Raw genomic sequence first — 57,671 nt, forward strand, 5'->3', positions numbered from 1 at the left:
CAGCTCGCAGGCGGCGCGGGCGATCGAGCCGCCCTGGGTGCGCGGCTTGCGGCCCGGGTTGAGCGGCTGGAGGCCCTGCGCGAGCAGCTCCTCCTCGGCCGTCTCGGCGATCCGGCTCATGGTCTTGACCGTCTCGACCGGGTACTTGCCGACGCTGGACTCGGCGGAGAGCATGATCGCGTCCGCGCCGTCCAGGATGGCGTTGGCGACGTCCGAGACCTCGGCGCGGGTCGGCCGCGAGGCGTGGATCATCGACTCCATCATCTGGGTGGCGACGATGACCGGCTTGGCGTTGCGGCGGGCCAGGGTGATCAGCTGCTTCTGGACCAGCGGCACCTTCTCCAGCGGGTACTCGACCGCCAGGTCGCCGCGGGCCACCATGATGGCGTCGAAGGCGAGGACGATCTCCTCCATCGCCTCGACCGCCTGCGGCTTCTCGATTTTGGCGATGACCGGCACACGAATGCCGACCTCGTCCATGACCTTGTGCACGTCGTCGATGTCGGCCGCGTTCCGCACGAAGGACAGTGCGACCATGTCGACGCCGAGCTCCAGGGCGAAGCGCAGGTCCTCCTTGTCCTTCTCGGACAGGGCCGGCACGTTGACCGCCGCGCCGGGGAGGTTGATCCCCTTGTTGTTCGAGAGCACGCCGCCCTCGACGACCACGGTCTTCACGCGGGGGCCGTCGACGCTGACGACCTCCAGGGCGATGACGCCGTCGTTGATCAGGACCGGGTCGCCGGGCTTCACGTCGCCGGGCAGGCCCTTGTAGGTGGTGCCGCAGATGTGCTGGTCGCCCGGCACGTCCTCGGTGGTGATGGTGAACTCGTCACCGTTGTCGACCGTGACCGGGCCGTTGGCGAAGGTCGCCAGACGGATCTTCGGGCCCTGGAGGTCGGCGAGGATGCCGATGGTGCGACCGGTGTCCTGGGACACCTGGCGGACCTTGCGGTACCGCTCCTCGTGCTCGGCGTGGGAGCCGTGGCTCATGTTCAGTCGGGCGACGTTCATGCCCGCTTCGACGATGGCCTTCAGCTGTTCGTAGGAGTCCGTGGCGGGACCCAGGGTGCAGACAATTTTCGCTCGGCGCATATCGGTCAGTCTATCCGTTCGTGTTATCGGTGCATTCGGCCCGAAAGCTGAGGAATCGTCAACGAACTGTCCCGAGGGATGGGATGCTGATGGTTCGTCAGGTTTGGTGTACCAGAGCGAAGGACTGCCTGGCGATTTCCAGCTCCTCGTCGGTCGGCACCACCGCCACCGCGACCCGGGAGTACTCGGGCGAGATCACCCGGGCCTCACCGGAGCGGACCGCGTTCAGCTCGGGGTCCACCGCGATGCCGAGCTCCTCCAGCCCGGCGCAGGCGGCCGCCCGGACGGGGGCGGCGTTCTCGCCCACCCCGGCCGTGAAGGCCACCGCGTCCACCCGGCCGAGCACGGCGTAGTAGCCGCCGAGGTACTTGCGCAGCCGGTGCACGTAGGCGTCGAAGGCCAGCTTCGCCTCGGCGTCGCCCTCATCGGCGCGGCGCATCACCTCGCGCATGTCGTTGTCCCCGCACAGGCCCAGCAGGCCGGAGCGGCGGTTCAGCAGCTCGTCGATCTGATCGATGCTCAGGCCGCCCACCCGGTGCAGGTGGAAGACCACGCCCGGGTCGATGTCACCCGAACGAGTGCCCATCACCAGGCCCTCCAGCGGAGTCAGGCCCATCGAGGTGTCCACGCAGACCCCGCCGGAGACGGCCGAGACCGAGCCGCCGTTGCCCAGGTGCAGCACGATCACGTTGACCTCGACCGGATCCTTGCCGAGCAGCCGGGCGGTGGCCCGGGAGACGTACTGGTGCGAGGTGCCGTGGAAGCCGTAGCGGCGCACCCGGTGCTCGTCGGCGGTCTTCCGGTCGATCGCGTAGCGGGCCGCGTACTCCGGCATGGTGGCGTGGAAGGCGGTGTCGAAGACCGCGACCTGCGGGAGGTCGGGGCGCAGCGCCCGGGCCACCTCGATGCCGGTGATGTTGGCGGGGTTGTGCAGCGGGGCGACCGGGATCAGCCGGCGGATCTCGGCCAGCACCTCCTCGGTGACCAGGGTCGGCTCGGTGAACCGCAGCCCGCCGTGCACCACCCGGTGGCCGATCGCGGCCAGCTCGGGGGAGTCCAGGCCGAGGCCGTCGGCGGTCAGCTCCTCGGCGACCGCCTTGAGCGCGGCGGCGTGGTCGGCGAACAGCGCCGAGACCTCGCGCTTCTCCCGGCCGTGCGGGGCGTGCGCCAGGCGGCCGCCGCTCTCGCCGATCCGCTCGACCAGGCCGGAGGCCAGCCGGGAGCCGTCCACCATGTCGATCAGCTGGTACTTGACCGAGGAGGACCCGGCGTTGAGGACGAGTACCCGGGTGGCTCCGGTCACGAGGCGGCTCCTTGGTTCTGCGCCGGTCCCTGGCCCTGGGCCTGGATGGCGGTGATGGCGACGGTGTTCACGATGTCCTGGACCAGCGCCCCCCGGGACAGGTCGTTGACCGGCTTGCGCAGGCCCTGGAGGACCGGGCCGACGGCCACGGCCCCGGCCGAGCGCTGCACGGCCTTGTAGGTGTTGTTGCCCGTGTTGAGGTCGGGGAAGATCAGCACGGTGGCCCGTCCGGCGACCTCGGAGCCGGGCAGCTTGGTGGCGGCCACGTTCGGGTCGACCGCCGCGTCGTACTGGATCGGGCCCTCGACCAGGATGTCCGGGCGCAGCTCGCGGACCAGCTCGGTGGCCTTGCGGACCTTGTCCACGTCCGCGCCGGAGCCGGAGGTGCCGGTGGAGTAGGAGAGCATCGCGACCCGGGGCTCCACGCCGAACTGGGCCGCGGTGCCGGCCGCCTGGATGGCGATGTCGGCCAGCTGCTGGGCGTCCGGGTCGGGGTTGACCGCGCAGTCGCCGTAGACCAGCACCTTGTCGGCCAGGCACATGAAGAAGACCGAGGAGACGATCGCCGCGCCGGGCGAGGTCTTGATCACCTCGAAGGCCGGGCGGATGGTGGCGGCGGTGGAGTGCACCGCGCCGGAGACCATGCCGTCGGCGATGCCCTCCTGGACCATCAGGGTGCCGAAGTAGGAGACGTCGGTGACCACGTCCAGGGCCAGCTCGACGGTCATGCCCTTGTGGGCGCGCAGCTTGGCGTAGAGCTCGGCGAACTGCTGGCGCAGCGGGCTGGTGGCCGGGTCGACGATCCGCAGCCGGGCGCCGTCGCCCCGGTCCAGGTCTTCGGCGGGGACGGCGATGCCGAGCGCGGCTGCCTTGCGGCGCACCTCGTCCGGCTGGCCCAGCAGGGTGAGGTCGCAGATGTTGCGGCGCAGCAGCACCTCGGCGGCGCGCAGCACCCGCTCCTCGGTGCCCTCGGGGAGCACCACGTGCCGGCGGGCCGACCTGGCCCGCTCCAGCAGCTCGTGCTCGAACATCATCGGGGTGACCCGCTCGGACTTGCCGAGCTCGATCCGCTTGGTCAACTCGGCGGTGTCCACGTGGAGTTCGAAGAGTCCGAGGGCGATCTCGGCCTTCCGCGGGCTGGCCGGGCCGATCCGGCCCTCCAGGTGGGTGAGGGCGGCGGCGGTCAGCCAGCTGCCCTCGGGGACCACAGCCACCGGGGTGCCGGGGGCCAGCCGGCCGGCCAGCGCCATCACGTTCGGCCCGGGGTGCTGACCGAGGGTCAGCAGCACGCCGGCGATCGGCGGGGCGCCCGCCGCGTGCGCGGCCAGCGAGCCGATCACCAGGTCGGCCCGGTCCCCGGGGGTGACCACCAGGGCGCCGTCGGTCAGCGCGTTCAGGAAGGTCGGCAGCATGGCGCCGCCGAAGACGAAGCCGCGGACGTCCCGGGCCAGCCCGGCCGCGTCGCCGAGCAGCACCTCGGCGCCGGTCGCCTCGACCAGCTGGGCCACCGTGGGGGCGGCCAGCGCGGGCTCCTCCGGGAGCACGTAGGACGGGACGGAGAGCTTCTCGGCCAGCACCCGCTGGATCTGCTGCTTGGCGCCGGGGGCCACCCGGTTGGCGATCATCGCCAGCACCGAGCAACCCAGGTCGCGGTAGGCCCGGTGGGCGTTGCGCACCTCGGCGATGACCGCCGTCGGGTCCTCGTCGTGGCCGCCGACCACCGGCAGCACCCAGGCGCCGAACTCGTTGGCGAGGCGGGCGTTGAAGGCCAGCTCGTCCGGGATGTTGGTGTCCGCGAAGTCGGTGCCGAGCACCAGTACGGCCTGGCAGCGGCGCTCCATCGCGTGGAAGCGCTCCACCAGGGTGGAGACCAGCTCGTCCTGCCCCTGGGCGGCCTGCAGGGCCGCGGCCTCCTCGTAGGTGAGGCCGTACATCTCGTTGGTCGGCAGGTCCAGCCGGTACCGGTCGCGCAGCAGCTCCACCACGTGGTCCGACCCGGCCTCGCCGGGCGCGTTCGCGTGGACCAGCGGCCGGAAGACCCCGACCCGGTCCACCTGACGGGTGAGCAGTTCCATGACCCCGAGTTCGACCGCCTGACGGCCGTCCCCCCGGTCGATCCCGGTCACGTACACGCTGCGCGCCACCTGGCAGCTCCGTTTCGGTCGTCCCTCAGTCAGCGGTCACATCGACCATACATTCGCACTGGTGAGGGACGTCCGCATGTGCGCACACCCGTCGGAGGCAAGGGACGAAGGTCACCGGACCGCCGGGCCACAGGGCCCTGACGGCCGGTCAGCCGAGGCCGTCCGCTCCTGCCGCGGCCCGGGTGGCGGCGGCAGGAGCGGTCCGAGGGACGTCGGTGCGCGTCGGGCGCGGTCAGGCCGGGCGGAGCCAGACGGTGGAGAGCGGGGGAAGGACCAGTTCCGTGCTGCGGGGCTGGCCGTTCCAGGGGGTGGCCTCGGACTTGACGGGGTGGGAGTTGGCGATGCCGCTGCCGCCGTACTGCTCGGCGTCGGTGTTGAGCACCTCTTCCCAGAGCTGCTCGCGGCCGGGGAGCTGGGGCAGGCCGACGCGGTGGCCGTGGCGGACCACGGGGGAGAAGTTGCAGACCGCGACCAGCGGGGTGCCGTCGGCGGCGTGGCGGACGAAGGAGAGCAGGTTGTCCTCGGCCGCGCCGCCGTCCAGCCAGCGGAACCCGTCCGGGGTGGTGTCCTGCTCCCAGAGGGCGGGGGTGGCCAGGTAGGTGTGGTTGAGGTCGGCCACCAGGCGGCGCACGCCGAGGTGGTCCCCGGCGGCCGGCCAGTCCTCGCCGAGCACCCACCACTGCGGGCCGTCCTCGTGGCTCCACTCCGCGCCCTGGGCGAACTCCTGTCCCATGAACAGCAGTTGCTTGCCCGGGTGGGCCCACATGAAGCCCAGGTAGGCCCGGTGGTTGGCCCGCTGCTGCCACCAGTCGCCGGGCATCTTGGAGACCAAGGCGCGCTTGCCGTGCACCACCTCGTCGTGCGAGATCGGCAGCACGTAGTTCTCCGACCAGGCGTACACCAGGGAGAAGGTGATCTCGTCGTGGTGGTGCTTGCGGTGCACCGGCTCCTTGGACATGTAGACCAGGGAGTCGTGCATCCAGCCCATGTTCCACTTCAGGCCGAAGCCCAGGCCGCCGGAGTCGGTGGGCCGGGTGACGCCGTCCCAGGCGGTGGACTCCTCGGCGATGGTGACCACGCCGGGGCAGCGCCGGTAGACGGTGGCGTTCATCTCCTGGAGGAAGGCGACGGCGTCCAGGTTCTCCCGGCCGCCGTACTGGTTCGGGGTCCAGGCGCCGCCCTCGCGGGAGTAGTCGAGGTAGAGCATCGAGGCCACCGCGTCCACCCGCAGGCCGTCGACGTGGAACTCCTCGCACCAGTAGACCGCGTTGGCCACCAGGAAGTTGCGCACCTCGGTGCGGGCGTAGTCGAACTCCAGGGTGCCCCAGTCCGGGTGCTCGGCGCGCAGCGGGTCGGCCGGCTCGTAGAGCGGCTCGCCGTCGAAGCGGGCCAGCGCGAAGGCGTCCTTGGGGAAGTGCGCGGGCACCCAGTCGACGATCACGCCGATGCCGTGCCGGTGCAGGGTGTCCACCAGGAAGCGGAAGTCGTCGGGGGAGCCAAGCCGGGAGGTCGGCGCGTAGAAGCCGGTCACCTGGTAGCCCCAGGAGCCCCCGAAGGGGTGCTCCATCACCGGCATGAACTCCACGTGGGTGAAGCCCAGGTCCTTCAGGTAGCCGGGGAGTACGGCGGCCAGCTCGCGGTAGGTGGTCAACTCCGGCCGCCAGGAGGCGAGGTGGAGCTCGTAGACCGACATCGGGGCCCGGTGGTGCACCGTGCGCTCCCGGCGGGCCATCCACTCCCGGTCGTCCCACTCGTACGCCGAGCTGGTCACCACCGAGGCGGTGGCCGGCGGCACCTGGGTGGCCCGGGCCAGCGGGTCGGCCTTCTCCAGCACCTGGCCGTGCCGGGTGTGGATCTCGTACTTGTACGTGGTGCCCTCGGCCAGTCCCGGCACGAAGAGCTCCCAGACCCCGGAGGAGCCCAGCGAGCGCATCGGGTGGCCGGTGCCGTCCCAGTGGTTGAAGTCGCCGATCACCCGCACGCCGGTGGCGTTCGGGGCCCAGACCGCGAAGGCGGTGCCGGCGATCCCGGCCACCGTGCGGACCTGGCTCCCGAGCGCCCGCCAGAGCTGCTCGTGCCGGCCCTCCCGGATCAGGTGCAGGTCCAGCTCGCCCAGGGTGGGCGGCAGCCGGTAGCCGTCCTGCTGCTCCAGCGGCTCGCCGCCGGGGTAGCTCACCCGGAGCGAGTACGCCGGGATCTCCGGAAGGCCCGTCAGCAGGCCGGTGAACAGGCCGCGCTGGAGGTGGGTCAGCTCCACCGGACCCTGCCCGGTGAGCACCACCACGCGTTCGGCGAACGGGCGCAGCACCCGGATCGTCACGCCCTCGGTGGTGAGGTGGGCGCCGAGCAGGGAGTGCGGGTCGTGGTGCTCGCCGGAGAGCAGCCGGTCGATCTCGCCGGGGGGCAGCGGGGCCTCGGGCAGCCGCAGCGCGGTCTCCTGGCGGCGGACGGGCGCTGCGGCGGCGGGCTCGGGCGAGGGCTCCGGTGAGGGCTCCGGGGTGAGTGCCGTCGGCTCCGCCGTGACCGCGACGGGGCGGGGCGGGGCCGGCGGGTGGGTGCGCCCGGGGCGGGGCTTGACGCGGCGGTGGGCCGGATCGCCGGGCCGCTCGGGCAGGAAGGTGGCGGGCACGGGTGTGCTGCGGTCGCGCTTCTGGCCGGGCGGGGTCACGGCGGGGTCCTCCTGCGGGGGGTCGGGCGGATCGTCGGAACGGGGCGGGGGAGCGGGGAGCGGGGGCGGCGTCAGACGGTGAGGGCCAGGCGGTTGATGGCGGCCAGCGGGATGGGGAGCCAGCTCGGCCGGTGCCGGGCCTCGTAGACCACCTCGTAGACCGCCTTGTCGATCTCCAGCGCGCGCATCAGCTCCGGCGCCGAGTGCGGGTCCGTCCCGCCGCCGGCGGTGTAGCCCGCGCAGTACGCGGTGCGGTTGCGCCCGGCCCAGGCGGCGGCCAGGTGGGCCAGCTCCGGGTCGGCGGGGGTGCCGGCCAGCAGGTGGGCCGCGGCGTAGTCGAAGGAGCGCAGCATGGCGGCCACGTCGCGCAGCGCCGGCTGCGGGAGCCTGCGCTCGGCCAGCGGCTTCGCGGGCTCGCCCTCGAAGTCCAGCAGGACCCAGCCGTGCGGGGTGCGCATCGCCTGGCCCAGGTGCAGGTCGCCGTGGATGCGCTGGACCGAGAGGCCGTCCAGGTGATCCGCCGTCAGGGCGCGGAAGGCGGCCCGCAGCGCGGTGCGGTACCGGGCCAGGCCGGGCACGGCGGTGACCGCCCGGTCCAGCCGGTCGGCCATCTGGGCGGCCAGCAGGCTGGTCTGGGCGCGGTCCAGGCGGGCCACCGGCATGGAGCGGGCCAGCACCCGGTGGACCTCGGCGGTGGCCCGGCCGAGCCGGTGCGCCTCGATCGCGAAGTTGCCGGGGGAGGGGTCGCCCTTGAGCCGGCCGACCTGGTCCAGGGCCAGCACCCAGCCGTCCTCGGCGTCCGGCAGGTAGCGCTGGAGCAGGCCGAGGGTGGCCGGTTCGGCCCCCTCCATCCGGCTCTCGAACCAGGCGGCCACCCGGGGGATCCGGGTGGAGCCGGCCCGGGAGAGCGCGAGCGAGAGCTCCAGGTCCGGGTTGGTGCCGGGGCTGATCCGGCGGAACAGCTTGAGGATGAACTCGGTGCCGTAGATCACCGAGCTGTTGGACTGCTCGGCGGTGGAGGCCCGGCCGGGCAGGTGGGCGGGCAGGCCCGGGCCCGGGGTGCGGCGGAACGACAGCGCGCCGAACCGGTCACCGGTGGCCAGGTGCTCCAGCAGACGGCCCGTCAGCTCCGGGTCGTGCACCGCGTCGTAGAGCGCGGCGCCGTCGTGCTGGCCGCCGGTCAGCCGCCCGAGCACGGCGGTCGGCGGCAGGCCCAGGGAGTGCTGGGAACGGATCCCGAGCATCAGCTGGTAGATCTCGCCGGGCGAGTCGTCGCCCGCGTACTCGACCCGCAGCAGCAGGTGGAGCAGGGCCGGGTCGCCGACCTGGAGCGGGGTGCCGACCAAGGGCGTGAGCCCGGTGATCGCGCGCCCCTTGCCCGCGTACCAGCGCTGGCCGGGCAGCCAGGCCGCGATCAGCGGCAGGGCGGACTGGACCAGCTCGCTGACCCCGACAGCGGTTCTCCGGACCCCGGTGCTCCGCGCTCCGACCGGGGCGGTGGCCGCTCCGGACGGATCTTGGTGCAGGTGGGCCTGAGAACGGGAGGTTTCGGACATGACTCCCTTTCCCCGGAAGCGGGCCGACTGCCCGACGGGTCTGGCCGGGTCCGTCAGTCTTCCGGATTTCGGCGGCGCGGCGGCGACGGCACGCGAGCCTGGCTCGGGTGTCACGCCATAGTGTGGGTGGCCGTTGGGCTGTTCTCCGTACGCGGTGGTGCAGAGCGGAGCCCGGGGGCGCGAGATCGTGCTTCGCGCCCCCGGGGCCTGTGGCAGGTGAACTGACTGATCGTTACTTCACTGCTTGCGAGGATTGCGCAGCTGGAACCAGTAGAAGCCGTGCCCGGCCAGGGTCAGCAGGTACGGCCACTCGCCGATGGACGGGAAGCGCACACCGCCGATCAGCTCCACCGGGTAGCGTCCCCCGTACCGCCGCAGATCCAACTCGGTCGGCTGCGCGAACCGCGAGAAGTTGTTCACGCACATGACCAGGTCGCCCTCGTGCTCGCGCACGAAGGCCAGGACCGCGGGATTGCTGGAGGGCAGTTCGGTGTAGCTGCCGAGGCCGAACGCCGGATTGAGCTTGCGGATCTCGATCATGCGACGCGTCCAGTGCAGCAGCGAGCTCGAACTGCTCTGCTGCGCCTCGACGTTGGTCACCTGATAGCCGTACACCGGGTCCATGATGGGCGGCAGACTGAGCCTGCCCGGGTCGGCCGAGGAGAAACCCGCGTTGCGGTCCGGGGTCCACTGCATCGGGGTGCGGACGCCGTCCCGGTCGCCGAGCCAGATGTTGTCGCCCATGCCGATCTCGTCCCCGTAGTAGAGGACCGGCGAGCCGGGCAGCGAGAGCAGCAGGGCGGTGAACAGCTCGACCTGGTTGCGGTCGTTCTCCAGCAGCGGGGAGAGCCGGCGGCGGATGCCCACGTTGGCCCGCATCCGCGGGTCCTTGGCGTACTCCGCGTACATGTAGTCGCGCTCCTCGTCGGTGACCATCTCCAGGGTCAGCTCGTCGTGGTTGCGCAGGAAGATCCCCCACTGGCAGTTGCCGGGGATGGTCGGGGTCTTGGCCAGGATCTCCGAGACCGGGTAGCGCGACTCCCGGCGGACCGCCATGAAGATCCGCGGCATCACCGGGAAGTGGAAGGCCATGTGGCACTCGTCGCCGCCGGAGGAGAAGTCCCCGAAGTAGTCGACGACGTCCTCCGGCCACTGGTTGGCCTCGGCCAGCAGCACGGTGTCCGGGTAGTCCGCGTCGATCTCCTTGCGGACCCGGCGCAGGAACTCGTGGGTCTCCGGGAGGTTCTCGCAGTTGGTGCCCTCGCGGGCGAACAGGTACGGCACCGCGTCCAGCCGGAACCCGTCGATCCCGAGGTCCAGCCAGAACCGCAGCCCCGCGATCATCTCCTCCTGGACCCGGGGGTTGTCGTAGTTCAGGTCCGGCTGGTGGGAGAAGAACCGGTGCCAGAAGTACTGCTTGCGCACCGGGTCGTAGGTCCAGTTGGAGGTCTCGGTGTCGACGAAGATGATCCGCGCGTCCGGGTACTGCTTGTCGTCGTCGGCCCACATGTAGAAGTCGCCGTACGGCCCGTCCGGGTCGCGGCGGGACTCCTGGAACCACGGGTGCTGGTCGCTGGTGTGGTTCATCACGAAGTCGATGATCACCCGCATGCCGCGCTTGTGCGCCGCGTCCACGAACTCCACGAAGTCGGCCAGGTCGCCGAACTCCGGCAGCACCGACTTGTAGTCGGCCACGTCGTACCCGCCGTCCCTGAGCGGCGAGGCGAAGAACGGCGGCAGCCAGAGGCAGTCCACGCCGAGCCACTGCAGGTAGTCCAGCTTCGAGGTGAGGCCCTTGAGATCGCCCACCCCGTCCCCGTTGCTGTCCTGGAACGAGCGCACCAGGACCTCGTAGAACACCGCCCGCTTGAACCACTCCGGGTCGCGCTGCCCCGGCGAGGACTCGGCGAAGGTGTCGGGCACGGGATCGTTCACTGTCACTGAGGCCTCCGGGAGGGGTGGATCCGCGCGCGGGCGGGTGCCAAGAGGGGTGTGAGGGTCACCGGGGGCTCCTCGGCCCGGGTGGTGTACCCGAAGCCGTCCGCTCGTTGGACGAGTCGGAGGTGGTGGTGGCTGACGCCCTGGATCAGCCCGGTGGAGGTCCTGATGTCGAAGCGGCCGCTGGTACGGACGGCGACCCGGCCGGTGTGCCGGCCACGGTGCTTCCCGGTCGGGATCCGGGCCCGTACGAGGTCGCCGGTGGCGAAGCCGTGGACGTGCTTGTTCCTCGGCCTGGTCAGCCTGGGGAAGCCGTTGCGGTCGGGCACGGTGCGCTGGTGGGTGCCGCGCCCGGAACACGTCATCCGGAGAACGATCTCCGGGTGACGCGCGATACGGGTGTCCGGCGCCAGCGCGCCGACCGTCAGTGCGTCGAGGGTGTGGGATTTCGGCAGGCCGGAACGGTGGCGGTTGTGGGCGGTGCGGCCGCCCGACCAGGCGTGGACCGGTCGGCCCAGCCCGCCGAGTGAGGAAGTGAGCGCGTTCCGGGTGACATTCATGGCGGTCGCGCCCCGCAACGGGGCCTGGGCCTGGGAGAGCAGCCGGTCGAGCACGTCCTGACGGCCGGTCAGGAATTCCTCCACGGACCGGGCCGCCTTTGCCCGGTTGCAGGCGGCGCAGGCCGGCGCGAGGTTGGAGATCCGGTTCGAACCGCCCGACGAGCGCGGCCGGATGTGATCGATCTGGAACGGGACCCGGCCGGCCCCGCAGAACGCACAGCGGTGGTTCCAGCGCTCCAGCAGGTACTGCCGGACCTCATAGCCGAACAGGGTGCCTTGCTGGTACTCGAGGGAGGTCAGCGGCCGCCCCGCCGCCATCGCTTGCAGGTCGAAGGCGGTGCTCTCCACGTGCACCTCCCGGACGGGGGCCAGACGGCAGAGCCGGCGGACCACCGAGAGGGAGCTGTCGACCCGGTGCCGGAGCGAGGGCGGTAGCCAGCCGGAGGGCCGGCCGCGGTTGGCGGACCGGGGCGAGCGGTAGCGGAGGTTGGCACTCCGGCGCCGACGCCGGAACGCTGCCCTGTTGGCCAGCCGCGTCCGGATCGTCGTGCCCCGGTGGGCCAGCTCGATGGCGAACAGGCCCCGCCGGAGGACGGCCCCGGCACGCTGGAGGTCGTGGGTCACGGCCAGGCCGGTGGACGTGGCACCGGGATCCACCCGGACCGCGACGCCGTCGACGGCACTGTCCGCCAGCAGACGGTCCGTCAGGCGGATGGTGAACGGAACCGCCCTGGCGACACGAGCCCGTCGACTGTCGAGCAGTTGCCGGGCCCGGGCCGGCTGACACGGCATCAGCGGCAGACCCTGACGGTCCAGGACGAACACCAGTGGTGCGCCGGGGGTGGGGGCCGCAAGGCCTCCGGATGCTCCGTCGGCGGGGGCCGACGGGTGACGCCCGCCCGGACGGGTGCGGTCCGGGTGGGTCTCCTCTCGCCGAGGTCCAGTCCCGGTGCCCGGCTCGGGGGCCGGGAGCGCGCACGCCGTTTCGGCCCCTCCCGAGGGGTTGTCTGCTCCTGCGCGTTCCAGAGCGGGCCGCTGAGGAGGCACGGCCCGGTGGGTGTTCTCACCTGAAGTGAACGTAGTCATCGAATGCACCTCCTTCGATCTCGCGATCCCGATGACTTGGGCTGGTCGACCTCGGCCCGCCGGGTTGCCGACAGGCCTGACCGGTGGTCAGGGAGTGGCCGACTGAGGGTTCCTCCGAACCGTGAGGAGGTGGGCCGGCCCGGTGGTGGGGTCGAGCCGGACGTAGTTGTGGCGGTGCCAGGTCCAGGAGGCTCCGGTCAGTTCGTCGTGGACGGCGAGCGGGCCGTCCCAGGGGAGGGTGACGGTGGCTTCCTGGGGGTGGTGGGGATCGAGGTTGACCACGGTGAGGACGTGGTCGGTGAGACCGTCCTCGGTGGTGGCGGTCTTCGAGTAGGCGATCAGGGCGTCGTTGTCGGTGGGGTGGAAGACCAGGTCGCGCAGCTGCTGGAGGGCGGGGTGACGGCGCCTCAGCTGGTTGAGGGTGGTGATGAGGGGGGCGAGGGTGTCGGTGCGGGACCAGTCGCGCGGGCGCAGCTCGTACTTCTCGGAGCTCGCGTACTCCTCGGAGCCGGGCTTGGCGGGCTGGTTCTCGTAGTGCTCGAAGCCCGCGTAGATCCCCCAGCTCGGGGCGAGGGTGGCGGCGAGGACGGCGCGCAGGGCGAAGGCGGCGGGGCCGCCGTCCTGGAGGTGGCCGGGCAGGATGTCCGGGGTGTTGGCGAAGAAGTTGGGGCGCATGTAGGAGGCGGCGTCACCGGTCAGTTCGGTGAGGTACTCGGTGAGTTCGTCCTTGGTCTCGCGCCAGGTGAAGTAGGTGTAGGACTGGTGGAAGCCGACCTTCCCCAGGGTGTGCATCATCGCCGGGCGGGTGAAGGCCTCGGCCAGGAAGACCACGTCGGGGTCGGTGCGGGCGATGTCGCCGAGCACCTTCTCCCAGAACAGCACCGGCTTGGTGTGCGGGTTGTCGACGCGGAAGATCCGGACGCCGTGGGCCATCCAGTGCCGCAGGACCCGCAGGGTCTCCTTGACCAGGCCGTCGAAGTCCTGGTCGAAGGCGATCGGGTAGATGTCCTGGTACTTCTTCGGCGGGTTCTCGGCGTAGGCGATGGTGCCGTCGGCGCGGTGGCTGAACCACTCGGGGTGCTTGTTGACCCAGGGGTGGTCCGGGGAGCACTGGAGGGCGAAGTCCAGGGCGACCTCGATGCCGAGCGCGTTGGCCTCGGCGACGAAGAAGTCGAAGTCCTCGATGGTGCCGAGGTCGGGGTGGACCGCGTCGTGCCCGCCCTCGGGGGAGCCGATCGCCCAGGGGGAGCCGACGTCGTGCCGACCCGCCGTCAGGGAGTTGTCGGGGCCCTTGCGGTAGGCCCGGCCGATGGGGTGGACGGGCGGCAGGTAGAGCACGTCGAAGCCCATCGCGGCCACCGCCGGGAGCCGTTCGGCGGCGGTGCGGAAGGTGCCGGAGACCGGCGGGTGGTTGCCGTCCGGGTCGACCAGGGCGCCCTCGGAGCGGGGGAAGAACTCGTACCAGGAGCCGTAGAGCGCCCGCTCCCGGTCCACCTGGAGCGGCAACGGCCGGGTGGAGCTGATCAGTTCGCGCAGCGGGTAGCGCTCCAGCAGGGCGGTGACCTCGGGGGCCAGCGCGGCGGCCAGCCGGGAGAGCGGGGAGAGCTCGGTGTCGCGCAGCGCGTCGGCGGCGGCCAGCACGTGCGCCCGGCCCTCCTTCTTGGGCACGCCGGCGGCGGCGCGCTCCAGCAGGGCGGCGCCCTCCTCCAGGACCACCGCGGTGTCGATCCCGGCGGGGAGCTTGATGCCGGCGGTCCGGCGCCAGTGGGCCACCGGGTCGCCCCAGGCCTCCACCAGGTAGGACCAGCGGCCCGGCGCGGTGGGGGTGACGTGGGCGCCCCAGCGGTCGGTGCCCGGGGCGAGTTCCTCCATCGGGGTCCACGGGGCGCTGCGGCCGCGCGGGTCGCGGAGCACCACGTTGGCGTTGACCGCCTCGTGGCCCTCGCGGAAGACGGTGGCGGTCACCTGGAACCGTTCGCCCACCACCGCCTTGGCCGGGCGGCGCCCGGCGTCGATCTGGGGGGAGACGTCCAGGACGGGGATGCGGCCGATCACGGTGGTGCTCTCTGTCGTCTTGCGGGCGGTGGTCTTCCGGGGGGCGGTGGTCTTCTTGGCGGCGGCGGCGGTCTTGGTGGGGGTCTTCGTGGCGGTCTTCGTGGTGGTGGTCGCGGTCTTCGTGGCCGTGGTCTTCGTGGTGGCGCTGGTCTTCGTGGTGGTGGTCCTGCGCGGGGTGGTGCCCTTGCGGGCCGTCCGAGGGGCGGGGAGCTCCGGTTCCGACGGCGGTTCGAGGGCCGCCGCGCCGTGAGTCGGTTGATCCCGCGTGTCACCGTGCATGCCTGACTCCTGCCCGAGGGGGGACTGCGTGGGTGAGAGAGGACCTGCTCCGGAGACCTGCCCGCGCGCGTCCCGGCGCGCGTCGCATCGGGCGCGCTCCCGTGCGACCCAACCCAACCGAGAACGACGGGCAGGTGTACGAGGACACGCCTGATCACGAGCACACAGACCGAATGGGCTAAGGAAATTGAAATATCGTCGGCAAGGAGGGTTTCCGGACGTGAAGCAGGCAGAGGAGGCGCCACCCGGATCGCACTCCCCGCCGCAGCTCCGACTTTTGTCCATCCTGGCACCCTCGGCAAGACCTACGGATGGGTAAGCGGGTGATTTCGGACGGTATGCAGGGGTGAATCGGCCAGCGGAAACGCGCGCGTTGCGGAGAGTTCACGTGCCCCCGGGGCGGGCGCGGAATTGAATGCGCCCCCGCGCGCCCCCATGCCGCCGAATGCGCCCGTTGCGATCTCATCAATGGGCCGTCCGGGTGCCGAATACGTCAGTTGACGGACCTTCAGCTCGCCCGCCGGGTCTAGGCTGCACGCCGTGAAGGCAATCCGCAGATTCACCGTGCGCACCGTCCTGCCCGAACAACTCCAGCCGCTGCACGAGCTCGCGCTCAACCTCCGCTGGTCCTGGCACCCGGAGACGAGGGAGCTCTTCCGCTCCGTCGATCCGGAGGTCTGGGCCGCGGTCGGTGAGGACCCCGTGCGGCTGCTCGGCGAGGTGCCGGCGGACCGGTTGGCGGCACTGGCCGCCGACCGCCGCTTCCTACGCCGGCTGAACGACCTCGCCGACGAGCTCCGCGACTACCTGACCGGACCGCGCTGGTACCAGTCCGCCCCGGCGGCCGGCGACGGCGCCGGCGCGCTGCCCGCCGCGATCGCGTACTTCTCGCCGGAGTACGGCATCGCCGCCGCGCTCCCGCAGTACTCCGGCGGCCTCGGCATCCTGGCCGGGGACCACCTCAAGGCCGCCAGCGACCTGGGTGTCCCGGTGGTCGGCGTCGGCCTGTTCTACCGGCACGGCTACTTCCGTCAGTCGCTCTCCCGCGAGGGGTGGCAGCAGGAGCGCTACCCCCTGCTCGACCCGGACGAGCTGGCCGTCAGCCTGCTCCGCGGGCCCGACGGCACCCCCTGCCGGGTCGAGCTCGCGCTCCCCGCCGGCCGCAGCCTCACCGCGCAGATCTGGAAGGCCCAGGTCGGCCGGGTGCCGCTGCTGCTGCTCGACTCCGACATCGAGTGCAACAACGCCGCCGAGCGCGAGGTCACCGACCGCCTCTACGGCGGCGGCAGCGAGCACCGGCTGCTGCAGGAGATGCTGCTGGGCATCGGCGGCGTCCGGGCGGTCCGGACGTACTGCCGGCTCACCGGCCACCCGGCGCCCGAGGTGTTCCACACCAACGAGGGCCACGCGGGCTTCCTCGGCGTCGAGCGGATCCGCGAACTGATCAACGGGCCCGAACAGTTGGGCTTCTCCGCGGCCCTGGAGGCGGTCCGCGCCGGGACCCTCTTCACCACCCACACGCCCGTCCCGGCCGGGATCGACCGCTTCGACCGGGAGCTGGTGGCCCGTCACTTCAGCGGCGACGCCGCACTCCCCGGCGTCCCCGTCGAGCAGGTGCTCGCGCTCGGGGTGGAGAGCTGGCTCGGCGGCGACCCCAAGCTCTTCAACATGGCCGCCATGGGCCTGCGGCTGGCCCAGCGGGCCAACGGCGTCTCGACCCTGCACGGCGAGGTCAGCCGGGGCATGTTCAACGGACTCTGGCCGGGATTCGACGCCACCGAGGTGCCGATCACCTCGGTCACCAACGGCGTCCACGCCCCCACCTGGATCGACCCCGCGGTGGTCCGGCTCGGCGCCGGGGAGCTCGGCCAGGAGCGGATCGAGGAGGCGATGGCCACCGGCGAGGCCCGCCGCTGGACCGGCCTGGAGCGGATCGGCAACACCGAGGTCTGGGAGCTGCGCCGCACCCTGCGCACCCAGCTGGTCGAGGAGGCCCGGCTCCGGCTGCGCGCCTCCTGGCGCCAGCGCGGAGCCGGCGACGCCGAGTTGGGCTGGGTCGACTCCGTGCTCGACCCGTCCGTGCTCACCATCGGCTTCGCCCGCCGGGTGCCCTCCTACAAGCGGCTCACCCTGATGCTGCGGGACCAGGAGCGGCTGCGCTCCCTGCTGCTGCACCCGACCACGCCGGTGCAGATCGTGGTGGCGGGCAAGGCCCACCCGGCCGACGAGGGCGGCAAGCGGCTGATCCAGCAGCTGGTGGACTTCGCCGACGACCCGCAGGTGCGGCACCGGATCGTCTTCCTGCCGGACTACGACATGGCGATGGCCCGGCACCTCTACCCGGGCTGCGACGTCTGGCTGAACAACCCGCTCCGCCCGCTGGAGGCCTGCGGCACCTCCGGGATGAAGGCCGCCCTCAACGGCTGCCTCAACCTCTCCATCCTGGACGGTTGGTGGGACGAGTGGTACGACGGCGAGAACGGCTGGGCGATCCCCACCGCCGACGGCGCCTCGGCCACCCTCGACCCGGAGAGCCCGGAGGCCGAGCGGCGGGACGACCTGGAGTCGGCCGCCCTCTACGACCTGATCGAGCACCAGGTCGCGGCCCGGTTCTACGACCGCGGCGCGGACGGGCTGCCGCACCGCTGGATCGCGATGGTCCGGCACACCCTGGTCACCCTCGGGCCCAAGGTGCTGGCCGGCCGGATGGTCCGGGAGTACGTCGAGCGGCTGTACGCCCCGGCCGCCGAGGCCCAGCGCGAGCTGGCCGCCGGCGGGCACCTGGGCGCCCGGGAGCTTGCCGACTGGAAGGCCGCCGTCCGGGAGGCCTGGCCGTCGGTCCGGGTCGAGCACGTGGAGGCCGAGGGTTCGGCCGAGGCGCAGGAGTTGGGGTCCGCCCTGACCGTCCGGGTGCAGGTCGCGCTCGGCACCCTGGACGCCGCCGACGTCGAGGTCCAGGTCGTCTCCGGCCGGGTGGACGAGACCGACGGCATCTCCGACGCCGTCACCCTCGCCCTCAAGCCCACCGGGGGTCCCGACCTCGACGGCCGCCACCGCTACGAGGGCACCCTCGAACTCTCCCGCACCGGCCCGTTCGGCTACACGGTCCGGGTCCTCCCCTCCCACCGCCTGCTCGCCTCCCCGGCCGAACTCGGCCTGGTCGCCCTCCCGGCGGAGACGGCGGGGATGGAGACCGGCGTCCTGCGCTGAAATCCCTTGCGCGGCTGACCCCTTCCGCTTATCGTCACTCTGACATTAAGCAGGAGGGGTCGTCGTCATGTCCTGGACCGAGGTACTCGGATTCGTCACCGGCGCCGTGTGCGTCTGGCTCACCGTCAGGGCGAAGGTGTGGAACTTCCCGGTCGGGATGGCCAACAACGTCTTCTTCCTGCTGCTGTTCTGGGGCGCCGGCCTGTACGCCGACGCCGGGCTCCAGGTGGTCTTCCTGGTGCTGGCCGCCCACGGCTGGTGGCAGTGGGTGCGCGGCGGGGAGCGGCGGCTCGGGCGCGAGGTGCGGTACGCCTCGGCGCGGGAGACGGTGCTGCTGGGGCTGCTGCTGGTCCCGGTGACCGCGGGGCTGGCCGCCCTGCTGGGGTGGGCGCACGGCAGCGCGCCGTTCTGGGACGCGCTGACCACCGCGCTCTCGCTGGTGGCCCAGTGGCTGCTGAACACCAAGAAGGTGCAGACCTGGTGGTTCTGGATCGCCGCCGACCTGGTGTACGTCCCGCTGTACGCCGCGAAGGGGCTCTACCTGACCTCGGTGGTGTACCTGCTGTTCCTCGGCCTGTGCGTGGCGGGGCTGCGCGGCTGGCGGCGCGCGGCCGCCCCGGAGCCCGCGGTGGGGGTGGCGGCATGACGTTCCGTCACGGCCTGGTGATCGGCAAGTTCTACCCGCCGCACGCCGGCCACCACTTCCTGGTCCGGGCCGCCGCGGACGCCTGCGAGCGGCTCACGGTGGTGGTGATGGCGGCGGACGTCGAGACGATCCCGCTCGCCGAGCGGGTGGCCTGGCTGCGGTCGGCCCATCCCGGGGCGACGGTGGCGGGGGTGGTCGACAACCTGCCGGTGGACTACGAGGACGAGGAGATCTGGGCCGGACACGTCGCGCTGATGCGCTCGGCGCTGACGGCGGGGGACGGGCCGGTCGAGGCGGTGTTCAGCTCGGAGCCCTACGGGGTGGAGCTGGCGCGGCGGTTCGGGGCGGCGCCGGTGGTCCTGGACGTGGGACGGGAGACCTTCGCGGTCTCGGGGACCGCCGTCCGGGCCGATCCGGTGGCGCACTGGGGAGAGCTGGAGCCGCCCGTCCGGGGATGGCTGGCCCGGCGGGTGGTGGTGCTCGGCGCCGAGTCCACCGGCACCACCACGCTCTCCCGCGACCTGGCCGCGGCACTGCGGGCCCGCGGCGGCCCGCACGCCCGGACCGGCTGGGTCGCCGAGTACGGGCGGGAGCTGACGGTGGCGAAGCTCGCGGTGGCGCGGGCGGTGGCCGCGGCCGGCGGGCCGGTGCCGACGGTCTTCGACCTGGAGTGGACGGACGCCGACTTCGAACTGGTCTGCCGGCGCCAGACCGAGGCGGAGGACCGGGCGGCCCGGGACGGGGGGCCGGTGCTGGTGTGCGACACGGACGCCCTGGCGACGACGGTCTGGCAGGAGCGGTACGTGGGGGCGGTGACGGACCCGGTACGGGCCCTCGCCGGGGGGCTGCCGCCGCGGGCGCTGTACCTGCTCACCTCGGACGAGGGCGTGCCCTTCGACGACGACGGCCTGCGGGACGGGGAGCACCTGCGGGGGTGGATGACCGGGCGCTTCCGCGAGGTGCTGGGCGCGGGGGCGGTGCCCTGGCGCGAACTGACGGGCACCCGCACGGAACGCCTCGCGGCGGCCCTGGCCGCGGTCGACGAGATCCTGGCGACCGGTTGGAACCTCGCCGACCCCTTGGGCTGAGCATCGGCCGGGCTTCGGCAGGGCAGCGACCCCAGGGGCGCGAGGAACTGCGCGAATCGGAAGGCGGCGCACCGGCAACTGAACGACCGTCAGCCAGTTGCACGTGCTGCCGTTCCCCTGCGCGCAGTTCCTCGCGCCCCTGCGGGGCGCAACCACCCGAGTACCTGCGGGGCGCTTCCGCCTAGACCAGGCTGTCGCGCCAGGCCTGGTGGAGGTCGGCGAAGCGGCCCTGGCCGGAGATGAGGGTGGCGGGGGTGCCGTCCTCGACGATGCGGCCCTGGTCGAGGACCAGGACGCGGTCGGCGATCTCGACGGTGGAGAGGCGGTGGGCGATGATCACTGCCGTCCGTCCGGCCAGGACGGTCCGCATGGCCTGCTGGACGGCCTGTTCCCCCGGCACGTCCAGCGAGGAGGTGGCCTCGTCGAGGATCAGCACCGCCGGATCGGCGAGCAGCGCCCGGGCGAAGGCGACCAGTTGGCGCTGGCCGGCCGAGATGCGGCCGCCGCGCTTGCGGACGTCGGTGTCGTAGCCGTCGGGCAGGACGGCGATGAACTCGTGGGCCCCGATCTCCCGGGCGGCCTGTTCGACCTCGGCGCGGGTGGCGCCGGGCCGGCCGATGGCGATGTTCTCCGCGACGGTGCCGGAGAAGAGGAAGGACTCCTGGGTGACCATCACCACGCCCCGGCGCAGCTCCTCGGTGGGCAGGTCGCGCAGGTCGACGCCGTCGAGGCGGACGGAGCCCTCGCTGGGGTCGTAGAAGCGGGCCAGCAGCTTGGCCAGCGTGGACTTGCCCGCGCCGGTGGCGCCGACCACGGCGGTGGTCTGCCCGGCGGGGAGGACCAGGTCGAAGCGGGGGAGGACCTCCGCGCCGGAGGGGTAGGCGAAGCGGACGCCCCGGAAGGCGACCTCTCGGCCCTTGCCGTCGGCGGCGGGCAGCGCCTGCGGGGCGGCGGGCTCGGCCACGCTGGGCTCGTGGGCCAGCAGGCCGGCGATCTTCTCCAGTGCGGCGGCGGCGGACTGATAGCTGTTCAGGAACATCGCCAGCTGGTCCAGCGGGTCGTACAGGCGGCGCAGGTAGAGCACGAAGGCGGTGAGCACGCCGAGCTCCAGGCCGCCGTCGGCGGCCAGCACGGCGCCGAGCAGGACGACGCCGGTGATCCAGGTGTTGGCGGTGGCGCGGGAGATGGTGACGTAGCGGGCCATCTCCAGCAGGCCGTCGGCGGTGGCGTGGGCGGACTGACGGTTCACCAGGTCGAAGGCCCGCTGGTTGGCGGCCTCGCGGCGGAAGGCCTGCACCGGGCGGATGCCGTTCATGGTCTCGGTGAAGCGGACGATCACCGAGGCGACCGCCGTCCGGGAGCGCCGGTAGACCTTGAGCGAGCGGCGGCGGAAGGAGCGGACGGTGAGGTACATCGGCAGGAAGGAGAGCAGCGCGGCCAGGCCGAGCCGCCAGTCCATCACCACCAGGACGGCGGAGATGTACACCACCGAGAGGCCGACGGTGAGCAGTTCCTGGAGGCCCTCGGCCAGCAGCTCGCGCAGGGCGTCCACGTCGCTGGTGGCGCGGGAGATGATCCGGCCCGAGGTGTAGCGCTCGTGGAAGTCCAGGCCGAGGCGCTGGGCGTGGCGGAAGATCCGGCCGCGCAGGGTGAGCAGGATGTCGTTGTTGATCCGGCCGCTGAGCCGGATGAAGGCGCGCTGCAGCACGGTGGAGAGCGCGGCGCAGCCGAGGTAGGCGGCGATCACCGCGATCAGCGGGCCGGCGTCGTGCTCGCGCATGGCGGGGACGCCGCGGTCGATGGCGACGGCGACCAGCAGCGGGCCGGACTGCAGGGCGGCCTGCTGGAGCAGGATCACCAGCATGGCGAAGGCGATCCGGCGGCGGTGCGGGCCGAGCAGTTCGCCGAGCAGTTTGCGGGGGGCGCCGGCCGGGACGGGGATGTCCTGGTCGTCGGAGGGCGGCGGCAGCTCCTCCTCGGCCTCGACGGGCGGGCTCTGCACGGTGGTGGTCATCGGGCGAGGCTCCGTTCCTGAGCATCGGAGTCGGCGGAGGCCTGACCGGTCATCAGCTCGCGGTAGGCGGGGGAGCGGTGCAGCAGCTCCTGGTGGGTGCCGACGTCGGCGATCCGGCCGTCGGCCAGCACGGCGACCCGGTCGGCGAGCAGCACGGTGCTGGGGCGGTGCGCGACCACCAGGGCGGTGGTGTCGGCCAGCACCTGGCGCAGGGCGCGTTCGACCAGGGCCTCGGTGTGCACGTCGAGTGCGGAGAGCGGGTCGTCGAGCACCAGGAACTCGGGGCCGCCGACCACGGCGCGGGCCAGTGCCAGGCGCTGGCGCTGGCCGCCGGAGAGGCTCAGGCCCTGCTCGCCGACCTCGGTGGCGGTGCCGTCGGGCAGCCGGTCGACGAAGCCGGCCTGGGCGGTGGCGAGCGCCGTGGCCAGCTCCTGCTCGGTGGCGTCCGGACGGCCCATCAGGACGTTCTCCCGGACCGAGGCGGAGAACAGGGTGGGCTCCTCGAAGGCGACGCTGACCAGCTCGCGCAGCTCGGGCAGCGGGATCGAGCGGATGTCCCGGCCGTCCAGGGTGACGGTGCCGCCGGTGGTCTCGTAGAGCCGGGGGAGCAGGGCCGTGAGGGTGGTCTTGCCGGAGCCGGTGGAGCCGACCAGGGCCATCGTCTCGCCGGGCCGTACGTGCAGGTCGATCCCGTCCAGCAGGTCGGGGGAGTCGGCGGGCGCGTCGGGGTAGCGGAACCGGACGCCGGAGAAGCGGATGCCCCGGTCCTCGGCGGCCGGCGGAGCGGGGGCCGCGGCGGAGAGGTCGTCCTCGGGTTCGTCCATCACCTCGAAGTAGCGGTCGGTGGCGGTGGCGGCCTCGTTGGCGTAGGCCAGCAGCCAGCCGAGCGACTCGACCGGCCAGCGCAGGGCCAGCGCGATGGAGAGGAAGGCGACCAGGGTGCCGACGGTCAGCTGGTCGTCGGCGACCAGGACGGCGCCGACGGCTAGCGCGATGCCGAGCGCGACCTCGGGCAGGCCGACGATGACCGCCCAGAGGTTGGCCAGCATGTCGGCCTTGCGGATCTCGGTGGTGCGCAGCTCCTCGGTCTGCCGCTTGAAGCGCTCGGCCATGGTCCGGTGGCGGCCGAAGGCCTTGAGGATGCGGATGCCGAGCACCGACTCCTCGATCACGGTGGCCAGGTCGCCGGTCTGGTCCTGGGCCTGCCGCGCGGCGGCGGCGTACCGGCCCTCGAAGTGGCTGGTCAGCAGCACCAGCGGGGCGACCGGCAGCAGCATGATCAGCCCGAGCCGCCAGTCCAGGACGAAGAGCATCGCCGAACCGGTCAGGAAGACCAGCGAGTTGACGATCAGGAAGACCAGCGGGAAGGCGAGGAACAGCCGCATGGTGAACATGTCGGAGGTGGCCCGGGAGAGCAGCTGACCCGACGGCCAGCGGTCGTGGAAGGAGACCGGCAGCCGCTGGAGCTTGGCGTAGAGGTCGCCGCGCATGGCGCTCTCCACCTCCGCCAGCGGACGGGCCACGATCACCCGGCGGACGCCGAACAGCCCCGCCTCGGCGAAGCCCAGCAGCAGGAGCAGCCCGGCCAGCGGCCAGAGCGCGGACATGTCGCGGTGGGCGATCGGCCCGTCCACGATCCGCTGGAGCACCAGCGGTACCAGCAGCACGCTGCCGGAGGCGAGCAAAGCGGCGGTGACCGAGCCCGCGATCCGCCAGCGGGCGGTCCTCGCGTACGGCCACAGGCGCAGCAGCGAGCGCACCGTGGACCGTCTCGGCGGGGCCTGCGCGGCGGGAGGTGACGGTGTGTCGACGGTACTGAGCTGCTGTTTCTCGGCCACGGCCGAGAGGGTAAGCCGATCCGCTGACATTTCTCATCCGGTTTTACGGCCCTGTCGGCGAGAACCGGCCACCGGTGGGAGGGGGGTGTGGCGGGACGGTGCGGGCGGGCCGCTCCGCGCGGAGGCCGCGCGACGGCCGCCTCTTGTGGGCGCCCCCGGCCGGTGCGGTTCGATCACCTCGGAGCGTGCCGCTCCGGTGCGCGAAAGAAGGAGTGCCGCGATGGTGTCCCCCCTGGCCCGGGTGCTCGCCGGGGCCCCGGTCGGCGAACTGGTGGCGGTCGCCGCCGGGGTCCTGGCCCGTCCGGCCCCGAGTCCCGTCCCGCCCGGCCCCGGCGGGGTGCCCCGGCCGCGGCTGAACGGCCCGACCGGGCTCGGGACCTCGGCCGCCCGCGCGTTCCGGCCGCTGCCCGCCCCCGGGGCCGCGGACCGGCCCGGGCTGTCGCTGCACTGCCCGCCGCCGGTCCGGGACGACCCGGCGCTCGGCGAGGAGGTGAACGAGCGGCTGGTCGCCTGGGCCGGCGACTGCGGCATCTACGCCGACCGGCTGGAGAAGCTGCGGGCCGCGCACTTCGGGCGGCTGCTGATGCTCACCCACCCCGACACCGAGGACCCGGACCGGCTGCTGGCGGCCGCCAAGTGCGCGCTCGCCGAGTGGGCGGTGGACGACTACTACTGCGACGAGGAGGCCGACGGAGCCGTCCCCGAGCTGGCCGGGGCCCGGCTGCTGCTGGCCAACGCGGCCGTCGACCCGGCGCACCTGCCGCTGCGGTACGCGCCCCGGCTGGAGCGCGGCCTGCGCGAGGACCCGGTGCTGGTCGCGCTGCGCAGCGCGCTGGAGCACCTGGCCCGGTACGCCTCCCCGCAGCAGGTGGCCCGGCTCAAGCACGAGCTGGCGGCCATCTTCGTCGCCTTCGGGGCCGAGGCGGCCTGGCGGATGGCTGCTGAACTGCCGCCGGTCTGGCAGTACCTGGTGAACCGTCAGCCGAACAGCTTCCTGCCCTGCATCGCGCTGATCGACCCGGTCGGCGGCTACGAGCTGCCGGCCGCCGAGTACGCCGACCCCCGGGTCCGCCGGGCGGTCACCACCGCCTCGCTGGCCAGTGTGCTGGTCAACGACCTCTACTCGATGGCGAAGGAGAGCCGCTCCGGCACGCTCGACTTCAACCTGCCCACCCTGGTCGCCGCCGAGGAGGGGTGCTCGACGGAGGAGGCGGTGCGGCGCAGCATCGAGGTGCACGACGAGCTGGTGCGGACCTTCGAGGCCGAGGCGGCCCTGCTCGTCCCGACCGGCTCGCCCGCCCTGGCCCGCTACCTGGCCGGTGTGTACGCCTGGCTGGGCGGCAACCACGAGTGGCACCGCACCAGCCCGAAGTACCACGAGGGCTGATCACTCCCGGCGGCCGTCGGCGGGTGCGCGCAGCAGGACGAGCGAGCGCGCGGCCAGCGTGACGGCCCCGCCCCGCCCCGGGTCCCCGTCCCCGGGGCGGGCGGTGTCCACCACCGTCTCGTAGCGGCAGGGCCAGGGGTCGCCGGGCAGGGTGAAGGGGACGTCGACCGAGCCGCCGTTGAGCAGCAGCAGGAAGCTGTCGTCGGTCAGCTCGCAGCCGTGCTCGTCCCGTTCGGACATCGCGGAGCCGGAGAGCAGCATCCCGAGCACCCCGTCGGGGGCGTACCAGTCGCCCTCGGTCATCTCCTTGCCGCGCGCGTTGAACCAGACCAGGTCCCGCTGCCCGCCCGGGGCGGCCGCCCGGCCGGAGAAGAAGGCGCGCTGGCGCAGCACCGGGTGTCTGCGCCGCAGCCGGATCAACCGGCCGGTGAGCGCGGTGAGTTCGCGCCACTCGGGGCTGGCGAGCAGCGACCAGTCCAGCCAGCTGGTCCCGTTGTCCTGGCAGTAGGCGTTGTTGTTGCCGCCCTGGGTGCGGCCCAGCTCGTCCCCGGCGGTGATCATCGGCACGCCGGTGGAGAGCAGCAGGGTGCTCATCATGTTGCGGAGCTGGCGCAGCCGTAGGGAGCGGACGGCCGGGTCGGTGGTCTCGCCCTCCACGCCGCAGTTCCAGGAGCGGTTGTCGTCGGTGCCGTCCCGGTTCTGCTCGCCGTTGGCCTCGTTGTGCTTGTGGTCGTAGGAGACCAGGTCGCGCAGGGTGAAGCCGTCGTGCGCGGTGACGAAGTTGACCGAGGCGTACGGGCGGCGGCCGCCGCGCTGGTAGAGGTCGGAGGAGCCGGAGAGCCGGTAGCCCAGCTCGCGGACGTCCAGCCGGGCGCCGCGCCAGAAGTCCCGGACGGCGTCCCGGTACTTGTCGTTCCACTCGGCCCACAGCGGCGGGAAGCCGCCGACCTGGTAGCCGCCCGGGCCGACGTCCCAGGGCTCGGCGATCAGCTTCACCCGGCTGAGCAGCGGGTCCTGGGAGACGGCGCCGAGGAAGGGGTGGTGCATCTCCACCCCGTCCGAGCCGCGGGCCAGGGCGGCGGCCAGGTCGAAGCGGAAGCCGTCCACGCCCATCTCGGTGACCCAGTAGCGCAGCGAGTCGGTGATCAGCCGGACGGTGTGCGGCTGGCGGGTGTCCAGGGTGTTGCCGCAGCCGGTGTAGTCGGCGTAGCCGCGGCGGCTGCGGTCCAGCCGGTAGTACCCGGCGTTGTCGATGCCGCGCAGCGAGAGCGAGGGGCCCATCACCCCGCTCTCGGCGGTGTGGTTGTAGACCACGTCGAGGATCACCTCGATGCCGGCCGCGTGCAGCGCCCGGACCATCCGCTTGAACTCGCCGACCTGCTGGCCGCGGCTGCCGGTGGCGGCGTAGCCGGCGTGCGGGGCGAAGAAGCCGAGGGTGTTGTAGCCCCAGTAGTTGGTCAGCCCGCGCTGCTGGAGGTGGTCCTCGTCGGCGTACTGGTGCACCGGCAGCAGCTCGACCGCGGTGACGCCCAGGTCGACCAGGTGGCCGATGGCCGCCGGGTGGGCCAACCCGGCGTAGGTGCCGCGGAGTTCGCGCGGCACGCCCGGGTGCTTCATGGTGAAGCCGCGCACGTGCAGCTCGTACAGGACGGTCTCGGCCCACGGGGTCTTCGGGCGCTGGTCGTCGTACCAGTCGTCGTCGTCGTGGACCACCACCGCCTTGGGCACGTACGGCGCGGAGTCCCGGTTGTCCCGGACGGTGTCCGCCACGTCCTGCTCGGGCCAGCCCCGCACGGCGGCGCAGACCGCGTCGTGGGCGGTGTAACTCCCGTCCACCGCACGGGCGTACGGGTCGAGGAGGAGTTTGGCCGGATTCCACCGGGCCCCGGTCCACGGGTCCCAGCGGCCGTGCACCCGGTAGCCGTAGCGGGTGCCGGGCAGCACCCCGGGCAGGTAGCCGTGCCAGGTCTGGAAGGTCCGCTCGGTGAGCGGGTGCCTGGTCTCGGTCCCGTCCTCGGCGAAGAGGCAGAGCTCGACCCCCTCGGCGTCCGGTGCCCAGAGCGCGAAGTTGGTGCCCCGGCTGCCGTCCTGGTCGGTGCGGAAGCGCGCGCCGAGCGGCTGCCAGCTGCCGGGCCAGGGCACCGCCGGGTCGATCGCGCCGTGTTCCGCCCGTTCCCGCCGCTGCCAAGCCGTCATCGGCCGCACCTCTCCCAGCGCGGGACGTCCCGGGCCCCGCCTAGCTCTTGTTCCCTGATCGGCTGTCGCTGTCACGTGACGGATCGTGTCGTTGAACGATTCTGTCGCGTGCCGACCCGTTCCGACGTCTCCTGCGGGAATCGGCTCCCACGTGTCCGCACGGGATCAGGGTCGTTATGCCGGGCGGTTGTTGACGGCTGGGGTAGGTACGGAGGAACGGCATGCGCTCCCGGGTGGCGGTCGTGGTGGCGGTCGGGCTCTGCCTGCTGACCGCCTGCACCAGCGAGCGGCAGGTCGCTCCGAGCACCGACGCCGCCGCGTCGGCGAGCCCGGCGGTCTCCCGGGCGGTGATCACCAGCACCCCGGCCGACGGGGCGCAGGAGGTGCCGGCCGAGGGGCCGGTCAAGGTGACGGCGGCCCAGGGCAGGCTGGTCTCCGTCCGCCTGGCCGACCAGAAGGGCACCGAGGTCCCGGGGAAGGTCGGCCCGGACGGCTCCTGGGTGCCGGACGGGCGGCTCGCGCTGGCCACCGCCTACACCCTGGACACGGTGGCCGAGGACCAGGCCGGGCTGAAGGCGGCCCAGCACGTGGCCTTCGCCACGCTGGCCCCCGACCACACCTTCGCCGCCTTCTTCACCCCCGAGGACGGCTCCACCGTCGGGGTCGGGATGCCCGTCTCGCTCCGCTTCACCCGTCCGATCACCGACCGGGCCGCGGTGGAGAGGGCGGTCTCGGTCACCGCGGACCCGCCGGTGCCGGTGGCCGCGCACTGGTTCGGCGGCCGGCGGCTCGACCTGCGCCCGGAGAAGTACTGGGCGGCCGGCACCAAGGTGACGCTGTCGCTGCGGCTGAAGGACGTGCAGGGCGCCCCGGGGGACTACGGCACCCAGTCCAAGGACGTGCACTTCACCGTCGGGCGCTCGGTGGTCTCCACCGTCGACCTGGACGCGCACACCATGACGGTCCGTCAGGACGGGCGGGTGGTGCGCACCCTGAAGGTCTCGGGCGGCAGTCCGGAGTTCTCCACCTACCTGGGCACCATGGTGATCTCGGAGAAGTTCTCCGTCACCCGGATGAACTCGCAGACCGTCGGCCTGGGCGACGAGTACGACATCAAGGACGTGCCGCACGCGATGCGGCTGACCGCCTCCGGCACCTTCGTGCACGGCAACTACTGGGCCTCCCGGGACGTCTTCGGCAGTGCCAACACCAGCCACGGCTGCATCGGCCTGGCCGACGTCAAGGGCGGCTCGGACTCCTCCCCGGCCGGCTGGTTCTTCGAGCAGTCCGGCATCGGCGACGTGATCGAGGTGCGCGGCCGGCAGGGGGACCGGGTGCCCGCCGACAACGGCCTGAACGGGTGGAACCTCAGCTGGGACCAGTGGCGGGCGGGCAGCGCGCTCGGCCTGCGCTGACCGGCACCGACCCTTCACCACCCTCCCGCCCGGAGTTCACCGGAACTCCCCGGATATCCTTCGCACACCGCGCCCGGGCCGGGTGCAACCGAACCACCGGCCGACGCGTATAGAAGGCGTGGACATCCGGATGGGGAGCGCAGAGTGAAGCCGGTGCGAGCGGCCGACGCCGCGATAGTCAGAGGCCGACGGGCCGCCGTGGCCGTCCTGGTCGGAGGTGCGCTGCTGCTGACGGCCGCCTGCGGCGGCTCGGGGGGCTCGTCCGGCTCGGGGAGCTCGGGCGGCTCCTCGGCCACCGGCGGCCAGGCCGCGGACGGCGGCTCCGGCCAGCCCTCGGGCGCGGCCTCCGGCCCCGCCGAGAGCACGCCGAAGAACTCGGCCGCGGTGCTCACCGTCACCCCCAAGGACGGCTCCCAGGACGTCAACCCGAACGAGGCGCTGAACGTCGCGGTCGCCCAGGGCACCCTGACCACCGTCGAGGTGACGGACAAGAACGGCAAGGCGGTGCCCGGCAAGACCGCCGCCGACGGCAAGAGCTGGAAGCCGGACGGCCCGCTCAAGGTCGGCATGACCTACCAGGTGAGCGCCCAGGCCAAGGACACCGACGGACTGGTCTCCGCGACCACCTCCAGCTTCACCACGCTCACCCCGGCCAAGCTGGTCTCCAGCAACGACAACATCTCGGACGGCGGCACCTACGGCGTCGGGATGATCGTCTCGGTCAACTTCTCCAAGCCGGTGAAGAACAAGGAGGCGGTGCTCAAGGGCATCACCTTCGAGAGCAGCAACGGCGCCGTGGTCAAGGGCCACTGGTTCGGCACCCAGCGGCTGGACTTCCGGCCGGAGAAGTACTGGAAGCCGGGCACCAAGGTGACCATCAAGTACCGGCTGAAGAACGTCGAGGTCTCGCCCGGGGTCTTCGGCGACGTGGACCGGGACGAGCCGTTCACCATCGGCCGGGAGCAGATCAGCGTGGTGGACGCGGCCACCCACCAGATGACGGTGCAGCGGGACGGCAAGGTCTCCAAGACCATCCCGATCACCGCCGGGGACGACCAGAACCCGTCCTGGAACGGCACGATGGTCATCTCCAGCAAGGAGAAGGTGACCCGGATGAACTCGGCCACCGTCTCCAACATCAAGGGCTCGGAGTACGACATCTCCGACGTCCCGCACGCCATGCGGCTGACCAACACCGGCACCTACGTGCACGGCAACTACTGGGGCAGCGCCTTCGGCAAGTACAACGCCAGCCACGGCTGCATCGGCCTCCAGGACACCAAGGGCGGCAGCGACGGCTCCACGGCCGGCAAGTTCTTCGCCGACTCGATCGTCGGTGACGTGGTGAAGATCCAGAACGCCAAGGGCAAGACGGTCTCCGGTGAGAACGGGCTCAGCGGCTGGACCATGGCGTGGAGCGCCTGGTAGGCCTCCTGTAAGCCAGAAAATGGCTCAACTGTTCGGCCCGGGCCCCTTTTTGGGGGTCCGGGCCGTTCTGCTGTGCGAGTCGGGGGAGCGTTGCGTCTGTCATATGCCAGCCGAATAGTGATCGTTTACTCATTGTCAGTACGCGGGCGCTCGCAGTCCGCAATGATTGGCGCATGGCGGGATGGGGCGAAGCAGAGTGGGCATCACTTCCGGCAGCCGGAGCGACTGCTGACGGCCCGTCGGACATCGCGGAAGGTGGGGTGCTCGCCCTGGAGACTCTGGAACGACTCAGCCCGCAGGAGGTCGAGCGCGTGCACTTCGGCCGCCTCTGCGCCCAAGTCGCCGCCGAGGAGGAGGTCTTCCTCCCCTCCCGCCCCGAACTCGTCGGTACCGCCCGGCGGGTGGTCCTCACCGTCCTGCAGGGCTGGCGGCTCCACCAGTTACTGGAGGTCGGCGAGCTGCTGACCGGCGAGCTGATGGCCAACGCCGTCCGCCACACCGGCGGCCGCACCATCGGCCTGCGCCTCACCCGCCGCCCCGGCTGGCTCCGCGTCGAGGTCCGCGACTCCTCCCGGGCCCTCCCCTGCCTCGTCCTCGCCGAGCCCGGCAGCGAGACCGGCCACGGCATGCTCCTGGTCAACACCCTCGCCGAGCGCTGGGGTGCCGACCTGCTGCCGCGCGGCAAGGGCGTCTGGTTCGAACTCAAGATCCGCGACCGCGCCCAGGGCTGACGGCGGATCCGGAAAACAGTGCGGGGCCCCCGGATGGCCGTGGTGCGGCGCGGGGGCCCCTGCAGATGTCACCGCGCCGGCCAGGGGGGTGCGTGCCGCGCGGGTGTCGATGCACTGACTATCGCACGGTCTCAGGATGTGGGCAAAATCGAACGAAAGGTTTGTAAGCTACTTCACCTTCGCTAATCGCATAGATTCGCCCGCCTTCCTTTGATTATTCAGTCGACATCGCGCCCGGCCTCCGCCATGATGCGGCGCGATGACTCGTACCGATATGCCCCAGACCCTCGATGAGCGCACCACGCTGCTCACCTTCCTCGACTACGCCCGGGCCACCGCACTGGCCAAGGTCGACGCGCTGGACCCGGCGGACGCCGGGAAGGCGCCGTTGCCCGGGTCGCCGCTGATGACCCTCGGCGGGCTGATCAGCCACCTGCGGTGGGTGGAGCACTGGTGGTTCGACGTGGTGCTGCTCGGCGGCGAGGACCGCGGGCCCTGGACCAAGGACGACCCGGACCGGGAGATGCGGATCGGCGCCGAGGTGCCGATCGCCACCCTGGTCGCCGAGTACCAGGAGGAGATCGAGCGGTACCGCTCGCTGGTGGGCGAGCTCGACCTCGACACCTGGGCCGTGGGCACCGTCCGCGGCGGCACCCGGATCAACCTCCGCTGGATCCTCTTCCACCTGGTCGAGGAGATCTCCCGGCACAACGGCCACCTGGACCTGCTGCGCGAGATGGCCGACGGCACCACCGGCGACTGACTCGGGCCGACCGTCCGTCAGGGCTTCAGCGCTCCACCGGGATCCAGAGCTGGGCCGTGGTGTCGGAGCCGTCCGGGAAGGACCCGAGCGCGAGCAGCTCGGGGCCCGGGCGGCTGCGGTACGGACCGGACGGGAACCACTGGGTGAAGACGTCCCGCCAGAGCTCCTGGAGGGCCTGCGGGAACGGGCCGGAGGTCTCGAAGACCCCCCACTCCCCGGCCGGGACCACCAGGGTGTCCAAGCCCTCGGGCACCGGATCCGGCGCCACCACCGCCTGGTAGTAGTCGAGTTCGGTGCCCTCGGCCCGGCTCGGGTCGAGGCCGTCGCAGACCGAGAGCATCCCGGCGGGCTCCGCCCCCGGCGCCGCCAGCCCGGCGATCCGCTCCAGCTCGGCCCGTCCGAGGCCGCGCAGGAACGCGGCGATGTGCGGGTTCTCCCCCCGGTGCACCAGGGGCACCCGGGCCATCCGCCCCACCAGGGTGAACTCCGGCTTGTGCGCGATCCGGTACCGCATGCTGCTGTTCCCTTCGACGACGAGTCGGAAGGAGAGCCGGGGCTGGGCCGTCAGCTCGCCCCCGCGGCGCCGGGCCTCGCCCGGCCCCACCCCGTGCACGGCCCGGAACGCGCGCGCGAACGCCTCGCCCGAGCCGTACCCGTACCGGACCGCGACCTCCAGCAGCGTCCGCTCCCCGGCCAGTACCTCGGCTCCGGCCAGCGTCAGCCGCCGGCGCCGCACGTACTCCGAGAGCGGCATGCCCGCCAGTGCCGAGAACAGCCGCCGGAAGTGGTACTCCGAGGTGGTCGCGATCCGCGCCAACTCCGCCACGTCGAGCGGCAGTTCGAGCCGCTCTTCGAGGTGGTCCAGCGCCCGGTTCAGGCCTTCCAGCACCAGGGTCTCCTTCCCTTGTGCTCCCACCGTAGAAAAGCGGAACGGGCCCGGACCCGACAGTCCGTGCCCGTTCCGGTCAGGTCACCGAAGGACCCGGGTCAGCACTCGATGACGTTCACGGCGAGGCCGCCGCGGCTGGTTTCCTTGTACTTGATCTTCATGTCGGCCCCGGTCTCCTTCATGGTCTTGATCGCCTTGTCGAGGGAGACGTGGTGGCGGCCGTCGCCGCGCAGCGCCATCCGGGCGGCGGTGACGGCCTTCACGGAGGCCATGCCGTTGCGCTCGATGCAGGGGATCTGAACCAGGCCGCCGACCGGGTCGCAGGTGAGGCCGAGGTTGTGCTCGATGCCGATCTCGGCCGCGTTCTCGACCTGCTCAGGGGAGCCGCCGAGCACCTCGGCCAGGCCGCCGGCCGCCATCGAGCAGGCCGAGCCGACCTCGCCCTGGCAGCCGACCTCGGCGCCGGAGATGGAGGCGTTCTCCTTGAAGAGCATGCCGATCGCGCCGGCGGCCAGCAGGAAGCGGACGATGCCGTCGTCGTCGGCGCCCGGGATGAAGTTGATGAAGTAGTGCAGCACGGCCGGGATGATCCCGGCGGCGCCGTTGGTCGGGGCGGTGACCACCCGCTGGCCGGAGGCGTTCTCCTCGTTGACCGCCATCGCGTAGAGGGTCACCCACTCCATCGCGTTGGCCGGGCCGATGCCCTCGGCGCGCAGCGCGCGGGCGCCGGAGGCGGCCCGGCGGCGGACCTTCAGGCCGCCGGGCAGGATGCCCTCGCGGTTCATGCCGGCCGAGACGCACTCCTGCATGACCCGCCAGATCTCCAGCAGCCCGGCCCGGATCTCGGCCTCGGAGCGCCAGGCCTTCTCGTTCTCCAGCATCAGGCCGGAGATCGACAGGCCGGTCTCCCGGGTGAGCCGGAGCAGCTCCTCGCCGGTGCGGAAGGGGTAGCGCAGCGCGGTGTCGTCGGGCACGACCCGGTCGACGCCGATCGCGTCCTCGTCCACCACGAAGCCGCCGCCGACGGAGTAGTAGGTCTTCTCCAGCAGGGTGGCGCCCTCGGCGTCGAAGGCCCAGAGCGTCATGCCGTTGGCGTGGTACGGGAGGCTCTTGCGGCGGTGCAGCACCAGCTGGGTGTCCGGGTCGAAGGCGATGTCCTGGACGCCGAGCAGGTGCAGGCGCTTCTCGGCCTTGATCCGGTCCACGTCCAGGTCGGCCTGGTCCACGTCGACGGTGCGCGGGGAGTTGCCCTCCAGGCCGAGCAGGACGGCCTTGGGGGTGCCGTGGCCGTGGCCGGTGGCGCCGAGCGAGCCGAACAGCTCGGCCCGGACGGAGACGGTCTGCGCGAGCAGGCTCTCGGACTTGAGGCGGCGGGCGAACATCCGGGCCGCGCGCATCGGTCCTACGGTGTGCGAGCTGGAGGGGCCGATACCGATGGAGAAGAGGTCGAAGACGCTGATGGCCACGGAGGTGACGTCCTTGTCTGGTCTCGTGGGTGGAACGGGCAGGCATGGCACGGGGCACCGCGCGCCACGTTTCCAGTGTGCGCGGTGCCCCGGAAAAGACGGGTGACCGTCAGGCCACCGGGGGACTACAGCTCCGGGTAGAGCGGGTACTTCGCGGCCAGCGCGGTGACCCGGGCCTTCAGCGACTCGGCCTTGGCCTCGTCGAAGGAGGGCAGCAGGGTCTCGGCGATGACGTCCGCGACCTCGCGGAAGTCCTCGGCCTGGAAGCCGCGGGTGGCCAGGGCCGGGGTGCCGATCCGCAGGCCGGAGGTGACCATCGGCGGGCGCGGGTCGTTCGGGACGGCGTTGCGGTTCACCGTGATGCCGACCTCGTGCAGGCGGTCCTCGGCCTGCTGGCCGTCGAGCTCGCTGTTGCGCAGGTCGACCAGGACCAGGTGGACGTCGGTGCCGCCGGAGAGCACGGAGACCCCGGCCGCCTTGGCGTCGTCCTGCAGCAGGCGGGCGGCGAGCGCCTTCGCGCCCTCCAGGGTGCGCTGCTGACGGTCCTTGAAGTCGTCCGAGGCGGCGACCTTGAAGGAGACCGCCTTGGCCGCGATCACGTGCTCCAGCGGGCCGCCCTGGAAGCCGGGGAAGACCGAGGAGTTGAGCTTCTTGGCGAACTCCTGCTTGGCCAGGATGATGCCGCCGCGCGGGCCGCCCAGGGTCTTGTGGGTGGTGGAGGTGACCACGTCCGCGTACTCGACCGGGTTCGGGTGCAGACCGGCGGCGACCAGGCCGGCGAAGTGGGCCATGTCGACCCACAGGTAGGCCTCGACCTCGTCGGCGATCCGGCGGAACTCGGCGAAGTCCAGCTGGCGCGGGTAGGCGGACCAGCCCGCGATGATGACCTTGGGGCGGTGTTCCTTGGCGAGGCGCTCGACCTCGGCCATGTCGACCAGGCCGGCCTCGTCCACGTGGTACGCGACCACGTTGAACTGCTTGCCGGAGAAGTTGAGCCGCATGCCGTGGGTCAGGTGACCGCCGTGCGCCAGGTCCAGGCCCAGGATGGTGTCGCCGGGCTGGGCGATGGCGAAGAGCGCGGCCTGGTTGGCGGAGGCGCCCGAGTGCGGCTGGACGTTGGCGTACTCCGCCCCGAACAGCGCCTTGACCCGGTCGATCGCGATCTGCTCGGCCACGTCGACGTGCTCGCAGCCGCCGTAGTAGCGGCGGCCGGGGTAGCCCTCGGCGTACTTGTTGGTCAGGACCGAGCCCTGGGCCTCCATCACCGCGGCGGGCGCGAAGTTCTCGGAGGCGATCATCTCGAGGGTGGTCTGCTGGCGGTGCAGCTCGGCGTCGACCGCGGCGGCGATCTCGGGGTCGAGCGCGTGCAGGGACTGGTTCAGGACAGTCATGTTGGGTCTTCCCGTAAGGCAGTGCGGGCAGTGGACCGGGAGGGTGGCGGCCGCCGCGCTGCGGCCGCCACCCGTCTACCAGTGGGTCAGGCGCCGATGAAGGCGTCGTACTCCGCAGCGGTCAGCAGCTTGCCGGTCTCGGCGATCTCGACCTTGAACAGCCAGGCGTCGCCGAACGGGTCGCTGTTGACCGAGGCCGGGTCGTCGATGACGGCCTGGTTGATCTCGGTCACCGTGCCGGTGACGGGCGAGAACAGGTCGCTGACCGACTTGGTGGACTCGAGCTCGCCACAGGACTCACCGGCGGTGATCTCGTCGCCGACCTCGGGCAGCTGGACGTAGACGATGTCACCCAGGGCGTCGGCGGCGTGCTTGGTGATGCCGACCGTCGCGACCGCACCGCTCTCGGCGGTGGTCAGCCACTCGTGCTCCTCGGTGTACTGCAGGTTCGTGGGGTTGCTCATGACGTCATTCTCCAGGATCGCAAGAGGGTAGGGCGAAGCCGTCCGCTGAGCGGACCGGGGGTTTCGAAAGGTGACGAGGGGTCAGCGGGCGCGCTTGTAGAACGGCAGCGCCACGACCTCGACCGGCTCGTGCTTGCCGCGCACGTCGACCGCGACCGCGCTGCCGGGGGCGGCGTGCGCCGCGTCCACGTAGGCGATGGCGATCGGCTTGCCCAGGGTGGGGGAGGGGGCGCCGGAGGTGATCCGCCCGATCGGGGTGCCGTCCGGGCTGACGACGGCGTACTCGGCCCGCGGGACCCGCTTGCCGTCGGAGACCAGGCCGACCAGCTTGCGCGGCGGGTTGGACTCGGCCTGCGCGGCGGCGGCCTCCAGGGCCTTGCGGCCGACGAAGTCGCCCTCCTTCTCGAACTTGACCACGCGGCCGAGGCCGGCGTCGAAGGGGGTCAGCTCGGTGGAGAGCTCGTGGCCGTACAGCGGCATGCCGGCCTCCAGGCGCAGCGTGTCGCGGCAGGACAGACCGCAGGGGACCAGGCCGGCGTCGGCGCCGGCCTCGGTCAGCGCGTTCCACAGGTGCTCGGCGTCGGCGGGGGCGCAGAAGACCTCGAAGCCGTCCTCGCCGGTGTAGCCGGTGCGGGCCAGCCAGACGTCCTTGCCGGCCACGGTGGCGGGCAGCAGGGCGTAGTACTTGAGGCCCGGCAGGTCGGCGTCGGTGACGGAGCCGAGGATGCCGTTGGCCTCCGGGCCCTGGACCGCGAGCAGGGCGTAGGCGTCCCGGTCGTCGCGGACCTCGGCGTCGAAGCCGGCCGCGCGCTCGGTCAGCGCGTCCAGCACCACCTGGGCGTTGGAGGCGTTGGCCACCACCATGTACTCGGCGTCGCCGGTGCGGTAGACGATCAGGTCGTCCAGGATGCCGCCGTCCTCGCGGCAGATCATGGTGTAGCGGGCGCGCAGCACGCCGAGCGCGGAGATGTGGCCGACCAGGGCGAAGTCGAGCAGCTCGCCGGCCTGCGGGCCGGTCACGGTGATCTCGCCCATGTGCGAGAGGTCGAACAGGCCGGCCTTGGTGCGGACCGCGAGGTGCTCCTCGCGCTCGCTGCCGTACCGCAGCGGCATGTCCCAGCCGGCGAAGTCGGTCATGGTGGCACCGAGCGAGCGGTGCAGCGCGTCGAGCGCGGTCAGGCGAGGGGACATGGCGACGGGACTCCTTGGCCGGAAACGGGCATGCGGGGGTGGAGTCTCCCCGTCTGTCGTCACAACCTGAGAGCTTCACCGCCCATCCAAGGATGGCGGCTTGCACCGTGGGTGGGCGCACGGCGCGGCCGTGTCCACTTTCCAGATCTGCCTCGCCCGTGCGGTAGGGGTGCCTGAGAGATTCCGGGGAGGACTTGCTCCTTCGGCGCCGGCCCTGCGCACGGGGCGCACTCCGGACTCTCCCGCGCGGGTTCGAGCGGCCAGTGTGAAGTTGTCGAGCGGGGTCATCATGGCACGAGACCGGACCGGGACGGGAGAGGGGTCCGCCCGCTGGGTCAGGTCTGCCCCCGACCCCGTCACCCGCCCGGCCGCGAAGCCCTAGGCTGAGGCCGCACAGCTACAGAGGGGCGCGACCGATGAACCAGCCGGGCGAGACCGGAGTGCAGGGGTGGGCGGAGCCCGGCAGTGCGCCGGCCGGGGGGAGTTGGCCGGTCAACGAGCTGGAGCAGGTGCTGACCGCGGCGCTGGGCGACCCGGGGGCCACGCCGCGGGTGATCGAGGTGCTGGCGCGCAGTCAGGTCTGGATCCCGTTGCCGGCCGGGGCCGACCCGCAGGGGGAGGGGCTGGACCTGCCGACGATCGAGCTGGCCGGATCCCCGTACGTGCCGGTGTTCTCCTCTCAGGAGCTCTTCCTCCAGATCGCGCCGGGCGTGCCGTTCGCGGTGGCCCCGGCCTGGGAGTTCGCCCGCGGGCTGCCGATCGGGGTCGGGATCGCGGTCAACCCGGAGGCGCCGGTGGGCATCCCGGTGCCGCCGGAGGGGGTCGGCGAGCTGCGCCGCGGGCCGCTCGCGGAGCGCTGGGAGCAGCAGCCGGAGGGCGGCGCCCGGGTGGCGCTGCGCGAGCCCGAGCCGGCCGAGGAGCCGTACGCCTTCCTCGGTGCGGCCATCACCGAACTGGCCGAGCTGCCAGGGGTCCTGACGGCCCGTCGGGCGCTGGCCGGGGTCGAGCTGGACGCCCCGGTGCTGTTCGTCGGGGTGCAGCTGGACCCGGCCTGGCCGGCCGATCCGGCGCAGGTCAACGAGGCGCTGGGCCGGGCGCTCGGAACCATGCCGCCGCCGTGGGGCGTCCATCTGGTGCTGCTCGACCTGGTCGCCGATCCGGTGGTGGAGTGGATGCTCACCCGGGTCCGTCCGTTCTACGTCAGGCCCGGCGCCGTCCCGGTCTGAGACCGGCGGAGGACCGGTGGAGGACCCGAACTGACCACCGAACCGTTACGCGCCGGTACGGGGCGGCGGTATGACGGCTGTCGGGCTCGGCCAATAGGCTTCCCCCGACAACCACGGACGGCCACGCTGGCCGAGGGCGGGACGGACGGCGGGCGGAGCACGGCATGAGCGCGGGAGCGGCGGCAGACGGCGCGATCGAGCGCGCCCTCGGCGAGGTCGCGCCGGAGCGCTACGACGCCTACGAGCGGCTGCTGGGGGCACTGGCGGCGGGCCGGGTCTGGATGCTGCTCTGGCACGGGCAGCCGGGCAGCCCGGACGCCCAGTACGGGAACATGGAGATCGGCGGGCACGGCTACGCCCCCGCCGTCACCTCCCCCGAGCAGCTGGCGCTCTGCGGCTGGACCAGGAGCCACGAGGTGATCTCCGGGATGGAGATCGCCCACGCGCTGTACCGCACCCGCTGGGGCCTGTGGCTCAATCCGCACGTGCCCGGTGGCGGGGTCGGTGTGCCCTGGGCCGACCTGCGCCGGATCGCCGGCGGGCTGGACCGGCTGCCGGCCGGTCCGCTCCAGCTGGCCGAACCGGCCGTGCAGGCCCCGCAGTTCTACGCCCAGCTGCAGCGCGAGGCGGCGGCGGTGCGCCCGCTGCGGGCGCTGCGGCAGGCCTGGGTGCGCCCGGCCGTGGGCGAGGCCTACCTGGCCGTCGGCCTGGACCTCTACGACACCTCGCCGCCGTCCGTGGAGGCGGCCCGGGCGCTGGTGCAGCGTGCGGTGGCGCACGCCCCGGCCGGGCTCGCGGTCTCCACCGTGCTGCTGGCCGACGAGCTGGACCCGGTGGCGATGTGGCTGCGCGCCTTCGCCCGTCCGTTCTTCGACCGGGAGTCGGCGAACCACCCGCCCCAGGGCTACTGGCCGCACCAGCCCTGGCGCTGAGCAGGGCTTTTCCCCGTTCCCGCAGGGGCGGTTGACGAAGTGTACGAGCAGTCCTTCGCACGCATCTTGACAGTCGAGTAACACCTGTGTGAAGAGCCTTATTCGCCAGGACACGGCCGTGCATGCGGACAGATCACAGTTGGGCATCCTTCGGTTGTCAGGTCTGGCGTAAGGCCTCCCCGATGCCAGAGAGTCTGCGCAGTGCAGTGCGGGGCTTACCTGAGCTGCCTGGCAACTCCCTTGCTTCTCAGCACCTTTCGCAATCGCGATTCCGGACCGTACCCATGTCCGGGCCCTACCCGGGCCCGGTGCTAGGTGTACGTACGGCACCGTGGCCGGCCACCGTCGGCGAGGGGAAACGAAAGACACATGAGCACTTCCACCAAGAGCACCGACGCTCCGGAGGCCCCCGCAGCCCCGGCCAAGCGGATCGAGGGCCGGTCGCCCGGCCGGATCGCCTGGGACCGCCTCAAGCGCGACAAGGTCGCACTGGCCGGCGGCGTCGTGGTGCTGCTGCTGATCCTGGCCGCGGTCTTCGCGCCGGTGCTCACCTCGCTGTTCGGGCACCCCGTGGACGAACCGCACCCGGATCAGATCAACCCCGATCTCGGCCTCCCCAAGGGGGCGTTCGGCGGCATCAGCAGCGACTTCCTGCTCGGCGTCGACCCGACCTTCGGCCGCGACGTGTTCAGCCGGATCGTCTACGGCGCCCGGATCTCGCTCACCGTCGCCTTCCTGGCGGCCGGCGTGTCGGTGGTCATCGGCGTGCTGGCGGGCATCGCGGCCGGCTACTTCGGCGGCTGGGTCGACGCGGTGATCAGCCGGGTGATGGACGTCCTGCTGGCCTTCCCGCAGCTGCTGTTCTCCATCGCGCTGGTCTCGGTGATGCCCAACTCCGTTCTGGGGCTGGAGGGCAGCGCCGTCCGGATGGCGATCCTGGTGCTGGTGATCGGCTTCTTCGGCTGGCCCTACATCGGGCGCATCGTCCGAGGTCAGGCCCTGTCGCTGCGCGAGCGCGAGTTCGTCGACGCCGCCCGCAGCCTGGGCGCCGGCTGGCCGCACATCCTGCTGCGCGAGCTCCTCCCCAACCTGGTCGCCCCGATCCTGGTCTACGCGACCCTGATCATCCCGACCAACATCCTGAGCGAGGCCGCCCTCAGCTTCCTCGGCGCGGGCGTGAAGCCCCCGACCCCGTCCTGGGGCCAGATGCTCTCCGAGGCCACCCGGATCTACCAGGTCGACCCCACCTACATGGTGGTGCCGGGCCTGGCCATCTTCATCACGGTGCTGGCCTTCAACCTGTTCGGCGACGGGCTGCGCGACGCGCTCGACCCCAAGGGCAACTGACCGCCGGTCAGCCGGCCCGGGCAGGCTCCCATGCCAACTGCCCGCCGAAACAGGACCTTTCGAGACTGTTCCACCCCAGTACGACCATCAGGAGGAAAGTACCCATGACGCGAAACCGGACGCTCGCCGCCGCCGCCCTGGTGGCCACGCTGGCCGTCACCCTCACCGCTTGCGGTGGCAGCGCGGACAAGAAGGGCGGCACCGGCGACGGCGCCTCCAAGTCGGCGTCGGCCGGCGGCTTCAACGCGGCCGTCGACAAGGTGCTCAACCCGTCCGACAAGAAGGGCGGCACGCTCAACCTCTGGAGCACCACCGACGCCGACTCCTGGGACCCGGGCCGCGCGTACTACGCGTCGATCTGGAACATGCAGCGCTTCTACGCCCGTACCCTGCTGGCCTTCGACTCGAAGCCGGGCAAGGGCGGTCTGGAGCTGGTGCCGGACCTCGCCGCCGCCAAGCCGGAGATCTCCGCCGACGGCAAGACCTACACCTTCAAGCTCAAGAAGGGCATCAAGTTCGAGGACGGCTCGGCCATCACCTCGAAGGACATCAAGTACGGCATCGAGCGCGTCTTCGCCCAGGACGTCATCTCCGGCGGCCCGACCTACCTGGTCAACAGCCTCGACCAGGGCCAGGGTTACAAGGGCCCGTACACGGACACCACCCCGGACAAGATGGGCCTGAAGTCCGTCGAGACCCCGGACGACGCCACGATCATCTTCAAGCTGGCGAAGTCCGACTCGGCCTTCCCGTACCTGCTCGCGATGGGCACCGCCTCGCCCGTCCCGGCGAAGGCGGACACCGGCTCCAAGTACGGCGAGAAGCCGGTCTCCTCCGGCCCGTACAAGTTCAAGTCGATCGAGCCCGGCAAGTCCGTCGAGTTCGTCCGCAACGAGAACTGGGACCCGACCACCGACCCGTTCCGCAAGGCCCTGCCGGACGTGGTGAAGCTGACCATCACCACCAACGCCGACGACATGGACAAGCGCCTGCTCGACGGCTCGATCGACCTCGACTTCGCGCAGACCGGCCTCTCCCAGGCCGCTCAGGCCCAGGTGCTGACCAACGACAAGCTCAAGGCCAACACCGACGACCCGTTCAACGGGTTCATCCGCTACATCGCGATGGTCCCGAAGATCGCCCCGTTCGACAACGAGCACTGCCGCAAGGCGGTCATGTTCGCGGCCGACACCACCGCCCTGCAGACCGCCCGCGGCGGTTCGGTGGCCGGCTCGCCGTACGGCTCGATGCTGCCCCCGAACATCCTCGGCTCGGACAACTACGACCCCTTCACCCTGGTCGACGGCAAGCCCGACGTGGCGAAGGCCAAGGAGGAGCTGGCGGCCTGTGGCAAGCCGGACGGCTTCAAGGCCACCATCGCGGTCCGCGGCAACAAGGACAAGGAGGTCAAGTCCGCCGTCGCCCTGCAGACCGCGCTGAAGGCGATCAACGTCGACATCACCATCGACCAGTACGACGGCAAGCTGCTGGCCTCGGTGGCCGGTTCGCCGGAGGTCGTGAAGAACAAGAACTACGGTCTGATCGTGGCGGGTTGGGGTGCCGACTACCCGAAGGGCGACGGCTACATGCAGCCGCTGATGGACGGTCGCTTCATCACCGCCAACGGCAACAGCAACTACCCCGAGACCAACGACCCTGAGGTCAACGCCCTGTTCGACAAGGCCGCCGCCGAGGCCGACCCCGCCAAGGCCGCCGAGATCTACAAGCAGATCAACCACAAGGTGACCGACATGGCCGTCTACCTGCCGGTGGTCGCGGACCGCGCGCTCAACTACCGCAACCCGCGCCTGACCAACGTGTTCATCAACGACGCGTTCGGCATGGTCGACTTCCAGGCCCTCGGTACCAACGACGGCAAGTGACCTGCCCAGTCCCGTAGTTCGCACAGCTAGTCCGAAGGGCAGGTGAAGACGCCGCCCGGGCCGGGCGCCCCACGAGGGCGCCCGGCCCGGGGGCGGCGTCGACCGCAGTGCTCGTGTACATCATCCGACGGCTCGTCAATGTCGTCGCCATGCTGGTGGTGGTTGCGGCCGTCACCTTCGGCATCTTCTTCATGGTGCCGAAACTGACCGGGAGCGACCCGGCGCTGCTCTACGTCGGCAAGATCGCCGACCCCGCGGCGATCGAGGGCATCCGTCACAAGATGGGCCTCGACAAGTCCGTCATTGAGCAGTTCTGGCTCTTCCTCAAGGGCCTGGTCCTCGGACGCGACTACAGCACCGGCGTGGACGTCACCCACTGCTCCGCGCCCTGCTTCGGCTACTCGTTCAAGACCGAGCGCGAGGTCTTCCCGGTGCTGCTCGACCGGCTGGGCGTCACCGCCTCGCTGGCCCTCGGCGCCTCGATCATCTGGGTCGTGTTCGGCACCATGACCGGCATGATCTCCGCGCTCAAGCGCGGCTCGCTGCTCGACCGCTTCACCATGACCACGGCCCTGGCCGGCGTCTCCCTGCCGATCTACTTCACCGGCATGCTGGCCAGCGCGGTCTTCGTCTACCAGCTGGGCGTCTTCCCGAACGACTACGTGCCGTTCGCCGACGACCCGATCGCCTGGTTCCAGAACCTGGTGCTCCCCTGGGTCACCCTGGCCTTCCTCTACGCGGCCAACTACGCCCGGCTCACCCGGGCCACGCTGCTGGAGGTGCTGGGCGAGGACTACGTCCGCACCGCCCGGGCCAAGGGCCTCGGCGAGGGCACGGTGATCCGCAAGCACGCGATGCGCTCCACCCTGACCCCGATCCTGACCGTCTTCGGCATGGACCTCGGCGGCCTGATCGGCGGCGCGGTGCTCACCGAGTCCACCTTCAACTTCCGCGGCCTGGGCTACGAGGCGGTCTCCTCGATCGCCGCCAGCGACCTGCCGGTGATCATGGGCGTGACGCTCTTCGCGGGCTTCTTCATCATCCTGGCCAACCTGCTGGTTGACATCCTGTACGCCGCTGTCGACCCCCGGGTGAGGCTCGCATGACCGAGATCCAGATCGACAAGTCCGCCTCGGCGAAGCCCGGTTCGGCCTACCTGGAGGTCAAGGACCTCCGGGTGCACTTCCCCACCGACGACGGCCTGGTCAAGTCGGTGGACGGGCTCACCTTCTCGCTGGAGAAGGGCAAGACCCTCGGCATCGTCGGCGAGTCCGGCTCCGGGAAGTCCGTCACCTCGCTCTCCATCATGGGCCTGCACCGGATGGGCAAGCGCGGCGCACCGAGGATCACCGGCCAGGTCTGGCTGGACGGCGAGGACCTGATCGCGGCCGGCCCGGACCGGGTGCGCGAGCTGCGCGGCCAGAAGATGGCGATGATCTTCCAGGACCCGCTGACCGCGATGCACCCGTACTACACGGTCGGCGCCCAGATCGTCGAGGGCTACCGCGCCCACCACCCCGGCACCTCCAAGAAGGTGGCCCGCACCCGGGCGATCGAGATGCTCGACCGGGTCGGCATCCCGCAGCCGGACAAGCGGGTGGACTCCTACCCGCACGAGTTCTCCGGCGGCATGCGCCAGCGCGCGATGATCGCCATGGCGCTGGTCAACGACCCCTCGCTGCTGATCGCCGACGAGCCCACCACCGCCCTGGACGTCACCGTCCAGGCGCAGATCCTGGACCTGATCCGGGACCTGCAGAAGGAGTTCGGCTCCGCGGTCATCATCATCACCCACGACCTGGGCGTGGTGGCCGAGCTGGCCGACGACATCCTGGTGATGTACGGCGGCAAGTGCGTGGAGCGCGGGCCGGCCGGGACCCTCTTCGAGTCCCCCGAACACCCGTACACCTGGGGCCTGCTGGGCTCGATGCCGCGGCTGGACCGACCGCTCCAGGACCGCCTGGTGCCGGTCAAGGGCACCCCGCCCAGCCTGATCAACGTGCCCTCCGGCTGCGCCTTCCACCCGCGCTGCCCGTACGCGGACCGCACCGCCGGCCGTTCGACCTCCGAGCTGCCGAAGCTGGCCGAGGCCGCGCCCGGCCACCTCGCCGCGTGCCACCTGCCGATCGCCGAGCGGCACCGCATCTTCACCGAAGAGATCGCGCCCCGGCTGTGAGCGTCGTCCGTACCACCCCTCAGGAGAAGACCCCATGACGGACTCATCGACGACGGCGGCGACCGTGCCCGCTCCCGCGCCGGCCTCCGACCGTGAGCCGCTGCTCCGGGTGACCGGTCTGACCAGGCACTTCCCGATCACCAAGGGTCTGCTGCGCCGTCAGGTCGGCGCCGTCCGCGCGGTGGACGGGATCGACTTCGAGGTCCGCGCCGGGGAGACCCTCGGCGTGGTCGGCGAGTCCGGCTGCGGCAAGTCCACCATGGGCCGCCTGGTCACCCGGCTGGACGAACCGACCGGCGGCAAGGTCGAGTTCGAGGGCCGGGACATCACGCACCTGGGCGTCTCGGCGATGCGTCCGCTCCGCCGCGACATCCAGATGATCTTCCAGGACCCGTACTCCTCGCTCAACCCCCGGCACACCGTGGGCACCATCGTCGGAGCGCCGTTCCGGCTCCAGAAGGTCTCCACCGAGCACGGCGTCAAGCGCGCGGTGCAGGACCTGCTGGAGCTCTGCGGCCTCAGCCCGGAGCACTACAACCGCTACCCGCACGAGTTCTCCGGCGGTCAGCGCCAGCGCATCGGCATCGCCCGCGCGCTGGCCCTGAAGCCGAAGATGATCGTGGCGGACGAGCCGGTCTCGGCCCTGGACGTCTCCATCCAGGCCCAGGTGGTCAACCTGCTCGACGACCTCCAGAACGAGCTCGGCCTGACCTACCTGATCATCGCGCACGACCTCTCGGTGGTCCGGCACGTCTCCGACCGGGTCGCGGTGATGTACCTCGGCAAGGTGGTGGAGATCGCCGACCGGGACTCGCTCTACTCGGCGCCGATGCACCCGTACACCAACGCGCTGATGTCGGCGGTCCCGGTGCCGGACCCGCGGCGCAAGGAGCAGCGCGAGCGGATCCGGCTGACGGGTGACGTCCCGTCACCGATCAACCCGCCGAGCGGCTGCCGCTTCCGTACCCGGTGCTGGAAGGCCCAGGACGTCTGCGCCACAGAGGAGCCGCGCCTGGTCGCGCCCAAGGCCGGGCACCAGGTGGCCTGCCACTTCCCCGAGAACTCCTGATCGTTTCCGCCTAGACTGCCCGTCGGCACGACCGGGTCACTCCGGTCACAGATGGGCTGTTCAACACGTGGTGGATTTCCAGGAGTTCGAGCGCGGCGGCTGGGCGCGGCGCAGTGGTACCTACGACGGCGGTTTCGGTGCGATGACGGCGGGACTGCACGCCCGCCTGCTCGCCGAGGCCGCCGTCGGCGCGGGCACGAGGGTGCTCGAGGTGGGCTGCGGCACCGGCCGGCTGGGCCTGGCCGCGGCGGCCCTCGGGGCCGAGGTGACGGCCACCGACGCGGTCGAGGAGATGGTGGCCGAGGCGGCCCGGGTGCTGCCCCGGGCGGTCACCGCGTCGCTGCCCGGACTGCCGTTCGCGGACCGGGAGTTCGAGGCCGCCGTCGGCGCCTTCGTGATCAACCACGTGCCCGACCCGGTGGCGGCCGTCCGCGACCTGGCCCGGGTGGTGGCCCCCGGCGGGCGGATCGCGCTGTCCTGCTGGGACTCCCTGGCGGCCAACCGGGCCCAGGGACTGTTCTTCGACGCCTTCGCCGAGGCCGGGGCCACCCGGCCGGCCGGTCTGCCGGGTGACGCCCCGTTCGCCCCGTACGCGGCCCCGGAGGCCTTCGCGGAGCTGCTCCGCTCGGCCGGGCTGACCGAGGTGGCGGTGCACCGGGTCGGCTGGACCCACCGGGTCGACCCGGGGCAGTGGTGGAAGGACGTGCTGGAGGGCACCGTGCTCACCTCCTCCCTGATCGAGGGTCAGCCCCCCGAGACGGCCGCCCGGATCGAGCGGGCGTACCTGCGCCTGGCCGCCCGGTACGCGGCCGGAGACGGCACCGTGGAGCTCCCGGTGGCCGCCCTGCTGGCCGTCGGCCGGGTGGCGGCGGACTGACCTGCGGGGCGGCTCGTCCCCGTTCGGGTGACGGCGCGGTAAGAATTGACGGTGACTTCGCAGCTCTTCCCGCCCGACGTCCAGCAGACCCTGGACCTGATCGGCATCTTCGTCTTCGCCCTGTCCGGGGGCCTGCTGGCCGTCCGCAAGAACATGGACATCTTCGGCATCTGCGTGCTGGCCGAGGCCACCGCGCTGGGCGGCGGCGTGATGCGCGACCTGGTGATCGGGGCCACCCCGGTGGTCGCCTTCACCAACCTCGGGTACTTCGTCACGCCGCTGCTGGCCGGTGTGGTGGTCTTCTTCCTGCACCCCGAGGTGGAGCGGATCAACCGCAGCGTGCAGACCCTGGACGCGCTCGGTCTCGGCCTGTTCTGCGTGACCGGCACGGCCAAGGCGCACGACTACGGCCTCGGCTCGGTCTCCTCGGTCGCCCTCGGCATGCTGACCGCCGCCGGCGGCGGGGTGATCCGCGACGTGCTGGCGCACGAGACGCCCTCGCTGCTGCGCTGGGACCGCGAGATCTACGCGGTGCCCGCCCTGGTCGGCGCGGCCATGGTCGCGGTGCTGACCGCCACCGGCGCGCTCACCACGGCGACCGGCACCGCCGCCGCGCTGACCGCCTTCGTGCTGCGGATGCTGGCGCTCAAGTACGGCTGGCGGGCACCACGTGCTTGGCACCGCAACGGTTCTCGCACCAGCGAGGAGTAGGGGAGCCGCCGTAGGCCAGCGAGATCGCCTCGGCGGTGCAGAGCAGCTCCGGCACCAGCTTGGAGAGCTCGGCGATCGGGGTGGTGCCCGCCGCCGCGGAGATCGAGAACGCGGCGATCGCGGTGCCCTCGATGCCGACCACCGGGGCGGCGATGCAGTTCACCGTCTCCCGGTACTCGGCCTCGTCCACCGCCCAGCCGAGGCGGCGCACCGAGGCCAGCTCGCTGCGCAGCTCCTCGGGGCCGCGCACCGAACGGCTGGTCCTGGCGGTGAAGTCCTGCCCCTCCAGGAACGCCGTCAGCTGATCCTCCGGCAGATCGGCGAGCAGCACCTTGCCCACGGCGGTGGTCACCGCCGGCACCCGGCGGCCGATCCGCACCGAGGGGTCGGCCCAGGAGCCGGGCCGGTCCGTGTGGCGGCTCTCCACCTTGTCCAGGTAGAGCACCTCGCCCTCGTCCAGCACGGCCAACTGCACGGCGTGCCCGTAGCGCTCGTTCAGCGCCGCCAGGTACGGCGCCGCCACCTGGCGGACGTCGATCCCGTCCAGGGCCTGCTGGGCCAGCGAGAACAGCCGCCCGCCGAGCCGGTAGCGCTGGTCGGACTGGCGGTGCACGAAGCCGTGCTCCTGGAGGGTGCGCAGCAGCCGCAGCGCGGTCGACTTGTGCACCCCGATCCGGGAGGCGGCCTGCTCCAGCGAGGCCGGACCCTGGCCGAGCGAGGCCAGGATGGTCAGTGCCCGGTCCACCGTCTGTGACATGGCGGCCCCCTCCCTGAGCGGGCTGGCAGTGCCCGGATGCGGCAGGAGGCTAACGGCGCGTTGCACGGTGTGCAATGGCCAAATCGTGATACTGGGGCGCCGATCGGCGAGGCGGCGCCCGCCCGGCCCCTACACTTGTGCCGCTATGCCATACCTGGATCACGCGGCCACCACTCCGATGCTGCCCGAGGCGATCGCCGCCATGAGCGCGCACCTCGGGGTGGTCGGCAATGCCTCCTCGCTGCACGCGGCCGGACGCCGGGCCCGCCGGGTGGTGGAGGAGTCCCGTGAATCGCTGGCCGCCTCCCTCGGCGCCCGCCCCAGCGAGATCGTGCTGACCGCCGGCGGCACCGAGTCCGACAACCTCGCGGTCAAGGGCCTCTACTGGGCCCGCCGGGACGCCGACCCGGCCCGCCGCCGGGTGCTGTGCAGCCCGGTCGAGCACCACGCGGTGCTGGACGCGGTGCACTGGCTCTCCGAGCACGAGGGCGCCGAGGTCGAGTACCTGCCGGTGGACGCGTACGGCCGGGTGCACCCCGCGGCCCTGCGGGAGGCCGTCGAGCGCGACCCCGCCTCGGTGGCCCTGATCACCGTGATGTGGGCCAACAACGAGGTCGGCACCATCCAGCCGATCCGTGAACTGGTCGACGTGGCGCGGGAGTTCGGCATTCCCATGCACGCGGACGCGGTGCAGGCGCTCGGCCAGGTGCCGGTCTCCTTCGCCGAGTCGGGGCTCGATGCGCTGACCGTCACCGGGCACAAGATCGGCGGCCCGTACGGGGTCGGCGCGCTGCTGCTCGGGCGGGGCGTCGGACCGGTCCCGCTGCTGCACGGCGGCGGGCAGGAGCGGGACGTCCGCTCCGGCACGCTCGACGTCCCGGCGGCGGCGGGCTTCGCGGCGGCGGCCGGACTGGCCGTCGAGCGGCGGGCCGCGTACGCGGCCGAGGTCGGCGCCCTACGGGACTCGCTGGTCGCGGCCGTACTGGCCGAGGTCCCGGACGCCGTCCTCAACGGCGCTCCGGCGGGGGAGGGGCGGCTGCCCGCCAACGCGCACTTCTCCTTCCCGGGCTGCGAGGGTGACGCCCTGCTGATGCTGCTCGACGCCCAGGGCATCGAGTGCTCCACCGGCTCCGCCTGCTCCGCCGGCGTCCCCCAGCCCAGCCACGTCCTGCTCGCCCTGGGCGCCGACCCGTTGCTGGCCCGCGCCTCCCTCCGCTTCTCCCTCGGCCACACCTCCACCCCCGCCGACGTCGCCGCCCTCGCCGCGGCCATCGCCCCGGCCGTCCACCGCTCCCGCAGCGCCGGCCTGGCGGCGGCCGCGCGGCGCTGATCGCAGGGGGCTCGGCAGGGCAGTGACCCCAGGGGCGCGAGGAACTGCGCGAGTGCGGAAGGCGAGCTAGGGCCAGATCGGGGCAGGCGAGCCAGTTGCACGTGCTGCCGTTCCCCCGCACCCCGGCCTCACGTGCAACTGGCTGACGTGCCCCGATCTCACGCCGGGCCGTCTACCGCCTCGCGCAGTTCCTCGCGCCCCTGAAGGCCCCTACGGGGCCTCGCGTACGCTGGTGGGCATCATGACTGACTTCCCTGGTGCCCCGTCCTCGCCCGGCAGCGGCCGGCTGCGCGTGCTCGCCGCGATGTCCGGCGGCGTCGACTCGGCCGTCGCGGCCGCCCGCGCGGCGGAGGCCGGCCACGAGGTGACGGGCGTGCACCTGGCGCTGTCCTCGAACCCGCAGTCCTTCCGGACCGGCGCCCGCGGCTGCTGCACCATCGAGGACTCCCGCGACGCCCGCCGCGCCGCCGACGTGATCGGCATCCCGTTCTACGTCTGGGACCTGGCCGAGCGCTTCCGCGAGGACGTGATCGACGACTTCGTCGCCGAGTACGCGGCCGGCCGCACCCCGAACCCCTGCCTGCGCTGCAACGAGAAGATCAAGTTCGCCGCGCTGCTGGACAAGGCGATCGCCCTCGGCTTCGACGCGGTCTGCACCGGCCACTACGCCCGGATCGTCGACCTCCCCACCGGGGAGCGGGAGTTGCACCGGGCCGTGGACGCCGCCAAGGACCAGTCCTACGTGCTCGGCGTGCTCGACGCCGAGCAGCTCGCGCACTCGCTCTTCCCGCTCGGCGACACCACCAAGGACGTCATCCGCGAGGAGGCCGAGCGCCGCGGCCTGGCCGTCGCCAAGAAGCCGGACAGCCACGACATCTGCTTCATCGCCGACGGCGACACCCAGGGCTTCCTGGCCAAGCACCTCGGCACCGCCACCGGCGACATCCTGGACACCGACGGCACCAAGCTCGGCGAGCACGACGGCGCCTACGGCTTCACCATCGGCCAGCGCAAGGGCCTGCGGATCGGCCGCCCGGCCGCCGACGGCAAGCCCCGCTACGTGCTGGACATCTCACCGGTGAACAACACCGTCACGGTCGGCCCGGTCGAGGGCCTCGACGTCCTCGGTCTGACGGCCATCCGCCCCCGCTGGTGCGGCGAGCCCCCGGCCGGTCCGGGCGCGTACACCGCCCAGCTGCGCGCGCACGGCGAAGAGGTCCCCGTCACGGCCGAACTGACCGACGGTCAGCTGCACGTCGCCCTCGCCGCCCCTGCCCGTGGCATCGCGCCCGGCCAGGCCGTGGTGCTCTACGACGGCACCCGGGTCGTGGGCTCGGCCACCATCGCGAGCACCGAGCGGCGCCCGGTCACGGCGTAATCGCCTTCGGCGGCGGGCGGGTGACCTGATAGACCTGGGGGCACTATGAACATCACCGTCTTCTGTTCCGCATACTCGCTCGACGAGAAGTACACCGCCCCCGCCGCCGAGTTCGCCCGCCTGCTCGGCGAGCGCGGCCACACCCTGGTCTGGGGCGGTTCGCACGCCGGCCTGATGGGCCTGCTGGCCGACGAGGTCCGGGGGGCCGGCGGCCGGCTGGTCGGGATCTCGGTGGACTTCCTCGCGCACAAGGCCTACGAGGGCGCCGACGAGATGGTCACCACTCCCGACCTGGCCACCCGCAAGGCGCACCTGCTGGAGCGGGCCGACGCGCTGGCGGTGCTGGTCGGCGGGCTCGGCACGCTCGACGAGATCACCGAGGTGCTGGAGCTGAAGAAGCACGCCCGGCACGACAAGCCGGTCGTGGTGCTGGACACCGAGGGCTTCTACACCGGGCTGCGCACGCAGCTTGAGCGGATGGACGCCGAGGGCTTCCTGCCCCGGCCGCTGGCCGAGCTGGTGCACTTCGCCGCCACCCCGGCCGAGGCGATCGCACTCCTGGAGGGGACGAACTGATGGGTGCTCACCTGATCACCGGAGCCGGCTCGGGCATCGGCGAGGCGGTCGCGGAGCGGCTGTCCGCGCGCGGCGAGCAGCTCTGGCTGCTGGCCCGGGACGCCAAGCGGGCGGCCCAGCTGCGCGAGCGCTTCGCCGGCGCCCGCACCCTGGTCGGCGACCTGTCCGATCCGGCCAAGCTCTCCTGGGCCTTCGGCCACCAGGAGTTGCCGGTGGAGCTGGACTCGCTGCTGCACGTGGCCGGGGTGGTGCAGCTGGGCGAGATCGGCGACCTCCCGGTGAAGGCCTGGCAGGAGCAGCTGAACGTCAACCTGGTCGCGCCCGCCGAGCTGACCCGGCTGCTGCTGCCCTCGGTCCGGCTGGCCCGCGGTCACGTGGTCTTCGTCAACTCCGGTGCGGGCCTGCGGGCGGACGCCACCTGGGGCGGGTACGCGGCCAGCAAGTTCGGCCTGCGCGCGCTGGCCGACTCGCTCCGTCTGGAGGAGCAGCCGCACGGCGTCCGGGTCACCACCGTCTACCCGGGCCGCACCGCCACCCCGATGCAGGTGAAGGTCCACCAGCAGGAGGGCAAGGAGTACGACCCCACGCGCTGGATCGCCCCGGAGTCGGTCGCCACCGCGATCGTCACCGCGATCGACCTGCCCCGGGACGCGGCCCTCACCGAGATCACCGTCCGCCCGGGCAACTGAGGCAGCCTCGGCACTGGGGCATGCACGTAGCGCACGCCGAATCGGTCCGCGTGCCAGACTGGGCCCATGACGGCAGCTCGCGACTACGAAGACCTGCGGTACGCGGTGGAACACCTCAGTCCTCGCCAGGCCCGCCGCCTCCGCCTGATCATCAGCCAGGACGAAGAGTTTGCCGATCTCCTTCCCCCACGGGCGGAAGAGCAGACCGGCGACGACGAGGGTGACCTGCTGCCGGCGAGCTTCCTCGCGCTCGCCGGCAGCATCGAGGCTCCCGCCGACTATGCGGAGAACCACGACGTCTACATCGCGACCCGCGGCGACCGGGGCGGAAGCGCCGCCGGGTGACCGTCACGATCCTCGACACCGGACCGCTCGTCGCGTTCTTCAACGCCAGGGACAACCACCACGTCCGCTGCGTGGACTTCTTCTCCCAGCTCCGGGGCCGGAAGGTTCTGCCCTCCACCGTCCTGGCCGAGGTCAGCTGGCAGTTGGAGCGCTGGCCAAGTGTGGAACGCAGGTTCATCGATCACGTGGCCCAGGGCCACTTCGAACTCGACAACGTCACCCCCACCGACCTCCTCCGCGTCGGCGAGCTCATCGAACAGTACGACAGCTTCCCCCTCGGGGCCGTGGACGCCTCCGTCATCGCAGTAGCCGAACGCCACGGAGCCCAGCGCATCGCCACCCTCGACCGCCGCCACTTCACCGTCGTCCGGCCCAAGCACACGGACTGCTTCACCCTGCTCCCCGACCTGACCTGACGGCAGCAGCGACGGCACCGACCTGCCCCGGGACGCCGCCCTCACCGAGATCACCGTCCGCCCGGGCAACTGACGCGGGGCACTAGGCTCGTCGCGTGACTGGACACGTGTTTCCCGAGCTGACCGGAGCCGCCACCGGGGTCGGCTCGCTTCCCGGCACGGACGCCCGGGAGGCGGCGAAGACCTCGGTGGGGGCGCTGGAGTTCCTGCCGCACCTGCCGGAGCTGCCCGCCCGGGGCCCTGGCGCCGACATGATCGGGCGCTCGGCCGGGATGCTGGTGGAGTTGTTCGCCCAGACCGAGCCGAGCGGCTGGCGGTTCGCCGACCGGCCCGGCCGGGACACCCGGCGGGCGCACTCCTGGCTGGGCGAGGACCTGGACGCCCTGGAGGAGTTCACCCAGGGGTACACGGGTGCGCTCAAGGTGCAGGCGGTCGGGCCGTGGACCCTGGCGGCGAGCATCGAGCTGAAGCACGGCGAGAAGGCCCTCGCCGACCTCGGCGCCTGCCGGGACGTCGCGGAGTCCCTCACCGAGGGCCTGCGCCGCCACCTGGCCGAGGTCCGCAAGCGGATCCCCGGCGCGGAGCTGGTGCTCCAGCTCGACGAACCGTCACTTCCGGCCGTGCTGGCCGGCTCGGTGAAGACCGCCAGCGGCTTCCAGCGGCTGCGCGCGGTGGACCGCCAGCACGCCGAGGAGACCCTGCGCGAGCTGATCCGCGGCCTGGACGCGCCGGTGGTGGTGCACAGCTGCGCCCCGGACGTCCCGCTGGCGCTGCTGCGCCGGGCCGGGGTGGCCGGGATCTCGCTGGACTTCGGTCTGTTGACGGAGCGTGAGGACGAGGAGATCGGCGAGGCGGTCGAGGCCGGCACCGTGATCCTCGCCGGTGTGGTGCCGTCCACGGACGCGGGAATGACGGACCCGGCCGGTAGTGTCCAGGGTGTCAGGACGTTGTGGCGCAGGTTGGGGCTGTCCCCGGAACTGCTCGGCCGCCGTGTGCTGGTGACGCCGACCTGTGGCCTGGCGGGTGCTTCGCCCGCGTACGCCCGCAAGGCGCTGTCACTCAGTGCGAGGGCCGCGCAGAGTCTGGTGGACAACCCGGAGTAGCAGGAGGAGACCAGGGTGGCGGTCGAGGGCTGGGCGGACGTACCGGCGGAGGTGCGTGAGCGGCACGCCGAGCTGGCGGCGGAGATCGTCGGCCACCGGGTGCGGTACTACGAGCAGGACGCCCCGATCGTCACCGACGCCGAGTTCGACCGGCTGCTGCGGGAGTTGGAGCGGATCGAGGCCGAGCACCCGGTCCTGGTCACCCCCGACTCGCCGACCCAGAACGTCGGCGGCGCCCCCACCGAGCTGTTCGCCGCGGTGGAGCACCGCGAGCGCCTGCTCAGCCTGGACAACGCGATGGACGACGAGGAGCTGGCCGCCTGGGCCGAGCGCGTCGCCCGCGAGCTGGACGGCATCGAGTACCACTACCTGTGCGAGCTCAAGGTGGACGGACTGGCCGTCAACCTCACCTACGAGAACGGCCAGTTGACCCAGGCCGCGACCCGCGGTGACGGCCGGGTGGGCGAGGACATCACGCCCAACGTCCGCACCATCAAGGAGATCCCGCACCAGCTCAAGGGCGAGAACATCCCGGCGTTGGTGGAGATCCGCGGCGAGGTCTACCTGCCGACCGAGGCCTTCGCCGAGCTGAACGCCTCGCTGGCGGCCGAGAACGAGCGCCGGCAGAAGGTGAACGAGGAGCGCGCCAAGGAGGGCAAGCGCCCCGGCGCCCTGGTCAATCTGTTCGCCAACCCCCGGAACGCGGCAGCCGGTTCGCTCCGTCAGAAGGACTGGCAGGTCACCGCCTCCCGCCCGCTGCACATGGTGGTGCACGGCATCGGCGCCCGCGAGGGCTTCGACATCGACTGCCAGTCGCACGCCTACCAGTTGCTGCACGACTGGGGCCTGCCCACCGCCCGGCACAACAAGGTGGTCGGCACCCTGGACGAGGTGCGGGCCTTCATCGCGCAGTACGGCGAGCAGCGCCACTCGGTCGAGCACGAGATCGACGGCGTGGTGGTCAAGGTGGACGAGATCGCCCTGCAGGGCCGGCTCGGTGCCACCTCCAAGTCCCCGCGCTGGGCGATCGCCTGGAAGTACCCGCCGGAGGAGGTCAACGGCAAGCTCGCCGAGATCAAGATCGGCATCGGCCGGACCGGCCGGGCCACCCCGTACGCGGTGCTGGAGCAGCCGGTGAAGGTGGCCGGCTCGATGGTCCAGTACGCCACCCTGCACAACCAGGACGTGGTCAAGGCCAAGGGCGTGCTGATCGGCGACACCATCGTGCTGCGCAAGGCCGGTGACGTGATCCCGGAGATCCTCGGCCCGGTCGAGGAGCTGCGCCCGGAAGACGCCTACGCCTTCACCATGCCGGCCGACTGCCCGGAGTGCGGCAGCCCGCTGCGCGCGATGAACGAGGGCGACATCGACCTGCGCTGCCCCAATGCGCAGTACTGCCCGGCCCAGATCCGCGAGCGGATCGCCTACCTGGGCGGCCGCTCCTCGCTGGACGTCGAGGGCCTCGGCTACGTGGCCGCCACCGCGCTGACCCAGCCGCTGGAGCCCGCCGAGCCGCCGGTCGGGAACGAGGGGGACATCTTCGCCCTGACCGTTGAGCAGTTGCTGCCGATCAAGGTCAAGGTGCTGGACCCGAAGACCGGCATGCCCAAGCTGGACGACACGACCGGCGAGGAGAAGGTCTCCGAGTTCTTCCGGACGAAGGCCGGACAGCCGAAGAAGTCGGTCGCCCTGCTGCTGGACAACCTCGACAAGGCCAAGGACCGCCCGCTCTGGCGCTACCTCAACGGCCTGTCGATCCGTCACGTCGGCCCGGTCGCCGCCCAGGCGCTGGCCGCCGAGTTCCGCGACCTGGACAAGATCTTCGCTGCCACCGAGGAGGAACTCGCCGCCACCGAGGGCGTCGGCCCGACCATCGCGAAGGCCATCCAGGAGTGGTACGCCGAGGAGTGGCACCGGGAGATCCTGGAGAAGTGGCGCGCCGCCGGCGTCCGCTTCGTCGAGGAGGCCGCCGAGGAGGAGGGCCCCCGCCCGCTGGAGGGCCTCACCCTGGTGGTCACCGGCACGCTGGCCGGCCACACCCGGGACGGTGCCAAGGAGGCGCTCACCTCGCGCGGCGCCAAGGTCACCGGCTCGGTCTCCAAGAAGACCGACTTCGTGGTGGCCGGTGACAACCCCGGCTCCAAGTACGACAAGGCCGTGCAGCTCGGCCTGCCGGTGCTGGACGACGCGGGCTTCGCCGTCCTGCTGGAGCAGGGCCCCGTCGCCGCCCGGGCCCACCTCGGGATCGAGCCGATCGCCACGGAGGAGGCCCCGGCGGCCGAGCCGACCGACGAGAGCTGATACTCCGTTACTTTTCTGATGCCTCGTCAGCGGGGTCTGTCCGAAAGAAACCGGGCATTCTGTCACTGGGCGGCACTCCGGAAGGATGTTCCGCCGGTGCGGCGTCCAAGGTTGTCCGAAAGTCCGCCTCACGGGTCGGACCCGGGCATACCCTTGGGGCGACACTGCGTCAGCAAGGGTGGCCGGCCCCGGGAGCACCAGCCGGGCCGACGGGGAAGCCCGCACGCTGGCCTCCACCGCACCGGGGGTGTCGTACCGAAAGGCGGCCTGAACGGGGCGGGCCCGACGGAGGACAGGGCTTATGGATCGTACGACCGGCGGCGCGCCCACACGCCCGCCGCAGGGGGTGGCGGGTGCGGTCCTGCTGCTCGGCGTGCTGTTGGCCGGGGCGGCGCCGCTCATCCCGCTCGCCGTCCTGGTCTACCGGCACGAGCCAGAGCTGCTGCCGCTGTTCGCGGTGCCGCTGGCGGTCCTGGTGGCCGCCTGGCGGATCGCCCGGGACCGGGCCCGCGACCAGCTGACCGACCCGCTGACCGACCTGCCGAACCGTCACGCCCTGCTGCTGGCCGCCCAGGAGGCGATCGCCGAGGGCGAGGGCGAGGAGGACTGGAACGTCGGGCTGATCCTGCTCGACCTGGACCGCTTCCGCTCGCTCAACGACGCGCTCGGGCACACCGCCGGGGACAGGCTGCTGGTGCACATCGCCCGGCGCCTGCACCGTGCGCTGCGCTCCGGCACGCACAACCCCGAGCGGGACGATCCGGACGACGTCTTCTCCTCCCTCCCGGTCGCCATCCAGCGCAGCCACCGCCCGGTGGTGGCCCGGATGGGCGGCGACGAGTTCGCCGTCCTGCTGCCCGGGGTCGGCCGGGCGGACACCCTGGAGCGGATGGCCAAGGCGCTGATCGCCGAACTCGCCGCTCCCATCCGCCTGGACGGGCTGCTGCTGGTGCTGGAGGCCAGCGCCGGGGTCTGCGTCTACCCCGCCCACGCCCAGGACGCCGAGGCGCTGCTGCGCCGGGCGGACGTCGCGATGGGCCACGCCCAGCGCCGCCGCACCGGGGTCGAGCAGTACGACGAGACCCGCGACCTGGACACCCCGTACCGGATCGGCCTGCTCGGCGACCTGCGGCGGGCCCTGGAGACCCGCGAGGTGCAGCTGCACTACCAGCCGAAGGTGGCCTTCGACGGCCGGGTGGTCGGCCTGGAGGCGCTGCTGCGCTGGGAGCGGCCGGGCCAGGGCCGGGTGCCCCCGGACGAGTTCATCGGCCTGGCCGAGTCCAGCGGGCTGATGCCGCGGCTGACCGACTACGTGCTGGAGGCCGCCGTCGGCCAGCTGGCGCTCTGGCGCGCGCAGGGCCTGGAGGTGCAGGTCGCGGTCAACGTCTCGCCCCGGGACGTGCTCAACCCGGGCTTCGCCGACCGGGTGGCCGGCCACCTGACCAGGCACCAGGTGCCCGCCGGGGCGCTCCAGTTGGAGATCACCGAGCGGCTGCTGCTGGACGACTCCCGGCTGGCCGCGGACACCCTGGCCGAGCTGCGCCGCTACGGGGTCGGGATGTCGCTGGACGACTTCGGCACCGGGCACTCCTCGCTGGTGCGGCTGCGCTCGCTGCCGGTCGGCGAGTTGAAGATCGACCGGTCCTTCGTCTCCCGGATGGTGGCCGACGACCACGACGCCGCGGTGGTCCGGTGCTCGGTCGAGCTGGCCCACTCGCTCGGGCTGACGGTGGTCGCCGAGGGCGTCGAGGACGACG

General features: G+C 72.1%; 44 protein-coding genes and 1 riboswitch (2 of these 45 cut by a window edge). Of the genes, 27 read left to right on the forward strand and 17 right to left on the reverse strand.

The genetic code is table 11. From position 1 onward, the window contains the following. The 8 genes from pyk to ABD946_RS37260 all read right to left on the reverse strand — a co-directional run. Positions 1 to 1,092, reverse strand: partial view of a pyruvate kinase gene (pyk, locus tag ABD946_RS37225; RefSeq protein WP_345290162.1) — the 5' portion only. Its footprint begins 333 nt before the window's first position; the window shows 1,092 of its 1,425 coding nt (coding positions 1-1,092); its start codon is at positions 1,090 to 1,092; the stop codon falls past the left edge of the window. 97 nt (positions 1,093 to 1,189) lie between these two features. After that, positions 1,190 to 2,395, reverse strand: a complete 1,206-nt coding sequence (locus ABD946_RS37230; protein ID WP_345290163.1) for an acetate kinase — start codon at positions 2,393 to 2,395, stop codon at positions 1,190 to 1,192. Next, positions 2,392 to 4,539, reverse strand: a complete 2,148-nt coding sequence (gene pta, locus ABD946_RS37235; RefSeq protein ID WP_345290164.1) for a phosphate acetyltransferase — start codon at positions 4,537 to 4,539, stop codon at positions 2,392 to 2,394. The genes ABD946_RS37230 and pta overlap by 4 nt, the downstream gene beginning before the upstream one ends. 232 nt (positions 4,540 to 4,771) lie before the next feature. Further along, a complete protein-coding gene (gene glgB / locus ABD946_RS37240) occupies positions 4,772 to 7,207 on the reverse strand; it encodes a 1,4-alpha-glucan branching enzyme (RefSeq protein ID WP_345290166.1) in 2,436 nt (811 codons plus the stop codon). Between the two features lie 71 nt (positions 7,208 to 7,278). Further along, positions 7,279 to 8,763: a maltokinase N-terminal cap-like domain-containing protein gene (locus ABD946_RS37245; protein ID WP_345290167.1), complete on the reverse strand. Its 1,485-nt coding sequence runs from the start codon at positions 8,761 to 8,763 to the stop codon at positions 7,279 to 7,281. Positions 8,764 to 9,000: 237 nt separating this feature from the next. Continuing rightward, positions 9,001 to 10,704, reverse strand: coding sequence for a maltose alpha-D-glucosyltransferase (treS, locus tag ABD946_RS37250; protein WP_345290168.1), 1,704 nt, complete (start codon positions 10,702 to 10,704; stop codon positions 9,001 to 9,003). Next, positions 10,701 to 12,086 carry an RNA-guided endonuclease IscB gene (iscB, locus tag ABD946_RS37255; RefSeq protein ID WP_345290170.1) on the reverse strand — a complete coding sequence of 462 codons (1,386 nt, stop codon included), beginning with the start codon at positions 12,084 to 12,086 and terminating at the stop codon, positions 10,701 to 10,703. The genes treS and iscB overlap by 4 nt, the downstream gene beginning before the upstream one ends. A gap of 348 nt (positions 12,087 to 12,434) precedes the next feature. Continuing rightward, positions 12,435 to 14,402 carry an alpha-1,4-glucan--maltose-1-phosphate maltosyltransferase gene (locus ABD946_RS37260; protein ID WP_345290171.1) on the reverse strand — a complete coding sequence of 656 codons (1,968 nt, stop codon included), beginning with the start codon at positions 14,400 to 14,402 and terminating at the stop codon, positions 12,435 to 12,437. Positions 14,403 to 14,406: 4 nt separating this feature from the next. Here ABD946_RS37260 and ABD946_RS37265 point away from each other — a divergent pair, with 4 nt between their 5' ends. From ABD946_RS37265 to ABD946_RS37280, 4 genes are all read left to right on the forward strand, one after another. Beyond that, positions 14,407 to 14,652 (forward strand): hypothetical protein, encoded by a 246-nt coding sequence (locus tag ABD946_RS37265; protein ID WP_345290173.1) that lies wholly within the window; start codon positions 14,407 to 14,409, stop codon positions 14,650 to 14,652. 569 nt (positions 14,653 to 15,221) lie between these two features. Continuing rightward, a complete protein-coding gene (gene glgP / locus ABD946_RS37270; protein WP_345290174.1) occupies positions 15,222 to 17,891 on the forward strand; it encodes an alpha-glucan family phosphorylase in 2,670 nt (889 codons plus the stop codon). A 67-nt stretch (positions 17,892 to 17,958) separates the two neighbouring features. Further along, positions 17,959 to 18,537, forward strand: coding sequence for a nicotinamide riboside transporter PnuC (pnuC, locus tag ABD946_RS37275; RefSeq protein WP_345290175.1), 579 nt, complete (start codon positions 17,959 to 17,961; stop codon positions 18,535 to 18,537). Beyond that, positions 18,534 to 19,625 (forward strand): AAA family ATPase, encoded by a 1,092-nt coding sequence (locus ABD946_RS37280; protein ID WP_345290177.1) that lies wholly within the window; start codon positions 18,534 to 18,536, stop codon positions 19,623 to 19,625. Before pnuC ends, ABD946_RS37280 begins: the two co-directional genes overlap by 4 nt. 181 nt (positions 19,626 to 19,806) lie before the next feature. On the opposite strand, the gene ABD946_RS37285 is transcribed toward ABD946_RS37280, so the two are convergent. Together ABD946_RS37285 and ABD946_RS37290 are read right to left on the reverse strand one after the other, a co-directional pair. Next, a complete protein-coding gene (locus ABD946_RS37285; RefSeq protein WP_345290178.1) occupies positions 19,807 to 21,639 on the reverse strand; it encodes an ABC transporter ATP-binding protein in 1,833 nt (610 codons plus the stop codon). Then, a complete protein-coding gene (locus ABD946_RS37290) occupies positions 21,636 to 23,477 on the reverse strand; it encodes an ABC transporter ATP-binding protein (protein WP_380150120.1) in 1,842 nt (613 codons plus the stop codon). The genes ABD946_RS37285 and ABD946_RS37290 overlap by 4 nt, the downstream gene beginning before the upstream one ends. Before the next feature lie 220 nt (positions 23,478 to 23,697). On the opposite strand from ABD946_RS37290, the gene ABD946_RS37295 reads away from it, so the two are divergent. Then, entirely contained in the window at positions 23,698 to 24,864 is a 1,167-nt protein-coding gene (locus ABD946_RS37295; RefSeq protein ID WP_345290179.1) for a family 2 encapsulin nanocompartment cargo protein terpene cyclase, read from the forward strand. Here the strand turns inward: ABD946_RS37295 and glgX are convergent, their stop codons facing one another. After that, positions 24,865 to 27,060, reverse strand: a complete 2,196-nt coding sequence (gene glgX, locus ABD946_RS37300) for a glycogen debranching protein GlgX (RefSeq protein ID WP_345290180.1) — start codon at positions 27,058 to 27,060, stop codon at positions 24,865 to 24,867. A gap of 221 nt (positions 27,061 to 27,281) precedes the next feature. Between glgX and ABD946_RS37305 the strand changes: the two genes are divergently transcribed. From ABD946_RS37305 to ABD946_RS37320, 4 genes are all read left to right on the forward strand, one after another. Then, positions 27,282 to 28,475 (forward strand): L,D-transpeptidase, encoded by a 1,194-nt coding sequence (locus ABD946_RS37305; protein ID WP_345290182.1) that lies wholly within the window; start codon positions 27,282 to 27,284, stop codon positions 28,473 to 28,475. Positions 28,476 to 28,619: 144 nt separating this feature from the next. Then, positions 28,620 to 29,903 carry a L,D-transpeptidase gene (locus ABD946_RS37310; RefSeq protein ID WP_345290183.1) on the forward strand — a complete coding sequence of 428 codons (1,284 nt, stop codon included), beginning with the start codon at positions 28,620 to 28,622 and terminating at the stop codon, positions 29,901 to 29,903. 311 nt (positions 29,904 to 30,214) lie between these two features. Further along, entirely contained in the window at positions 30,215 to 30,634 is a 420-nt protein-coding gene (locus ABD946_RS37315) for an ATP-binding protein (protein ID WP_345290184.1), read from the forward strand. A 259-nt stretch (positions 30,635 to 30,893) separates the two neighbouring features. Beyond that, positions 30,894 to 31,397, forward strand: coding sequence for a DinB family protein (locus tag ABD946_RS37320; protein ID WP_345290185.1), 504 nt, complete (start codon positions 30,894 to 30,896; stop codon positions 31,395 to 31,397). A 25-nt stretch (positions 31,398 to 31,422) separates the two neighbouring features. Here ABD946_RS37320 and ABD946_RS37325 read toward each other — a convergent pair whose 3' ends face one another. The 5 genes from ABD946_RS37325 to gcvT form a co-directional block, all read right to left on the reverse strand. After that, entirely contained in the window at positions 31,423 to 32,286 is an 864-nt protein-coding gene (locus ABD946_RS37325; protein WP_345290187.1) for an AraC family transcriptional regulator, read from the reverse strand. A 98-nt stretch (positions 32,287 to 32,384) separates the two neighbouring features. After that, the gene (locus ABD946_RS37330) at positions 32,385 to 33,752 is read right to left on the reverse strand and encodes an L-serine ammonia-lyase (RefSeq protein WP_345290188.1); all 1,368 of its coding nucleotides are present in this window, start codon (positions 33,750 to 33,752) and stop codon (positions 32,385 to 32,387) included. A gap of 125 nt (positions 33,753 to 33,877) precedes the next feature. Continuing rightward, entirely contained in the window at positions 33,878 to 35,143 is a 1,266-nt protein-coding gene (gene glyA / locus ABD946_RS37335; RefSeq protein ID WP_345290190.1) for a serine hydroxymethyltransferase, read from the reverse strand. Between the two features lie 86 nt (positions 35,144 to 35,229). Continuing rightward, positions 35,230 to 35,607, reverse strand: a complete 378-nt coding sequence (gcvH, locus tag ABD946_RS37340; RefSeq protein WP_345290191.1) for a glycine cleavage system protein GcvH — start codon at positions 35,605 to 35,607, stop codon at positions 35,230 to 35,232. An 81-nt stretch (positions 35,608 to 35,688) separates the two neighbouring features. Next, positions 35,689 to 36,798, reverse strand: coding sequence for a glycine cleavage system aminomethyltransferase GcvT (gene gcvT / locus ABD946_RS37345; RefSeq protein WP_345290193.1), 1,110 nt, complete (start codon positions 36,796 to 36,798; stop codon positions 35,689 to 35,691). 151 nt (positions 36,799 to 36,949) lie between these two features. Beyond that, a riboswitch (glycine riboswitch) is annotated at positions 36,950 to 37,053 on the reverse strand. Positions 37,054 to 37,214: 161 nt separating this feature from the next. On the opposite strand from gcvT, the gene ABD946_RS37350 reads away from it, so the two are divergent. From ABD946_RS37350 to ABD946_RS37390, 9 genes are all read left to right on the forward strand, one after another. Further along, positions 37,215 to 38,024 carry an enhanced serine sensitivity protein SseB gene (locus ABD946_RS37350; protein WP_345290194.1) on the forward strand — a complete coding sequence of 270 codons (810 nt, stop codon included), beginning with the start codon at positions 37,215 to 37,217 and terminating at the stop codon, positions 38,022 to 38,024. Positions 38,025 to 38,188: 164 nt separating this feature from the next. Next, positions 38,189 to 38,956, forward strand: a complete 768-nt coding sequence (locus ABD946_RS37355) for an enhanced serine sensitivity protein SseB C-terminal domain-containing protein (protein WP_345290195.1) — start codon at positions 38,189 to 38,191, stop codon at positions 38,954 to 38,956. 369 nt (positions 38,957 to 39,325) lie between these two features. Next, positions 39,326 to 40,303 (forward strand): ABC transporter permease, encoded by a 978-nt coding sequence (locus ABD946_RS37360; protein ID WP_345290196.1) that lies wholly within the window; start codon positions 39,326 to 39,328, stop codon positions 40,301 to 40,303. A gap of 104 nt (positions 40,304 to 40,407) precedes the next feature. Further along, complete coding sequence (locus tag ABD946_RS37365; protein ID WP_345290197.1) at positions 40,408 to 42,186, forward strand: ABC transporter substrate-binding protein; 1,779 nt, start codon at positions 40,408 to 40,410, stop codon at positions 42,184 to 42,186. 107 nt (positions 42,187 to 42,293) lie between these two features. Further along, positions 42,294 to 43,292, forward strand: a complete 999-nt coding sequence (locus ABD946_RS37370) for an ABC transporter permease (RefSeq protein ID WP_345290199.1) — start codon at positions 42,294 to 42,296, stop codon at positions 43,290 to 43,292. Further along, the gene (locus ABD946_RS37375; protein WP_345290200.1) at positions 43,289 to 44,362 is read left to right on the forward strand and encodes an ABC transporter ATP-binding protein; all 1,074 of its coding nucleotides are present in this window, start codon (positions 43,289 to 43,291) and stop codon (positions 44,360 to 44,362) included. The genes ABD946_RS37370 and ABD946_RS37375 overlap by 4 nt, the downstream gene beginning before the upstream one ends. 34 nt (positions 44,363 to 44,396) lie before the next feature. Further along, complete coding sequence (locus ABD946_RS37380) at positions 44,397 to 45,431, forward strand: ABC transporter ATP-binding protein (RefSeq protein ID WP_345290201.1); 1,035 nt, start codon at positions 44,397 to 44,399, stop codon at positions 45,429 to 45,431. A 67-nt stretch (positions 45,432 to 45,498) separates the two neighbouring features. Continuing rightward, a complete protein-coding gene (locus ABD946_RS37385) occupies positions 45,499 to 46,308 on the forward strand; it encodes a class I SAM-dependent methyltransferase (protein ID WP_345290202.1) in 810 nt (269 codons plus the stop codon). A 51-nt stretch (positions 46,309 to 46,359) separates the two neighbouring features. Beyond that, positions 46,360 to 47,019 (forward strand): trimeric intracellular cation channel family protein, encoded by a 660-nt coding sequence (locus ABD946_RS37390; RefSeq protein WP_345290203.1) that lies wholly within the window; start codon positions 46,360 to 46,362, stop codon positions 47,017 to 47,019. On the opposite strand, the gene ABD946_RS37395 is transcribed toward ABD946_RS37390, so the two are convergent. Continuing rightward, positions 46,955 to 47,776, reverse strand: coding sequence for an IclR family transcriptional regulator (locus tag ABD946_RS37395; protein ID WP_345290204.1), 822 nt, complete (start codon positions 47,774 to 47,776; stop codon positions 46,955 to 46,957). The two genes, ABD946_RS37390 and ABD946_RS37395, sit on opposite strands and share 65 nt — an antisense overlap. A gap of 145 nt (positions 47,777 to 47,921) precedes the next feature. On the opposite strand from ABD946_RS37395, the gene ABD946_RS37400 reads away from it, so the two are divergent. The 9 genes from ABD946_RS37400 to ABD946_RS37440 form a co-directional block, all read left to right on the forward strand. Beyond that, positions 47,922 to 49,106 carry a cysteine desulfurase family protein gene (locus ABD946_RS37400; RefSeq protein WP_345290205.1) on the forward strand — a complete coding sequence of 395 codons (1,185 nt, stop codon included), beginning with the start codon at positions 47,922 to 47,924 and terminating at the stop codon, positions 49,104 to 49,106. Between the two features lie 241 nt (positions 49,107 to 49,347). Continuing rightward, positions 49,348 to 50,484 carry a tRNA 2-thiouridine(34) synthase MnmA gene (mnmA, locus tag ABD946_RS37405; protein ID WP_345290206.1) on the forward strand — a complete coding sequence of 379 codons (1,137 nt, stop codon included), beginning with the start codon at positions 49,348 to 49,350 and terminating at the stop codon, positions 50,482 to 50,484. A gap of 45 nt (positions 50,485 to 50,529) precedes the next feature. After that, positions 50,530 to 51,060 (forward strand): LOG family protein, encoded by a 531-nt coding sequence (locus ABD946_RS37410; protein WP_345290208.1) that lies wholly within the window; start codon positions 50,530 to 50,532, stop codon positions 51,058 to 51,060. After that, entirely contained in the window at positions 51,060 to 51,749 is a 690-nt protein-coding gene (locus ABD946_RS37415) for an SDR family oxidoreductase (protein WP_345290209.1), read from the forward strand. The genes ABD946_RS37410 and ABD946_RS37415 overlap by 1 nt, the downstream gene beginning before the upstream one ends. A 66-nt stretch (positions 51,750 to 51,815) precedes the next feature. Further along, on the forward strand, positions 51,816 to 52,094 hold the full coding sequence (locus tag ABD946_RS37420) for a hypothetical protein (protein WP_345290210.1): 279 nt from the start codon (positions 51,816 to 51,818) through the stop codon (positions 52,092 to 52,094). Next, positions 52,091 to 52,510: a type II toxin-antitoxin system VapC family toxin gene (locus ABD946_RS37425; protein WP_345290211.1), complete on the forward strand. Its 420-nt coding sequence runs from the start codon at positions 52,091 to 52,093 to the stop codon at positions 52,508 to 52,510. The genes ABD946_RS37420 and ABD946_RS37425 overlap by 4 nt, the downstream gene beginning before the upstream one ends. Positions 52,511 to 52,605: 95 nt before the next feature. Continuing rightward, positions 52,606 to 53,613 carry a methionine synthase gene (locus ABD946_RS37430; RefSeq protein WP_345290213.1) on the forward strand — a complete coding sequence of 336 codons (1,008 nt, stop codon included), beginning with the start codon at positions 52,606 to 52,608 and terminating at the stop codon, positions 53,611 to 53,613. Between the two features lie 15 nt (positions 53,614 to 53,628). Continuing rightward, a complete protein-coding gene (ligA, locus tag ABD946_RS37435; RefSeq protein WP_345290214.1) occupies positions 53,629 to 55,914 on the forward strand; it encodes an NAD-dependent DNA ligase LigA in 2,286 nt (761 codons plus the stop codon). 301 nt (positions 55,915 to 56,215) lie between these two features. Continuing rightward, positions 56,216 to 57,671 carry the 5' portion of a putative bifunctional diguanylate cyclase/phosphodiesterase gene (locus tag ABD946_RS37440; RefSeq protein WP_345290215.1) on the forward strand. Its footprint extends 137 nt past the window's final position, so only the first 1,456 of its 1,593 coding nucleotides appear in the window; its start codon is at positions 56,216 to 56,218; its stop codon lies beyond the right edge, outside the window.

Origin of the sequence: Kitasatospora albolonga (assembly GCF_039535905.1) — a bacterium.
In the GTDB taxonomy this organism is placed as follows: domain Bacteria; phylum Actinomycetota; class Actinomycetes; order Streptomycetales; family Streptomycetaceae; genus Kitasatospora; species Kitasatospora albolonga.

Excerpts from the sequence above, each read along its gene's own strand:
- glgX (WP_345290180.1), bottom strand. The coding sequence starts at position 27,060 with ATGACGGCTTGGCAGCGGCGGGAACGGGCGGAACACGGCGCGATCGAC.
- ABD946_RS37245 (WP_345290167.1), bottom strand. The coding sequence starts at position 8,763 with ATGTCCGAAACCTCCCGTTCTCAGGCCCACCTGCACCAAGATCCGTCC.
- glyA (WP_345290190.1), bottom strand. The coding sequence starts at position 35,143 with ATGACTGTCCTGAACCAGTCCCTGCACGCGCTCGACCCCGAGATCGCC.
- mnmA (WP_345290206.1), top strand. The coding sequence starts at position 49,348 with ATGACTGACTTCCCTGGTGCCCCGTCCTCGCCCGGCAGCGGCCGGCTG.
- ABD946_RS37305 (WP_345290182.1), top strand. The coding sequence starts at position 27,282 with ATGCGCTCCCGGGTGGCGGTCGTGGTGGCGGTCGGGCTCTGCCTGCTG.
- ABD946_RS37285 (WP_345290178.1), bottom strand. The coding sequence starts at position 21,639 with ATGACCACCACCGTGCAGAGCCCGCCCGTCGAGGCCGAGGAGGAGCTG.
- ABD946_RS37320 (WP_345290185.1), top strand. The coding sequence starts at position 30,894 with ATGACTCGTACCGATATGCCCCAGACCCTCGATGAGCGCACCACGCTG.
- pnuC (WP_345290175.1), top strand. The coding sequence starts at position 17,959 with ATGTCCTGGACCGAGGTACTCGGATTCGTCACCGGCGCCGTGTGCGTC.
- gcvT (WP_345290193.1), bottom strand. The coding sequence starts at position 36,798 with ATGTCCCCTCGCCTGACCGCGCTCGACGCGCTGCACCGCTCGCTCGGT.
- ABD946_RS37360 (WP_345290196.1), top strand. The coding sequence starts at position 39,326 with ATGAGCACTTCCACCAAGAGCACCGACGCTCCGGAGGCCCCCGCAGCC.
- ABD946_RS37395 (WP_345290204.1), bottom strand. The coding sequence starts at position 47,776 with ATGTCACAGACGGTGGACCGGGCACTGACCATCCTGGCCTCGCTCGGC.
- ABD946_RS37355 (WP_345290195.1), top strand. The coding sequence starts at position 38,189 with ATGAGCGCGGGAGCGGCGGCAGACGGCGCGATCGAGCGCGCCCTCGGC.
- ABD946_RS37375 (WP_345290200.1), top strand. The coding sequence starts at position 43,289 with ATGACCGAGATCCAGATCGACAAGTCCGCCTCGGCGAAGCCCGGTTCG.
- ABD946_RS37410 (WP_345290208.1), top strand. The coding sequence starts at position 50,530 with ATGAACATCACCGTCTTCTGTTCCGCATACTCGCTCGACGAGAAGTAC.
- ABD946_RS37380 (WP_345290201.1), top strand. The coding sequence starts at position 44,397 with ATGACGGACTCATCGACGACGGCGGCGACCGTGCCCGCTCCCGCGCCG.
- ABD946_RS37400 (WP_345290205.1), top strand. The coding sequence starts at position 47,922 with ATGCCATACCTGGATCACGCGGCCACCACTCCGATGCTGCCCGAGGCG.
- ABD946_RS37365 (WP_345290197.1), top strand. The coding sequence starts at position 40,408 with ATGACGCGAAACCGGACGCTCGCCGCCGCCGCCCTGGTGGCCACGCTG.
- ABD946_RS37280 (WP_345290177.1), top strand. The coding sequence starts at position 18,534 with ATGACGTTCCGTCACGGCCTGGTGATCGGCAAGTTCTACCCGCCGCAC.
- gcvH (WP_345290191.1), bottom strand. The coding sequence starts at position 35,607 with ATGAGCAACCCCACGAACCTGCAGTACACCGAGGAGCACGAGTGGCTG.
- ABD946_RS37295 (WP_345290179.1), top strand. The coding sequence starts at position 23,698 with ATGGTGTCCCCCCTGGCCCGGGTGCTCGCCGGGGCCCCGGTCGGCGAA.
- ABD946_RS37420 (WP_345290210.1), top strand. The coding sequence starts at position 51,816 with ATGACGGCAGCTCGCGACTACGAAGACCTGCGGTACGCGGTGGAACAC.
- ABD946_RS37415 (WP_345290209.1), top strand. The coding sequence starts at position 51,060 with ATGGGTGCTCACCTGATCACCGGAGCCGGCTCGGGCATCGGCGAGGCG.
- ABD946_RS37350 (WP_345290194.1), top strand. The coding sequence starts at position 37,215 with ATGAACCAGCCGGGCGAGACCGGAGTGCAGGGGTGGGCGGAGCCCGGC.